The 57671-nt window shown below is 68.9% G+C and carries 42 protein-coding genes, 3 rRNA genes and 1 riboswitch (2 of these 46 running past the window's edge); of the genes, 19 read left to right on the top strand and 26 right to left on the bottom strand.

Going from position 1 to position 57671, the window contains the following annotated elements; translation table 11 throughout:
* Positions 1-54 carry the 5' portion of a TetR/AcrR family transcriptional regulator gene (locus OG718_RS43655; protein WP_328846747.1) on the bottom strand. 534 nt of this gene lie to the left of the window's left edge, so only the first 54 of its 588 coding nucleotides appear in the window; its start codon is at positions 52-54; the stop codon falls past the left edge of the window.
* 58 nt (positions 55-112) lie between these two features.
* Between OG718_RS43655 and OG718_RS43650 the strand changes: the two genes are divergently transcribed.
* Positions 113-1078, top strand: a complete 966-nt coding sequence (locus OG718_RS43650; RefSeq protein WP_260695882.1) for an alpha/beta fold hydrolase — start codon at positions 113-115, stop codon at positions 1076-1078.
* A gap of 265 nt (positions 1079-1343) precedes the next feature.
* On the top strand, positions 1344-2165 hold the full coding sequence (locus OG718_RS43645) for a PhzF family phenazine biosynthesis protein (protein WP_328846746.1): 822 nt from the start codon (positions 1344-1346) through the stop codon (positions 2163-2165).
* A gap of 64 nt (positions 2166-2229) precedes the next feature.
* Here the strand turns inward: OG718_RS43645 and OG718_RS43640 are convergent, their stop codons facing one another.
* A complete protein-coding gene (locus OG718_RS43640; protein ID WP_143644357.1) occupies positions 2230-3030 on the bottom strand; it encodes a CPBP family intramembrane glutamic endopeptidase in 801 nt (266 codons plus the stop codon).
* Between the two features lie 197 nt (positions 3031-3227).
* On the opposite strand from OG718_RS43640, the gene OG718_RS43635 reads away from it, so the two are divergent.
* On the top strand, positions 3228-4997 hold the full coding sequence (locus tag OG718_RS43635) for a substrate-binding and VWA domain-containing protein (protein WP_328846745.1): 1770 nt from the start codon (positions 3228-3230) through the stop codon (positions 4995-4997).
* Positions 4998-5038: 41 nt separating this feature from the next.
* On the opposite strand, the gene OG718_RS43630 is transcribed toward OG718_RS43635, so the two are convergent.
* Positions 5039-6559: a glutamate--cysteine ligase gene (locus tag OG718_RS43630; RefSeq protein WP_306941064.1), complete on the bottom strand. Its 1521-nt coding sequence runs from the start codon at positions 6557-6559 to the stop codon at positions 5039-5041.
* Positions 6560-7127: 568 nt separating this feature from the next.
* On the opposite strand from OG718_RS43630, the gene OG718_RS43625 reads away from it, so the two are divergent.
* On the top strand, positions 7128-7724 hold the full coding sequence (locus OG718_RS43625; protein ID WP_143644360.1) for a hypothetical protein: 597 nt from the start codon (positions 7128-7130) through the stop codon (positions 7722-7724).
* Positions 7725-8142: 418 nt separating this feature from the next.
* A complete protein-coding gene (locus tag OG718_RS43620) occupies positions 8143-8346 on the top strand; it encodes a DUF5999 family protein (RefSeq protein ID WP_143644361.1) in 204 nt (67 codons plus the stop codon).
* Between the two features lie 102 nt (positions 8347-8448).
* Here the strand turns inward: OG718_RS43620 and gcvP are convergent, their stop codons facing one another.
* A complete protein-coding gene (gene gcvP / locus OG718_RS43615; RefSeq protein WP_328846744.1) occupies positions 8449-11334 on the bottom strand; it encodes an aminomethyl-transferring glycine dehydrogenase in 2886 nt (961 codons plus the stop codon).
* 185 nt (positions 11335-11519) lie between these two features.
* Positions 11520-11615: riboswitch (glycine riboswitch) on the bottom strand.
* A gap of 104 nt (positions 11616-11719) precedes the next feature.
* Between gcvP and OG718_RS43610 the strand changes: the two genes are divergently transcribed.
* Positions 11720-12094, top strand: coding sequence for a PRC-barrel domain-containing protein (locus OG718_RS43610; RefSeq protein ID WP_186001561.1), 375 nt, complete (start codon positions 11720-11722; stop codon positions 12092-12094).
* A 307-nt stretch (positions 12095-12401) separates the two neighbouring features.
* Here the strand turns inward: OG718_RS43610 and OG718_RS43605 are convergent, their stop codons facing one another.
* The 13 genes from OG718_RS43605 to OG718_RS43545 all read right to left on the bottom strand — a co-directional run bounded on the left by OG718_RS43605 (position 12402) and on the right by OG718_RS43545 (position 27925).
* A complete protein-coding gene (locus tag OG718_RS43605; protein WP_143644364.1) occupies positions 12402-13802 on the bottom strand; it encodes a DNA polymerase IV in 1401 nt (466 codons plus the stop codon).
* 162 nt (positions 13803-13964) lie between these two features.
* Complete coding sequence (locus tag OG718_RS43600) at positions 13965-14597, bottom strand: MerR family transcriptional regulator (RefSeq protein WP_328846743.1); 633 nt, start codon at positions 14595-14597, stop codon at positions 13965-13967.
* 214 nt (positions 14598-14811) lie between these two features.
* A complete protein-coding gene (locus OG718_RS43595; protein ID WP_006123076.1) occupies positions 14812-15285 on the bottom strand; it encodes a bifunctional nuclease family protein in 474 nt (157 codons plus the stop codon).
* Between the two features lie 86 nt (positions 15286-15371).
* Entirely contained in the window at positions 15372-16106 is a 735-nt protein-coding gene (gene ftsR / locus OG718_RS43590; protein ID WP_328846742.1) for a transcriptional regulator FtsR, read from the bottom strand.
* Positions 16107-16148: 42 nt separating this feature from the next.
* Entirely contained in the window at positions 16149-17084 is a 936-nt protein-coding gene (locus tag OG718_RS43585) for an FHA domain-containing protein (protein ID WP_306941058.1), read from the bottom strand.
* Between the two features lie 61 nt (positions 17085-17145).
* Positions 17146-18054: a DUF881 domain-containing protein gene (locus OG718_RS43580; protein ID WP_260695883.1), complete on the bottom strand. Its 909-nt coding sequence runs from the start codon at positions 18052-18054 to the stop codon at positions 17146-17148.
* A 5-nt stretch (positions 18055-18059) separates the two neighbouring features.
* Positions 18060-18392, bottom strand: coding sequence for a small basic family protein (locus tag OG718_RS43575; RefSeq protein WP_003988855.1), 333 nt, complete (start codon positions 18390-18392; stop codon positions 18060-18062).
* The gene (locus OG718_RS43570) at positions 18389-19291 is read right to left on the bottom strand and encodes a DUF881 domain-containing protein (protein WP_328846741.1); all 903 of its coding nucleotides are present in this window, start codon (positions 19289-19291) and stop codon (positions 18389-18391) included. Before OG718_RS43570 ends, OG718_RS43575 begins: the two co-directional genes overlap by 4 nt.
* Before the next feature lie 90 nt (positions 19292-19381).
* The gene (locus OG718_RS43565; protein ID WP_143644369.1) at positions 19382-21877 is read right to left on the bottom strand and encodes a mannose-1-phosphate guanyltransferase; all 2496 of its coding nucleotides are present in this window, start codon (positions 21875-21877) and stop codon (positions 19382-19384) included.
* A 116-nt stretch (positions 21878-21993) separates the two neighbouring features.
* Positions 21994-22602 carry a CDP-alcohol phosphatidyltransferase family protein gene (locus OG718_RS43560; RefSeq protein WP_143644370.1) on the bottom strand — a complete coding sequence of 203 codons (609 nt, stop codon included), beginning with the start codon at positions 22600-22602 and terminating at the stop codon, positions 21994-21996.
* 152 nt (positions 22603-22754) lie between these two features.
* A 5S ribosomal RNA gene (rrf, locus tag OG718_RS43555) occupies positions 22755-22871 on the bottom strand.
* 88 nt (positions 22872-22959) lie between these two features.
* Positions 22960-26081, bottom strand: a 23S ribosomal RNA gene (locus OG718_RS43550).
* A 314-nt stretch (positions 26082-26395) separates the two neighbouring features.
* Positions 26396-27925: ribosomal RNA gene (locus tag OG718_RS43545) — 16S ribosomal RNA — on the bottom strand.
* Together the 16S, 23S and 5S rRNA genes form the textbook arrangement of a ribosomal RNA operon.
* A 581-nt stretch (positions 27926-28506) precedes the next feature.
* On the opposite strand from OG718_RS43545, the gene OG718_RS43540 reads away from it, so the two are divergent.
* On the top strand, positions 28507-28956 hold the full coding sequence (locus OG718_RS43540; RefSeq protein WP_143635173.1) for a PTS sugar transporter subunit IIA: 450 nt from the start codon (positions 28507-28509) through the stop codon (positions 28954-28956).
* Positions 28957-29033: 77 nt separating this feature from the next.
* Entirely contained in the window at positions 29034-30704 is a 1671-nt protein-coding gene (gene ptsP / locus OG718_RS43535) for a phosphoenolpyruvate--protein phosphotransferase (protein ID WP_143635175.1), read from the top strand.
* An 81-nt stretch (positions 30705-30785) separates the two neighbouring features.
* On the opposite strand, the gene OG718_RS43530 is transcribed toward ptsP, so the two are convergent.
* Positions 30786-31682 (bottom strand): hypothetical protein, encoded by an 897-nt coding sequence (locus OG718_RS43530; protein ID WP_143635177.1) that lies wholly within the window; start codon positions 31680-31682, stop codon positions 30786-30788.
* A gap of 111 nt (positions 31683-31793) precedes the next feature.
* Entirely contained in the window at positions 31794-33761 is a 1968-nt protein-coding gene (locus OG718_RS43525) for an acetoacetate--CoA ligase (RefSeq protein WP_328846740.1), read from the bottom strand.
* A 213-nt stretch (positions 33762-33974) separates the two neighbouring features.
* Here OG718_RS43525 and OG718_RS43520 point away from each other — a divergent pair, with 213 nt between their 5' ends.
* Positions 33975-36341 carry a glycoside hydrolase family 31 protein gene (locus OG718_RS43520; RefSeq protein ID WP_328846739.1) on the top strand — a complete coding sequence of 789 codons (2367 nt, stop codon included), beginning with the start codon at positions 33975-33977 and terminating at the stop codon, positions 36339-36341.
* Positions 36342-36423: 82 nt separating this feature from the next.
* Here the strand turns inward: OG718_RS43520 and OG718_RS43515 are convergent, their stop codons facing one another.
* A complete protein-coding gene (locus tag OG718_RS43515) occupies positions 36424-36960 on the bottom strand; it encodes an NUDIX domain-containing protein (RefSeq protein WP_328846738.1) in 537 nt (178 codons plus the stop codon).
* Positions 36961-37007: 47 nt separating this feature from the next.
* Positions 37008-37817 carry a M15 family metallopeptidase gene (locus OG718_RS43510; RefSeq protein WP_328846737.1) on the bottom strand — a complete coding sequence of 270 codons (810 nt, stop codon included), beginning with the start codon at positions 37815-37817 and terminating at the stop codon, positions 37008-37010.
* Between the two features lie 323 nt (positions 37818-38140).
* Here OG718_RS43510 and OG718_RS43505 point away from each other — a divergent pair, with 323 nt between their 5' ends.
* The 5 genes from OG718_RS43505 (at position 38141) to glpK (ending at position 44487) form a co-directional block, all read left to right on the top strand.
* The gene (locus OG718_RS43505; RefSeq protein ID WP_306943780.1) at positions 38141-38566 is read left to right on the top strand and encodes a Zn-ribbon domain-containing OB-fold protein; all 426 of its coding nucleotides are present in this window, start codon (positions 38141-38143) and stop codon (positions 38564-38566) included.
* The gene (locus tag OG718_RS43500) at positions 38563-39753 is read left to right on the top strand and encodes a lipid-transfer protein (protein WP_328846736.1); all 1191 of its coding nucleotides are present in this window, start codon (positions 38563-38565) and stop codon (positions 39751-39753) included. Before OG718_RS43505 ends, OG718_RS43500 begins: the two co-directional genes overlap by 4 nt.
* A 114-nt stretch (positions 39754-39867) precedes the next feature.
* A complete protein-coding gene (locus OG718_RS43495; RefSeq protein WP_143635187.1) occupies positions 39868-41520 on the top strand; it encodes a GGDEF domain-containing protein in 1653 nt (550 codons plus the stop codon).
* A 694-nt stretch (positions 41521-42214) separates the two neighbouring features.
* Positions 42215-42940 (top strand): MIP/aquaporin family protein, encoded by a 726-nt coding sequence (locus OG718_RS43490; RefSeq protein WP_143635189.1) that lies wholly within the window; start codon positions 42215-42217, stop codon positions 42938-42940.
* Positions 42941-42975: 35 nt separating this feature from the next.
* The gene (glpK, locus tag OG718_RS43485) at positions 42976-44487 is read left to right on the top strand and encodes a glycerol kinase GlpK (protein ID WP_143635190.1); all 1512 of its coding nucleotides are present in this window, start codon (positions 42976-42978) and stop codon (positions 44485-44487) included.
* Between the two features lie 170 nt (positions 44488-44657).
* Here the strand turns inward: glpK and OG718_RS43480 are convergent, their stop codons facing one another.
* Together OG718_RS43480 and OG718_RS43475 are read right to left on the bottom strand one after the other, a co-directional pair.
* The gene (locus OG718_RS43480) at positions 44658-45263 is read right to left on the bottom strand and encodes a GTP-binding protein (RefSeq protein ID WP_143635192.1); all 606 of its coding nucleotides are present in this window, start codon (positions 45261-45263) and stop codon (positions 44658-44660) included.
* Entirely contained in the window at positions 45244-49044 is a 3801-nt protein-coding gene (locus OG718_RS43475; protein WP_328846735.1) for a hydantoinase B/oxoprolinase family protein, read from the bottom strand. Before OG718_RS43475 ends, OG718_RS43480 begins: the two co-directional genes overlap by 20 nt.
* Positions 49045-49294: 250 nt before the next feature.
* Here OG718_RS43475 and OG718_RS43470 point away from each other — a divergent pair, with 250 nt between their 5' ends.
* From OG718_RS43470 to OG718_RS43455, 4 genes are all read left to right on the top strand, one after another.
* Entirely contained in the window at positions 49295-50185 is an 891-nt protein-coding gene (locus tag OG718_RS43470) for an IclR family transcriptional regulator (RefSeq protein WP_328846734.1), read from the top strand.
* A 264-nt stretch (positions 50186-50449) separates the two neighbouring features.
* Positions 50450-51337 carry a 3-keto-5-aminohexanoate cleavage protein gene (locus OG718_RS43465; RefSeq protein ID WP_443055377.1) on the top strand — a complete coding sequence of 296 codons (888 nt, stop codon included), beginning with the start codon at positions 50450-50452 and terminating at the stop codon, positions 51335-51337.
* A gap of 109 nt (positions 51338-51446) precedes the next feature.
* Positions 51447-52448: a 3-hydroxyacyl-CoA dehydrogenase NAD-binding domain-containing protein gene (locus tag OG718_RS43460; RefSeq protein WP_443055250.1), complete on the top strand. Its 1002-nt coding sequence runs from the start codon at positions 51447-51449 to the stop codon at positions 52446-52448.
* Positions 52445-52924, top strand: coding sequence for a thioesterase family protein (locus OG718_RS43455; RefSeq protein WP_328846732.1), 480 nt, complete (start codon positions 52445-52447; stop codon positions 52922-52924). Before OG718_RS43460 ends, OG718_RS43455 begins: the two co-directional genes overlap by 4 nt.
* 97 nt (positions 52925-53021) lie before the next feature.
* Here OG718_RS43455 and OG718_RS43450 read toward each other — a convergent pair whose 3' ends face one another.
* Genes OG718_RS43450 through OG718_RS43440 form a run of 3 tightly spaced genes read right to left on the bottom strand, consistent with a single transcriptional unit; the run spans position 53022 to position 56851 of the window.
* On the bottom strand, positions 53022-53417 hold the full coding sequence (locus OG718_RS43450; RefSeq protein WP_143635199.1) for a DUF742 domain-containing protein: 396 nt from the start codon (positions 53415-53417) through the stop codon (positions 53022-53024).
* A 9-nt stretch (positions 53418-53426) separates the two neighbouring features.
* Complete coding sequence (locus OG718_RS43445; RefSeq protein ID WP_143635202.1) at positions 53427-53867, bottom strand: roadblock/LC7 domain-containing protein; 441 nt, start codon at positions 53865-53867, stop codon at positions 53427-53429.
* A complete protein-coding gene (locus tag OG718_RS43440) occupies positions 53864-56851 on the bottom strand; it encodes a sensor histidine kinase (RefSeq protein WP_328846731.1) in 2988 nt (995 codons plus the stop codon). The genes OG718_RS43445 and OG718_RS43440 overlap by 4 nt, the downstream gene beginning before the upstream one ends.
* Before the next feature lie 423 nt (positions 56852-57274).
* Here OG718_RS43440 and OG718_RS43435 point away from each other — a divergent pair, with 423 nt between their 5' ends.
* On the top strand, positions 57275-57671 hold the 5' portion of the coding sequence (locus OG718_RS43435) for a hypothetical protein (protein WP_328847930.1). Its footprint extends 329 nt past the window's final position; only the first 397 of its 726 coding nucleotides appear in the window; it begins with the start codon at positions 57275-57277; the stop codon falls past the right edge of the window.

The following is a 57671-nucleotide window of genomic DNA, read 5'->3' as shown; positions in this document are numbered from 1 at the left end:
GTACATCGCGCGTCGTAGCGCCTCGTCCACGTCGAATTGCTTGCGGCCCGCCATGGTTCGACAGCCTAACGCATCTTGCACCGATCGTTTCAAGATGTGTAGGGTCGTCGGCATGACAAGTTGGACTGATCGTTCCATGATGAGCACGGCCGACGTCACTACAAGCTTGAGTTCGCTGCGGCTGCCCGACGGGTTCACCGACGTCTTCACCAGCCGGCTCGTGGAGCTGAACGGGCTGCGGCTGCACGCGGTCACCGGCGGGGACGGCCCGCCGCTGCTGCTGGTCGGCGGGTGGCCGCAGACCTGGTACGCCTGGCGGGAAGTGATGCCCGCGCTCGCCCGCGAGCACACCGTCGTCGCCGTCGACTCGCGCGGCGCCGGGCTCTCCGACAAGCCCGACGACGGTTACGACGCCGGCACGCTGGCCGCCGATCTGGTCGCTCTGATGGCCGCGCTCGGGCACGACCGCTTCGACGTGGTCGGCCACGACATCGGCATGTGGACCGGATACGCCCTCGCTGCCGATCACCCCGAGCGGGTGGGCCGGCTCGCCGTCGTCGACGCCATTGTCCCCGGTCTCACGCCGATCCCGTCGGTCTTCAGCCCGGCCGCGGTCAACCAGCGGCTCTGGCACTTCGGCTTCAACCGGCTCACCGACCTCAACGAGGAGCTGGTCCGGGGGCGGGAGCGGCTCTTCTTCGGCTACCAGTTCGCCAAGAAGGCAGCCACCCCGGACGCGATCCCCGCGTACGCCGTCGACGTCTACGTCGATGCGATCGTCGCGGATCCTCGCGGGCTGCGGGCGAGCTTCGCGTACTACCGGGCACTGGACGAGACGATCGCGCAGAACGAGCAGCGCAAGAAGACCCGGCTGACGCTGCCGGTGCTCGCCATCGGCGGCGCGCGGTACAGCGGCGCGATGGTCGCCGAGACGATGCGGCCGGCGGCCGACGATGTCACCGGGGTGGTCCTCGACGATTGCGGCCATTACGTGGCCGAGGAGCAGCCGACGCTGTTTACCGAGACCCTGGAGGACTTCCTCGGTGGCAAGCCGGTGGCAGGCGTGCCGCACGGCTGACACATTCTTGGCGGAGTTCCGCCATGTCCGTCTTGCGCCCCCGTTCGTTCACGTCGCGGCGCCTACCGCGGGCCAAGAATCGAAGGCGATGCGTGCGCCGTCGGTGGTGCGCGAGGAAGGATGTCGATGTCCACAGACAGCTGCCGCGGGGTCCCGGTCGCGATGATCGGAGCGTTGCTCTGCGCCGGCGTCGCCCCACGCACCGGTCCACCCACCCCGGATTGGCCTTGGCCTGCGCCTGTGCCCAGCGCCTAGCGTCTGCCTCATGCGGATTCGAATCGTCGACGCCTTCACCGACCGCCCCTTCGCCGGCAACCCGGCCGGGGTCCTCCTCCTCGACGCCTCCACGTCCTTCCCGGACGACGCCTGGCTCCAGAACGTGGCCCTGGAGGTCAACCACGCAGAGACCGCCTTCGCCCATCCCCTCCCGGCGGGCGGAGAGGCCGACTGGGCGCTGCGCTGGTTCACGCCCGCGGCCGAGGTGGCGATGTGCGGCCACGCGACACTCGCCACCGCGCACGTACTGGCCACGACGGGCGCCGCCCAGGGACCCGTACGGTTCGCGACCAGGAGCGGCGTGCTCATCGCCACCGCGCACGACGACGGCTCGATCACCCTGGACTTCCCGACGGCCCCGCTGACCCCGGTCGCCGTGCCGCAGGGCGTCGCCGAGGCCCTGGGCGCCGAGCCGCTCACCACCCATGACACCGGCCCGAACATCGGCGACCTGCTGATCGAACTCGCCGACGAGAAGACGGTCCTGGGTCTCTCCCCCGACCTCGCGTCCCTCGCCCGCCACTCCGAGCGCGGCATCATCGCCACGGCGCCCGCCGCCGACCCCTCACAGGGCTACGACTTCGTCTCCCGCTGCTTCTTCCCGAACATCGGCATCGACGAGGACCCGGTCACCGGCAGCGCCCACACGGCCCTCGCCCCGTTCTGGTCCGAGCGCCTCGGCCGCACCGACCTCACCGGCCACCAGGCCTCGTCCCGCTCCGGCCTCGTACGGACCGGACTCCGCGGCGACCGCACACTGCTCACCGGCCGCGCGGTGACCGTCATCGAGGGCGAACTGCTCGCCTCCTGAACAGCGTGAAGGGGGCGTACGAGATCTCGTACGCCCCCTTCACGCTGTTCGGGCTTCCCGCTGTTCACGCGGTGGGGAGCCAGCCCACCTTCCCGGCCAGCAGCGCGTACCCGACGAACGCCCCGATGTCGAGCAGCGAGTGGGCGACCACCAGTGGCCCGACCCGGCCCCAGCGGCGGTACAGGTAGACGAAGACCACGCCCATCACCATGTTGCCGATGAACCCACCGATGCCCTGGTAGAGGTGGTACGAGCCGCGCAGCACCGAGCTCGCCACCAGGGCGCCGACCGGTGTCCAGCCCAACTGGTCGAGGCGGCGGAGCAGATACCCGACGACGATGACCTCCTCCAGGACCGAGTTCTGGATCGCGGAGAGGATCAGTACCGGGTACTTCCACCACACCTCGGGCAGTGCCTCGGGCACCACGGTGAGGTTGAAGCCGAGGCCACGGGCCGCCAGATAGAAGGCGATGCCCGAGCTGCCGATCACCGCGGCGATCGCGGCACCCCGGGCGAGGTCCGGCCACGGACGGGTGCGGTCGAAGCCGAGCGTGCGCAGCCCCTTCCCCTCACGCAGCAGGAAGTGCGCGACGAGGGCGACCGGCACCAGCGCGGAAGCGATCCCGAACAGCTGCCACGCCAGATCGAGCCAGGGACGGCCGGGCGCGGCCGAGGCGTTGAGCGTGGCCGCCTGGTCCTTGAGACCTCCCGGTTTGGTGACCGAACCGACAAAGCTGATCAGCGCGGAGACGCCACTGGCCCCGAGCGAGACACCCAGCACGAGCAGCGTCTCGTCACGGAGAATCCGCCGCGCGGGCCGGTCCTCGGGAAACGAATCAGCCACGGACCCTGCCTCCACGTGCACTCCTGCCTCCAGTTGAGCAATCCCGCCTCATCCCCATCTTCGCCCCGCTAGGGTCTCGAAAGAAGTTGCGAAGATCGTGCGCGACAAGCCGTCCGGGGAACGGACGCCCCGCGGGCACCCCTCCCCCGATGCCATAGCATTCGGCCATTTCACGGCTTCAACGACTCCAGCTCGACCAGGGGAAGGGCACGACCGCCATGGGACGTCACAGCTTGCCGGACGGGTTCCGGACGGGCGCCACCGGCCCCCGGCGGCGCGCGCGGCGCCGCAACGTGGCGCTCACGACGGCCCTCGTGTTCGCCCTCGCCGCAGGCACGGCCGCCGCGGTCGACGGCGGCGTGCTCTCCTTCGGTTCGTCCTGCTGGGACAGTGCCGTACGCCTGAGGATCGCCGCCGCTCCGGGCATCGCGCCCGCGCTCAAGGACGCGGCCGGCTACGCCAGGGACAACGACGTGACGTCCGACGGCAGTTGCCTCGACGTGCAGGTGACCGCCCGGGACGCGTACAAGGTCACGGACGCCCTGCGGTCGAAGGAGAAGGGCGCCACCGAGTTCGAGGCCTGGGTGCCGGACTCGGGTGTGTGGGTCAACCGGATCATGGCGGACGGCAAGTCGACTCCGGTGACACCGGCGGGCAACGTCGCCTCGTCACCCGTCGGTGTGGCGATGATCCCGACGGCCGCGAAGTCGCTCGGGTGGCCCCTCAAGACGTACAGCTGGACCGAGCTGGCAGACGCGACGACGACGAGCGAGCGGCTGAAGCTCGGGGCGGGCAATCCCTCGCGCAGTGCCACCGGTCTGCTCGCCCTGACCCGGCTGACGCACGCGGTGGGCAAGGCCGAGGACGGCGACATCCTGGCGGCGGCCACCGCGAAGGCCCTCTCCCTGCGCGCCTCCGACAGCGACAGCCAGGTCCTGGACACCCTGCCGCGCGACCTCTCCGGCACCGAGCAGGGCAACCCGAAGCGCAATCAGGCGCTGATCCTCTCCGAGCAGGCGGCGTTCGCGTACAACACGACCGCGGACAGCGGCGACGACCTCGATCTCTTCTACCCGAAGGACGGCTCGCCCCTGCTCGACTACCCGTTCGCGCTGGTCGACGAACCGGCGCTGACCACGGACGAGAGCCGGGCCGCGCTGCGGTTCATGACCCTCCTCGGCGAGCCCGACGGGCGCCGGATCCTGGAGAAGCACGGCTTCCGTACGGATGACGACGACATCCCGGACAAGCTGGTGACCCGCGCCGGCGGCCGCGCCCCGCAGCCGTACAAGGAGCTGCCGGAGGAACCGGCCACGGACAAGGAGATCGACGAAGCCCTCGGCATGTGGACGATCACCGTGCAGAGCACCCGTCTCACCACGGTCGTCGACATCTCCGCGTCCATGTCGAAGCCGGTCCCGGGCACCAGCGAGTCCCGTATGGAGGTGACCAAGGCGGCGCTGTCGCAGGCTCTGGCCACCTTCACCCCGGAGGACGAGGTCGGGCTCTGGACGTTCTCCAGGAGGATCGACGGCAAGCGCGACTACCGCGTACTCGTCCCGGCCGAGCGGCTGGGCGGCCGCGCGGCTGGCAGCACCCAGCGGGACCTGCTGTCGGCGGCCTTCGACAGCCTGAAGCCGGTCAAGGACGGCGCCACAGGCCTGTACGACACGACACTGGCGGCGTACAAGGAGGCCACGGCCTCCTACACGAAGGGCAAGTTCAACGCGCTGGTAGTGCTGACCGACGGTGTGAACGAGGATCCGGGGAGCATCTCGCGCTCCGCCCTCGTCGCCCAGCTCCGGCAGCTGACCGATCCGGACCGCCCGGTACCGCTGATCGCGATCGCGGTGGGGCCGGAGGCCGACAAGAACGAACTCGACGAGATCGCCGAGGCGACCGGAGGCTCGGCCCACCTCGTCACCGACCCGTCCCAGATCCACTCGGCGATCCTGAAGGCCGTCGTACGGGCCGGCGACCAGAACTGATCACCCACTCACCGCCACCGCCACACGTCACCCCGCCGACCTCACCCGAGCGAAACGGCGGGCGCCGGTAACCCGACCGGCCAGGTGTGCACGGGCTCACCGAGGTGCATCAGCTCGGCGTACCGTTTCGTCGTGGCGGCCAGCGCGGCATCCCGCCCCATGCCGCCCTCCAGCGCCTTGTGGAACGTACGGGACTGCCAGGAGGCCCCGTTGACCCCCCGCTTGCAGCGCTCCTCGATGACTCCGAGGTAGAGGTCCCGGTCGGCCGGCTCGACGCCCCACGCGTCCAGGCCCGCCGCCGCGAGCGGCAGCAGCTCGTCCAGCACCAGCCGCGTCGCGGGCATCCGTGTGGTGCCGCCGTACCTGCCGCGTCGCGGCCACTCCAGCCGCGCGTCGATGCCGTACCGGCAGGCCTGGTCGAAGTTGGCGGCCGCGGCCTCGAAGGGCAGCCGTGTCCACACGGGCCGCGCCTCGCCCGCGAGGGCCCGTACGAGCCCGTAGTAGAAGGCCGCGTTGGCGATGACGTCGGTGACCGTCGGGCCCGCGGGCAGCACGCGGTTCTCCACGCGCAGATGCGGGACACCGTCGTCGATGCCGTACACCGGCCGGTTCCAGCGGTAGATGGTGCCGTTGTGGAGCACGAGTTCGGCGAGCCGGGGTGTGCCGCCCTCGTCGAGGACGCTCCGCGGATCCTCCTCGTCGCAGATGGGCAACAGGGGAGGGAAGAAGCGCAGGTTCTCCTCGAACAGGTCGTACGCCGACGAGATCCACCGCTCCCCGAACCAGGTCCGCGGACGGACCCCCTGCGCCTGGAGCTCGGGCGGACGGGTGTCGGTGGACTGCAGGAACAGCGGGGGCCGCGACTCGCGCCACAGCTCACGGCCGAACAGGAAGGGCGAGTTGGCGCCGACCGCGACCTGAACGGCGGCCACCGCCTGCGCCGCGTTCCACACGTCGGCGAAGCGTCCGGGCGTGACCTGGAGGTGCAACTGCACGGAGGTACAGGCGGCTTCGGGCGCGATGGACGCCGAGGTGCAGCTGAGCCGCTCCACACCCTCGATGTCCAGCCTGAAGTCCTCGCCGCGTGCGGCCACGATCTGGTCGTTCAGCAGCGTGTAGCGGTCCACGTCGGAAAGGTTCGCGGAGACCAGGTCGTCGCGGGCGAGCGTCGGCAGAATACCGATCATCACGATTCCGGCATCGACCTCGTTCGCCTTCCGGTGGGCATATGCGAGTGACGTGCGCAACTCCTCGGCGAGCCGGTCGAATACACGGCCGCCGAGCCGATGGGGAGCAATGTTGACTTCCAGATTGAACATGGCGAGTTCTGTTTGGAAATCCCGGCTCGCGATACGCTCAAGTACTTGCGCATTCATCATTCTCGGCATGCCGTCAGGACCGGCGAGATTCAGCTCGATCTCCAGGCCCATGAGATTCTTGGGGCGGTCGAACCGCTTCTCCGCCAGCAGCCGCTCCAGCCCCGCCAGACACTGCTGGAGCTTTTCGCGGTAGCGCTGCCGATCGGACAGGCCGATCGGCCCCGCCACGACCTTCTCCCCCATCGAAGTGTCCCTCCTCGACTGGGCAGCCCGACGAACCGGCCGCTGATGTCCCGGGTCACGTGGGATGATGCCCAGGCAGTGTGATCGATAACGCCTTGGAACGGACCCCCCGGGCGCTACTCAGAACGCAGATACCCACAGGCACATTCACCAGGCATGGGTCAGTGCGCGATTTCAACGATCGACCCTGTCGTGAAAAACGCCGACAGGAACCGGCCGTCCACCCCGGTGGCATATTCCGAGGTCATCGACGGGTACCCCTGGAGAACCAGGACCAAACGCACGTCACGCCGACCGAATTGTCTCTTGCCCTTAATGCGCGGAACGGCTAGACGAAACACCGTCAGAACACGTGTCGTATAAACTCCGCGAACGAGGCAGAGAGTTGGCGTCCGCCATGGTAGGTCCTGCCGTCAAAGTGCCGCCCGCCACGCGGCCGACCCTTCGGGCGAACGACGTCACTTTGACGACCGGACCTTGGGCACACGCTCCTCTGACCCGAGAGCTGACAGCGCCGTCCGCCCCCGCCCTCGCGCCACCATGCCTGTCGAATGAGAGGCGACCCACCATGCCGCTGCATGTGCCCCCGGCTCCCGCGCCCGCGTTGCGCACCGTCCTCACCGCCCTCGGTTCCCCTACCGCGGTCCGTGAAGCGCGTACCCCGTCCCTGCGCAGTGCCCAGGGACCCGCCACACCCGATCTACCGCTGCCCGTCCACGTACTCGACCGGATCACCCCGGCGGGCGCCTCCGCCACCCGCCTCGCCGGGTGGCGCTTCCTGATCCGCTGCGGCGAACGTGCCGTGGCGGCCGCGGAAACGAGGCTGACCCCCGACGGCTGGGCCTTCTCGCACTTCTTCGAAGGCCCGTACGTCACCGCCACCGAGCGCGCCCTGCGTCAGGCGGAGACGATGAACGGGTCGTACCAGGCCCGTCTGTTGTCCGTACCCGAGCTCTACATGCTCACACTCTGGCTGCACGGAGACTGCGCGGCCGAAGGAGCCGAGGGCCATCCCGCGGCCACCGACCTCCTGGTGCCGCTGGCTCCCGCCCCGCCGGGCATCGCCGCGCACCGACCGCACCGCGTGGCCGAGCTGCTGCCCGTCCTGACCCATCGGCTCACGCCGACGCCGACGCCCGCCCCGCTGCTCGGCTCACCCGCCTGAGCGCACCCCGGCTTCCGTGCCCCGCGGCCACACACCGGCCGCGGGGCACGCTGCTGTGCACGGGCGGTGACGCACCCCGCTGATCCACGCGGTGACGACGTGGGGCGGGTGTCGCCCGGTGTTGCTCGGAGTGACGCCACATCGACTCAACGCACCCCCGGCCCGTCCGGACTAGCCCCATCCGACCATTGGGAACCACCCGAAGAGACAGCCCAGTTGGAATGAACCGTCCGCACGGGTGATGCGTCATCAACCTGTGAGGAGCGCTGACGCCAAATCCCTGCGGATTGACGCCCGTAGGGCAACACTGGGTTCCGGACCATCTGACAAACGGGGGGCGGCAATGAGCATCAGTTCGAGCCGCGGAACAGACACGACACCGATCACCGACCTCACACCAAAGCGAAAGATCCCATCAATGTGCCAGCACCAGCCACCGTGCCCGACAGCCGACTCCGCCGACCGGGAGGCCGCCCATCTTGTGGCGCACCACCCGGAGCAGGGATGGAGCCTGCTGTGCAACGGCGTTCTCCTCTTCGAGGACACCGGTGAGCTCCTGCCGGACGGCCGGATCATCGCTCCACATCGCCCTGTGGCCATGGACGTGATGACCGCCGCCTGAGCGGCACGGCGCACACGGGCGGCGGGGCAGGCCGTCCGAACACATGAGGGGCCGGCCCGGGAAGCAATCCCGGAACCGGCCCCGACGCATGTCCGACGGTGATTACTCTTCGTAGGCGTCCAGCGGCGGGCAGGAGCAGACCAGGTTCCGGTCGCCGTAGGCCTGGTCGATCCGGCGCACCGGCGGCCAGTACTTGTCCGCGGCCGAGACACCGGCCGGGAAGACCGCCTCCTCGCGGCTGTACGCGTGCTCCCACGTGTCGCCGAGCGCGGCGGCCGTGTGCGGCGCGTTCCGCAGCGGGTTGTCGTCCGCCGCCCACTCGCCCGAGCCGACCTTCTCGATCTCCGCACGGATCGCGATCATCGCGTTGCAGAACCGGTCGATCTCGGTCAGGTCCTCGCTCTCCGTGGGCTCGATCATCAGCGTGCCGGCCACCGGGAACGACATCGTCGGCGCGTGGAACCCGTAGTCGATCAGCCGCTTGGCGACGTCGTCGACGCTCACGCCGGTCGCCTTGGTCAGCGGCCGCAGGTCGATGATGCACTCGTGCGCCACGAGCCCGCCGGGACCGGTGTAGAGCACCGGGTAGTGCGGTTCGAGCCGCTTGGCGATGTAGTTGGCACTGAGGACGGCGACCTGCGTGGCCCGCCTGAGCCCCTCACCGCCCATGAGACGGACGTACGCCCACGAGATGGGCAGGATGCCCGCGGAGCCCCAGGGAGCGGCCGAGATCGGGCCCACGCCCGTCTCCGGGCCCGCGGCGGGCTGCAGCGGGTGGTTCGGCAGATACGGCGCCAGGTGCGAGCGCACCCCGACCGGACCCACGCCCGGACCGCCGCCGCCGTGCGGGATGCAGAACGTCTTGTGCAGGTTGAGGTGCGAGACGTCGCCACCGAAGTGCCCCGGCTTGGCAAGCCCCACCAGCGCGTTGAGGTTGGCGCCGTCGACGTACACCTGGCCGCCCGCCTCGTGCACCTGGGCGCAGATGTCGGCGACGTGCTCCTCGAACACCCCGTGCGTCGAGGGGTACGTGATCATCAGCACCGACAGTTCGTCGCGGTGCTGCTCGATCTTGGCCCGCAGGTCCTCGACGTCGATCTCGCCGTCGTCGGAGGTCTTCACGACGACGACCTTCATCCCGGCCATCACGGCGCTCGCGGCGTTCGTCCCGTGCGCGGACGACGGGATGAGGCAGACGGTGCGCTGCTCGTCGCCATTGGCCCGGTGATAGCCGCGTACGGCCAACAGACCGGCCAGCTCGCCCTGCGAACCGGCGTTGGGCTGCAGCGACACCTTGTCGTAGCCCGTGACCTCGGCGAGCCGCTCCTCCAGCTCACGGATGAGCGTGAGATAGCCCTGCGCCTGCTCGGCGGGCGCGAAGGGGTGCAGCTGGCCGAACTCGGGCCAGGTGACCGGCTCCATCTCGGTCGTCGCGTTGAGCTTCATCGTGCAGGAGCCCAGCGGGATCATGCCCCGGTCGAGCGCGTAGTCACGGTCGGCGAGCCGGCGCAGGTAGCGCAGCATCGCGGTCTCGGAACGGTACTGGTGGAAGACCGGGTGCGTGAGGTACTCGTCGGTGCGCAGCTGCGCGGCCGGCAGTGTGTCCTCCGTCGCCCCGTCCAGCACGGCAACGTCGCCGTCGACCCCGAACGCGGCCCAGACGGCGCCCAGTTGGGCCCGCGTGGTGGTCTCGTCGCAGGCGAGGGACAGGTGGTCGGCGTCGACGAGCCGGAGGTTGACCCCGCCCCGGCGCGCGGCCGCGAGCGTCTCGGCCGCCTTGCCCGGCACCCGCACGGTGAGGGTGTCGAAGTACGCCTCGTGGACGACCTCGACCCCGCCGGCCTTCAGACCCGCGGCGAGGATCGTGGCGTACCGGTGGGTGCGCCGCGCGATGGACTTCAGGCCCTGGGGACCGTGGTAGACGGCGTACATCCCGGCCATCACGGCGAGCAGCACCTGAGCCGTACAGATGTTGCTGGTCGCCTTCTCACGGCGGATGTGCTGCTCCCGCGTCTGCAGGGCGAGCCGGTACGCCTTGTTGCCGTCCGCGTCGACCGAGACGCCGACGAGCCGGCCGGGCAGGCTGCGCGCGAACTTCTCGCGCACGGCCATGTATCCGGCGTGCGGCCCACCGAAGCCCATCGGCACACCGAAGCGCTGGGTCGTACCGACCGCGATGTCGGCGCCCAGCTCACCGGGCGAGGTGAGCAGCGTCAGGGCGAGCAGATCGGCCGCCACGGTGACGACCGCGCCCAGCTCGTGCGCCCGCTCGACGACGGGCTTGAGGTCCCGTACGGCACCGGAGGCGCCCGGGTACTGGAGGAGCACGCCGTTGATCTCGCGCTCGGCGAGTTCGGCCGGAATGCCGTCGCTCAGGTCGGCGACCACGACCTCGACGCCCGTCGGCTCGGCGCGGGTCTCGATCACGGCGATGGTCTGCGGCATGGTGTCCGCGTCGACCAGGAACAGGCCCTTCTTGTTCTTGCCCATGCGCCGCGACAGCGCCATGGCCTCGGCGGCGGCCGTGCCCTCGTCGAGCAGCGAGGCCCCGGAGGTCGGCAGTCCGGTCAGCTCGGCGACCACGGTCTGGAAGTTGAGCAGCGCCTCCAGGCGACCCTGCGAGATCTCCGGCTGATACGGCGTGTACGCGGTGTACCAGGCCGGGCTCTCCATGACGTTGCGCAGGATCACGGGCGGCGTGAACGTCCCGTAGTACCCGAGCCCGATCATGGAGTCCAGCACCTGGTTGCGGTCCGCGAGGGAGCGCAGCTCGCTCAGTACCTCGGCCTCGGTGCGGGCGCCCGGCAGTTCGAGCGAGTCGGCGTTCTTGATCACATCCGGGACCGCGGTGGCCGTCAGCTCGTCGAGCGAGCCGTACCCCACGTGCGCGAGCATCTTGGCCCGGGCTTCGGTGTCGGGCCCGATGTGGCGCTGCTCGAAGGGGATTCCCTGTTCGAGCTCTGAGAGCGGAATACGATGGGCGGTCATTGCGGAGGCCTCCTGGTCTGACGACCTTCGAGGGGCACCACGTCATGGGTGCCCGGACGGCCTCCCCCTCTGTCATCTCAACCTGAGAGCTTCACCGGTTTGCCCGTGAAGGCGCACCGGCTTTCACCGTCGGTGAGAGCGGAACCCGTCAAAAACTCGGACACCGCTCTGCTTTCCAGAGTGACCTCGTCCATGCGGTACGTGGGCCTGAGAGATTCCGGGGAGGATTTGCTCCTTCGGCGCCTCCGATGAAGCCTGGAGGACTCTCCCGCATGGGGTCAGCAGCCGTTGCCCAGGGTACCAGCGGGGTTCCCCCGAGTGGCCGCCCTCCCCAAAGTGCTCTTTCGTAGTGCTTACGGATGAGTTGCGAGCAGCTGGAGGGCCCGTGCAGACCGACATCGATCCGCGCAACCTGATAGGCCGCAAGGCGTTCGACCGCAACGGCACCAAGATCGGCACGGTCGACGAGGTCTACCTCGACGACGCGACCGGCGTACCGGAGTGGGCGGCCATACGCACCGGCCTGTTCAGCAGAGACGCCTTCGTCCCCCTGGAGCCCAGCGAGCTGGCCGACGGAACCCTGCGCGTCCCCTTCGAACGCGCCCTGATCAAGGACGCCCCCGACTTCGGCGTAGGCCGCCACCTCTCCCCCGAACAGGAACTCCAGCTCTACCACCACTACGGCCTGGACGTAGCTCCCCCACCCCCCTTCCCGGACCACGACTTCGGCCACCTGGCAGGCAGGGACGAGACCCCGTAAGCGACGGCGAGGCCCCCGCCACCTCCTGGGGCAACTCGGGAAACGGCCGTCACCTCCTGGGGCGGCTCGGAGAGGGCCGTCACCTCCTGGGGCGGCTCGGAAAGGGCCGTCACCTCCTGGGGCAGCTCGGGAACAACCCGTCTCCTAGCGGCAAGGGATCAGCCCCGCCTCTTAGGGGCGCGGGGAACTGCGCGACAAGCCACAACGGCCCCGCACCCACAAACGCACCCCAGTCACCCCCGTCTTTCAGGGGCGCGGGGAACTGCGCGATCAGCCACAACGCACCCGCAGACACAAACGCACCCAATCACCCCTCCCCGCCCGCCGCAGGCGACCCCGCAGGCGCCCCCACATCCCCAGGCCGTCGCTCCACCAACGGCAACGGCTCCGCAGCCTCCAACAAAGGATCATCGCTCCGAAACGTCCGCACCCGCCCGGGCAAGGAGTCCGGCGTCTCGAACCGCACAGTCACCCGCCCCAGCCCACTCCCCTGCACCCACCCGTGCCCGAACTCGGCATGCCGCACGTCGTGCCCCGCATGCCACCGCCGCTCAGCAGGAGGCACCGGCTCCTCGACCACCTCCTCGGCTTCTTCCTTCTCCGCATGTTCCAACTCCTCGGCGGCGGCAGCAGCGGTCCGAGCCTGGGCGAAGAGGTCCTCCTGCGTGTAGTCGGCAAGCCCCGAGACCCCCACCCCCAGAAGCCGTACGCCGCCCGTGGTGTCCACGGACTCCAGCAACCGCGCGGCGGCCTCCCGCACCACCGCGGGGTCGTCCGTGGGCCCCCTGAGCGTCTCGGACCGGGTCAGCGTCGAGAAGTCGTACCGCCGGACCTTCAGCACGATGGTCCGCCCCGACAGATGCGCGCCCCGCAACCGCCGCACACACCGGTCAGCGAGCCGCTGCACCTCCATCCGCACGCGGACCCGGTCATGGATGTCCACGTCGTACGTGTCCTCTACGGACACCGACTTGGTGTCCCGCTCGGCCACCACGGGCCGCACGTCGTGCGCGAGTGCCATGGCGTACAGCGCGACGCCGTGGGCCTTCCCCAGGAGCCGTACGAGCTCGTCCTCGCCCGCCTCGGCGATCTCCCCGACCGTGGTGATCCCGGCCCGCCGCAGATGGTCCCCCGTGGCGGGCCCCACGCCCGGCAGCGTACGCACGGACATGGGGGCGAGCAGCTCCCGCTCGGTGCCCGGGTCTATCAGCACCAGCCCGTCGGGCTTGGCCTGCTCGGAAGCGATCTTCGCGAGCATCTTGGAGGCGGCGAGCCCGACCGACCCGGTCAGTCCGGTGACGGCCCTGATGTCGCCGCGCAGCCTCACTCCGGTCAGCCGTGCCGACTCCGCGTCCCAGGCCGTCTGCCCGGCCTCCAGGTCCACGAAGGCCTCGTCCAGGCTCAACGGCTCCACCAGCGGCGACAGCTCCCGCAGCAGGCCCATCACCTGCTCGCTGATCTCCCGGTAGAGCCCGAAGCGCGGTACGAGATACGCGGCGTTCGGCGCCAGCCGGCGGGCCTGCGCCATGGGCATCGCCGAATGCACCCCGAAGACCCGTGCCTCGTACGAGCAGGTGGCCACCACACCTCGCGGCCCGAGCCCGCCCACGATGACCGCCTTCCCGCGCAGGCTCGGCTTGGCCGCCTGCTCCGCCGAGGCGTAGAAGGCATCCATGTCGAGATGCAGGATCGTGGGCGCGGTTCTCACATGTCCGATGCTGCCCTACGCCACTGACAATGCCCCGGCACGCGCCCTGAGGACCGGCGCGAGTCCGGACCACCCGTGGCCGAACGGCGGGCGCCCAGCGGCAGGTGGAGGGCATCAGGCAGCGAGTGTCAGGGCCGGACGGCCCCGACAGGCTCCGCCGACTCAGACCGCGCGATTACGGCGCCGCGCCAGCTCGTCCGCCGGATTGGGCCGCACAAGCGTCTCACCCGTGTCGACGCGCTCCCCGTGCAGCTGTGAGAGTGCGCTCTCCACGTCCCGCCAGACCACGCCCACCGCGATCCCGAAGATGCCCTGGCCGCCCTGGAGAAGCGCGTGGACCTCGTCGGGCGAGGAGCACTCGTAGACCGTCGCGCCGTCGCTCATCAGCGTCATCCGCTCCAGGTCCCGGAACCCGCGCTCACGCAGGTGCTGGACCGTGGTGCGGATGTTCTGCAGCGAGACACCGGTGTCGAGGAACCGCTTGACGATCTTCAGGACGACGACGTCCCGGAAGCTGTAGAGCCGCTGCGTCCCCGACCCGTAGGCGGCGCGCACGCTCGGCTCGACGAGCCCTGTTCTGGCCCAGTAGTCCAGCTGCCGGTAGGTGATGCCCGCGGCCGCGCAGGCCGTGGGCCCCCGATAACCGACCTCCTCGGGCGTCACTTCGCCGTCTTCGGGCACCGCCGTCGGCCGCTGCACGTGATCGGCCGCGCTGCTGTGAAGCGGGTACGGGCTGCTCTCCCCCAGACCGGGTCCGGGGGCACCCCCAGCCGTACCGTCGCCGCTGCTTCTCACGCCGACCTCCGTCCTTGACCTGCCTTCTCGAAGGTAGGCAGCCACCAGGGGTGCGTCAACGACCGCCACACTCGGCACGCCGAGTGATAATCACCCTAGGAGTGGTTTCCCGTGTCCCACCGCGGGGAAAGGCTAGCCGAATGCTCTCGGGACAAGCGCCGCACGGCCTGTTGTCCGGCGGTCCCGGAGGGTCACTGGAGCCCGGACCGGAAGGTCACTGGCTGTTGGTCCCGAAGTCCTCGGGCGAGATCTGGTCGAGGAACTCGCGGAACTTCTCCACCTCGTCCTCCTGCTCGTCCGGGATGGCGATGCCGGCGTCGTCCAGCACCCCGTCACTGCCGTAGATCGGCGTCCCGGTGCGCAGCGCGAGCGCTATGGCGTCGGACGGCCGGGCACTGACCTCGACCCCGCTGGCGAACACCAGCTCCGCATAGAAGACGCCCTCCCGCAGGTCCGTGATGCGCACCTCGGTGAGCTCCTGGCCGACGGCCTCCAACACGTCCTTGAACAGGTCGTGGGTCAGCGGTCGCGCGGGGGCCATGCCCTGCTGAGCGAAGGCGATCGCCGTCGCCTCCCCCGGCCCGATCCAGATGGGGAGGTAACGGTCGCCTCCCACTTCACGCAGGAGCACGATCGGTTGGTTGGAGGGCATTTCGACCCGGACACCTACGACGTCGAGCTCGTTCACACAGCAACCCTAGGCCGTGCCCGGCATCTTTGGGTAGTCGGGCACGGAATGGGCGCCCGATCCCGCGCTCCGCGCGGCCCACCGGGTCAGGGAAGCCGCACCCCGAGCGCGGACTGCACCAGCGCGGCGTGCAGTTTCACCGCGAGCCCCGCCAGCTCCTTGGTCTGCGCCTCCGCGTGCGCCCTGGTCTGCGGATTGCGGTGACGCCGCAGCGGGGCCACGACCTGGTCCACAAGGCCGGCCTCACGGTCTGCGGCTGCCTTAACGGCTCGCAGATGGCGCGGCTCGATCCCGAACCGCCCCAGTTCGACGACGAGACCGGCCACGGTCACCGCCTCGGCGTCGTAGACCCCCTCCGGCAGCGGTGTGATGAGCCCGTACGACTCCCACTCCTCGAGCTCCTGCTCGCCGATCTCCACGGCGGCCAGCAGCTCGGCCCGCCCGATCCGGGCCACGGTCGGCCCCTCCGACTCGCAGAGCGCCTCGCCGTCGCGCTGGCGCCCCACGGACGGCAACGGCAGCGCCTCACCGCGCTCCACGGCGTCCAGGTGCTCGCGGATCACCTTCAGGGGCAGATAGTGGTCCCGCTGCATCCTCAGGACGTGCCCGAGGCGCTCGACGTCACCCGGGCTGAACTTCCGGTACCCCGACGGTGTCCGCTGCGGCTCGATGAGCCCCTCCGACTCCAGGAAACGGATCTTGGAGATGGTGACTTCGGGGAATTCGTCGCGCAGCAGAGTGAGCACCGTGCCGATGCTCATCAGACCGTTGTCCATGGCGGCGGTGCCGTGGCCGACACCGCCGCTCGGTGTTCGAAGCATGGACCTTCCTGAGGGTCCCCCCGGACCGGGTCCGGGGGCGGGTCAGATACCCCGCTGGCTCGCGTAGAAGACCAGCCGGTACTTGCCGATCTGCACCTCGTCGCCGTTCGACAGCGGGACCGAGTCGATCCGCTCCCGGTTGACGTACGTGCCGTTGAGGCTGCCGACGTCCGCCACCGTGAACGAGCCGTCGGGAACGCGACGGAACTCCACATGGCGACGCGACACGGTCACGTCGTCCAGGAAGATGTCGCTCTGCGGATGACGGCCGGCGGTGGTCAGCTCGCCGTCCAGCAGGAAGCGGCTGCCCGAGTTGGGCCCGCGGCGCACCACCAGGAGCGCCGAGCCGAGCGGCAGCGCGTCGACCGCGGCCTGCGCCTCGGGCGAGAGCATCGGCATCTGCGTCTGGCCGGTGGCCTCGGCGTCGTAGGCCTCGAGGCCCGAGATGGAGATCGTCGAGGTGGTCTCCGACGGACGCTCGGGGGTCGCCCCGGCCCGCAACGGAGCACCGCAGTTGGAGCAGAAGCGGCTCGCCTCCGCGTTGCGGTTACCGCACCTCGTACACACCAGGGCCGACATGGACGGATCCTCCTGCCGCGGCTGCCCCGTGGGGGCGTTGGACGCATACGGGTCGGAGCCGAAACCTATGCGTCCCGACTGGGCAGGGTCAACAGACGGCGCGCCCTGACCACCGGAAATGTCACCGCCCGGACCACCGACCTGGTCGCGGAACAGGGGGCGGTCCCCTTGATCCTCGCCCTCTGCGGGGCGCTGCGCACGATGGCGGGCAGTGGCGTTGTCATTGCCCTCTCGCGCGCTCTTGCCGAACAACTTCGCAAACAACTTCACGGGCGATTCCCCTTGACCGAAACAGACCCGCCCGTGGGGCAGGACGAACCCTGATTGCACACACCGGTCGAGCCGGACACCCTCACAACGTCCGTATCCACCAGACAGTTTCCACCACGCACCACCCATTCGGTGCGTCGACCCCCCGCAACCTCATGCCCTCGAGGAGCCGCCCCCAAGCGCCCCCGGTTCACTGGGAGGACGACCGAGCGTAGTCAGGCCGCTTCGCCGGTCGCAAGGCGTCCACGATGATCTTGTCCGAACGTTCCACCGTGACAGTGGCCTGCTCCTTCTCCAAAGTCTGCACCACTCCGCCCGGGATGTTGAGCGCCGGTTCGAGGTCCTGAGGCTTGCCGATGACCTTGAAACGATACGGGGCGCTGATCTTGTTCCCGTCGACGGCGACTCCGCCGCTCACATCCGTCAGATAGGTGCCCGCGACGACCCGCACGCCGTTGACCTGGATCGCCTCCGCTCCGGCGGCACGCAGTTCCTGGATCGCGTCGAGCAGCATGTCGGCCTCGACCGTCCCCTTCTCGTCCTCGATGGTCAGCGTGATGCCGGGACCCTGCGCCGCCACGGTGCCCGCCAGGATGCCGAGTTGCTTCTCCTTCTCGACCGTCTGCTTGCGGGCCTCCTCGGCCTGGTCCGAACTGTTCTCCAGCTCGGTGCGCTGATCCTCCAGCCCCTGCTTCTCCTCTTCCAGACGCTGCGTACGGTCGTCCAGTTCATCGAGGATGCGTACGAGATCCTCCTGACGCGCGCCGCGGAGGGCGCCGTCGCTGTCACTGTTGGACGCCACCTGCACGGCGAGACCGAAGCCGAGGCCGAACAGCAGGAGGGCGACGATGAACTGCGCACGCGACACGCGCGGCGGCCAAAGACCCTTCACCAGCCGCTGCCGACCGGTCAGGACCGGCTTGTGCGGTTCCGCCTCGACGTCCGGCGGCTCCGGGTTCGCCTCGGCCCGCGCCTCCTCCGCCCGCACCTCGTCGGGAAGTTCCTTGCGCAGGCGGTTCTCGGAGGCCTCCGGGGTTTCAGGGGCTTCCGGACTCCTGGGAGTCTCAGGGGTCTCTGGGGTCTCGTCCTGGCTGCTCATCGGCCTCACGCCCGGAACACGTGACGGCGGATCGCCGCGGCGTTGGAGAAGATCCGGATGCCGAGGACGACCACGACACCCGTGGACAGCTGGGCGCCCACACCCAGCTTGTCGCCGAGGAAGACGATCAGCGCGGCCACGACGACGTTGGACAGGAACGACACCACGAAGACCTTGTCGTCGAAGATGCCGTCGAGCATCGCCCGCAGACCTCCGAACACGGCGTCGAGCGCCGCGACGACGGCGATCGGAAGATAGGGCTCGACCACCGCCGGAACCTCGGGCCGGACCAACAATCCAGCCACGACTCCCACGACGAGGCCCAGTACGGCGATCACGATGTGCCTTTCTCTGTGCTCGGTTGCGCTGTTCGTACGATCACACTCGGTGCGGCGGGCAGCCGGACCTCGTCCTCGACGGAAATGCTGGTCCGGATACCGAAGTTCTTCCGCAGCGCGTCCAGATACTGTCCGTCACCGCTGTTCTGGAACTCGGTGCTCAGCCGCTTGCCGTCCCCCACCGCCAGCACCGTGTAGGGCGGCACCAGGGGCTTGTTGTCGACCAGTATCGCGTCACCCGCGGCCCTGATCGCGGACAGCGCCGTCAGCCGCTGTCCGTTGATCGAGATGGCCTCGGCGCCCGACTCCCACAGCCCGTTGACCACGCGCTGCATGTCGCGGTCGCGCACCCGCCCGGTGTCGGAGAAGCCCGACGTCTCGCGTGCGTCTCCGTCGCCGGCCTCGTCGGCTTCCTTGGCGTCGTCCACGACGAGCTTCACACCGGGGCCGTGCACTTCGACCGCCCCGGACAGGATGCCCACCAGCTCGCCCTGGTCGCCGCCGTGTTTCTTCAGCGCCTCGCGCTGCCGCGCGCTCACGTCGTCGCGGAGCTTGTCGATACTGCCCTCGAGCTTGTCGGCCGCCGACGTCTCGCGGTCGATGCGGTCGATGAGTTCCTCGCGCTCCTTGGCGACGACCGGAGCCGCTATCCGCGCCTGCGCGGCGCCTACGGTCACCACGAGGGCCGCGAGCACCAGACCGGCCGCGAGTCCCAGCTTCGCCCGCAACGTCTTCGGCAGGGCGCCGGTCCCGTCGGCCTTCTTTCGGGCGGCCGCCTCCGCGTACCCGTCGTCGAGGCTGTGGTCCATGACGTTGGTGAGCAGCGACATGGATGCGTCCGGGCGCGGGGGGCGCGTAGGAGTGCTCCGAACGGGGGGCTGCTGCGGCATGCCGCACATCGTCGCACGTCGCGGGCAGTACCTCCGAATGGCCCCACCGTCGTGCCGGACGTGCCCCTTTGGAGCACGTCCGGCACGCGCGCGTGCAGCTCAGCGACCGGCGCTGTCCACCACCGACGACCACTCGTCGAGCAGGGCCTGCGCCGACGCGTCGTCGGGCCCTTCGGCCCACAGATGCGTGACCGCCTCCGCCCGGTCCGGAAGAACCATCACCCAGCGCCCGTCGGTCTCCACCACACGTACGCCGTCGGTCGTGTCCACGAACCGGTCACCCGCCGCTTCGACGACGCGCCGCATCACAAGTCCCTTGACCGCCCAGGGAGTCGCGAGGTCGCGCTTGAGGACGTGCGCCCGGGGAATCCGCGCGTCGATCTGGCTGAGAGTGAGCTGCGTCCGCGCCACCAGGCCGATAAGCCGTACGAAGGCAGCCGTACCGTCGAAGACACTGCTGAACTCCGGCACGATGAAGCCACCGCGCCCGTCGCCCCCGAAGATCGTCGACTCCTCGCGCCCGACACGCGTCAGATCGTCCGGCGACGTCGTCGTCCAGTCGACCTGGGTCCCGTGGTACGCCGCCACCTGCTCGGCGATCCTCGTGGTGGTCACGGGCAACGCCACCCGCCCGCTCCGTCGTTCGGCGGCCACCAGGTCGAGCATGACGAGCAGCGCCCGGTCGTCCTCGATGATCCGTCCCTTCTCGTCGACGAGCGACAGCCGCTCGCCGACCGGGTCGAATCGCACCCCGAACGCGGCGCGTGCGGACGCCACTATCTCGCCGAGCCGCACCATCCCCGACCTGCGGGCGTCCGCGGTCTCCGTGGGCCGCGACTCGTCGAGACCGGGATTGATGGTCAGCGAGTCGACCCCGAGCTTGCCCAGGAGGCTGGGCAGCACCAGCCCGGCACTACCGTTCGACGCGTCCACGACCACCTTCAGCCCGGACTCGGCGATCCCGGTGGTGTCCACGTTCCGCAGCAGAGACCCGGTGTACGAGTCGAAGACGCTGGCCGGGAAGTGCAGGTCCCCGATCTCGCCCGGGAACGCACGCCGGTACTCCTGCCGCGCGAACACCCGGTCCAGCTTCCGCTGGCTCCCCTGCGACAGATCCGCCCCACGCCCGTCGAAGAACATGATGTCGACGGAGTCGGGAACCCCGGGCGTCGTCCGGATCATGATCCCGCCGGCACTGCCCCGCGCGGTCTGCTGCCGCGCAACGGGCAGCGGTACGTTCTCCAGGTCCCGTACGTCGATGGCGCTGGTCTGCAGCGCCGAGATGACCGCCCGCTTGAGCGCACGAGCGCCTCGCGAATGGTCACGGGCGGTCGTGACGGTCGAGCCCTTCTTGAGCGTCGTCGCATACGCACCCGCCAGGCGTACGGCGAGCTCGGGCGTGATCTCCACGTTCAGGATCCCGGAGACTCCGCGGGCTCCGAAGAGATGGGCCTGGCCGCGGGACTCCCAGATGACCGACGTGTTGACGAAGGCGCCGGCCTCGATGGTCTTGAACGGATAGACCCGCACATTGCCCTGAACGATCGATTCTTCACCGACCAGGCACTCGTCGCCGATGACGGCGCCGTCCTCGATGCGCGCGGCCCGCATGATGTCGGTGTTCTTTCCGATGACACAACCGCGCAGATTGCTGTGCTGGCCGATGTACACGTTGTCGTGCAGCACGGCCTTGTGCAGAAACGCCCCCGCCTTCACGACGACGTTGGAGCCCACCACGGTGTGCTCGCGGATTTCGACGTCGGCTTCGACCTTGGCGTAGTCCCCGATGTAGAGCGGTCCTCGCAGCACGGCATCGGGATGTACTTCGGCGCCTTCCGCGACCCACACCCCGGGCGAGATCTCGAAGCCGTCGAGCTCGACGTCGACCTTGCCCTCCAGGACATCGGCCTGCGCCTTCACATAGCTCTCGTGCGTGCCGACGTCCTCCCAGTACCCCTCGGCGATGTAGCCGTAGATCGGCTTGCCCTCCTTCATCAGCTGAGGGAAGACATCGCCGGACCAGTCGACGGAGACATCGGCCTCGACATAGTCGAATACCTCTGGCTCCATGACGTAGATACCGGTGTTCACCGTGTCCGAGAAGACCTGGCCCCAGGTGGGCTTCTCGAGGAAGCGCTCGACCTTGCCTTCCTCGTCCACGATGGTGATACCGAATTCAAGCGGATTCGGGACGCGGGTCAGGCAGACCGTGACCAGCGCACCCTTTTCCTTGTGGAAATTGATCAGATCAGTGAGATCGAAGTCGGTCAGAGCATCACCGGAGATCACGAGGAAGGTGTCGTCCTTCAGCGCTTCCTCGGCGTTCTTGACACTGCCGGCAGTACCGAGTGGCTTCTCCTCATTGGCATAGGTGAGCTCCATACCGAGCTCTTCACCGTCACCGAAGTAGTTCTTGACGAGAGAGGCCAGGAACTGGACAGTAACGACGGTCTCGTTGAGCCCATGCCGCTTGAGCAGCCGTAGCACATGCTCCATGATCGGGCGATTGGCCACGGGCAGGAGCGGCTTGGGCATGCTTGAGGTCATGGGGCGAAGGCGTGTGCCTTCACCTCCGGCCATCACGACGGCCTTCATGTCGGAAGCGTCCTCCTTGAAGAGACGACGGTCTAGCCGACTTCACCCGTCAGATTGTCCCGCACATTCTGCTTGCGGGCCATCAGAGGCCACTAACGGCCGCCCATTCGGCGAGCTCAATCGGCCATGGTGTCCGCGCGGACAAGGCGGCGGACCTGAACCACGTAGAGGATCCCTGCCCACCAGTAGAGCGTTGTACCCCATCCCGCGAACGCCCATCCGAAAATAGCAGCGAGTGACGCGAGCCATCCACTTCCGTCACTGAGCAGCAGCAACGGGAAGGCGTACATCAGGTTGAACGTAGCAGCCTTCCCAAGGAAGTTCACCTGCGGAGGGGGATAGCCGTGCCGTCTGAGGATGCCCACCATCACCAGGAGAAGCAGCTCACGCGCCAGCAGGACACTTGTCAGCCAGAGCGGCAGAATCTCGCGCCAGGTGAGCCCGACCAAAGTCGACAGAATGTAGAGCCGGTCGGCCGCGGGGTCGAGCAGCCGGCCGAGGGGGCTGATCTGGTTCCAGCGCCGGGCCAGCTTGCCGTCCAAATAGTCGCTGATGCCGCTGAGCATGAGCACCAGGAGTGCCCAGCCGTCACTCTGGGGACCTCCGAACTCCGGCCTGAGGATCAGCCACAGGAACAGCGGCACACCTGCGAGGCGCGCCATGCTGAGGATGTTCGGGATGGTGAGGACCCGGTCTGTCTGGACGCGGGTCTCCTGGACCTCCACCCGGGGGCCTCCTGTGGGAACGTGCCAACGATGCCCCCTGACCTTACCCTCAGGCATCTGCCCGCAGCGCGGAGGGGGTTCGGCCGGCGTCCGGAAAACAAAAAAGCTCCGGTTCTTGGACTGAAAGTCCAAGAACCGGAGCTCTAAAAGGAGTTCGGCGGTGTCCTACTCTCCCACAGGGTCCCCCCTGCAGTACCATCGGCGCTGTAAGGCTTAGCTTCCGGGTTCGGAATGTTACCGGGCGTTTCCCTCACGCTATGACCACCGAAACACTATGAAACAGACAAACCGGAGCCGTGACCATGGCTACAACGGTTGTTCGTGGTTTCAGAACTAACACAGTGGACGCGAGCAACTGAGGACAAGCCCTCGGCCTATTAGTACCGGTCAGCTTCACCCCTTACGAGGCTTCCACATCCGGCCTATCAACCCAGTCGTCTACTGGGAGCCTTAACCAATCTAGTTGGTGGGAATACTCATCTCGAAGCAGGCTTCCCGCTTAGATGCTTTCAGCGGTTATCCCTCCCGAACGTAGCCAACCAGCCATGCCCTTGGCAGGACAACTGGCACACCAGAGGTTCGTCCGTCCCGGTCCTCTCGTACTAGGGACAGCCCTTCTCAATATTCCTACGCGCACAGCGGATAGGGACCGAACTGTCTCACGACGTTCTAAACCCAGCTCGCGTACCGCTTTAATGGGCGAACAGCCCAACCCTTGGGACCGACTCCAGCCCCAGGATGCGACGAGCCGACATCGAGGTGCCAAACCATCCCGTCGATATGGACTCTTGGGGAAGATCAGCCTGTTATCCCCGGGGTACCTTTTATCCGTTGAGCGACGGCGCTTCCACAAGCCACCGCCGGATCACTAGTCCCGACTTTCGTCCCTGCTCGACCCGTCGGTCTCACAGTCAAGCTCCCTTGTGCACTTACACTCAACACCTGATTGCCAACCAGGCTGAGGGAACCTTTGGGCGCCTCCGTTACTCTTTAGGAGGCAACCGCCCCAGTTAAACTACCCATCAGACACTGTCCCTGATCCGGATCACGGACCCAGGTTAGACATCCAGCACGACCAGACTGGTATTTCAACGACGACTCCACCATGGCTGGCGCCATGACTTCACAGTCTCCCAGCTATCCTACACAAGCCGAACCGAACACCAATATCAAACTGTAGTAAAGGTCCCGGGGTCTTTCCGTCCTGCTGCGCGAAACGAGCATCTTTACTCGTAGTGCAATTTCACCGGGCCTATGGTTGAGACAGTCGAGAAGTCGTTACGCCATTCGTGCAGGTCGGAACTTACCCGACAAGGAATTTCGCTACCTTAGGATGGTTATAGTTACCACCGCCGTTTACTGGCGCTTAAGTTCTCAGCTTCGCACACCCGAAAGTGCACTAACCGGTCCCCTTAACGTTCCAGCACCGGGCAGGCGTCAGTCCGTATACATCGCCTTACGGCTTCGCACGGACCTGTGTTTTTAGTAAACAGTCGCTTCTCGCTGGTCTCTGCGGCCACCCCCAGCTCACCGTGTAAAACGGATCACCAGTGATGGCCCCCTTCTCCCGAAGTTACGGGGGCATTTTGCCGAGTTCCTTAACCATAGTTCACCCGAACGCCTCGGTATTCTCTACCTGACCACCTGAGTCGGTTTAGGGTACGGGCCGCCATGAAACTCGCTAGAGGCTTTTCTCGACAGCATAGGATCATCCACTTCACCACAATCGGCTCGGCATCAGGTCTCACCCTGTTGGTGTGCGGATTTACCTACACACCGGGCTACACCCTTACCCCGGGACAACCACCGCCCGGGCTGGACTACCTTCCTGCGTCACCCCATCACTCACCTACTACAGGTCTGGTCCGTCGGCTCCACCACTCCCCTTTGCCCGAAGGCTCCAGGGCGGCTTCACGGACTTAGCATCGCCTGGTTCACTGTTTGACGCTTCACAGCGGGTACCGGAATATCAACCGGTTATCCATCGACTACGCCTGTCGGCCTCGCCTTAGGTCCCGACTTACCCTGGGCAGATCAGCTTGACCCAGGAACCCTTAGTCAATCGGCGCACACGTTTCTCACGTGTGTATCGCTACTCATGCCTGCATTCTCACTCGTGAACCGTCCACCACTAGCTTCCGCTGCGGCTTCACCCGGCACACGACGCTCCCCTACCCATCCCAGCGGGCGTTGGCCCTATATGCTGAAATGACACGACTTCGGCGGTACGCTTGAGCCCCGCTACATTGTCGGCGCGGAATCACTAGACCAGTGAGCTATTACGCACTCTTTCAAGGGTGGCTGCTTCTAAGCCAACCTCCTGGTTGTCTCTGCGACTCCACATCCTTTCCCACTTAGCGTACGCTTAGGGGCCTTAGTCGATGCTCTGGGCTGTTTCCCTCTCGACCATGGAGCTTATCCCCCACAGTCTCACTGCCGTGCTCTCACTTACCGGCATTCGGAGTTTGGCTAAGGTCAGTAACCCGGTAGGGCCCATCGCCTATCCAGTGCTCTACCTCCGGCAAGAAACACACGACGCTGCACCTAAATGCATTTCGGGGAGAACCAGCTATCACGGAGTTTGATTGGCCTTTCACCCCTAACCACAGGTCATCCCCCAGGTTTTCAACCCTGGTGGGTTCGGTCCTCCACGACCTCTTACAGCCGCTTCAACCTGCCCATGGCTAGATCACTCCGCTTCGGGTCTTGAGCGCGCTACTGAATCGCCCTGTTCGGACTCGCTTTCGCTACGGCTTCCCCACACGGGTTAACCTCGCAACACACCGCAAACTCGCAGGCTCATTCTTCAAAAGGCACGCAGTCACGACTGTATGTGCAAGCACATACAGCGACGCTCCCACGGCTTGTAGGCACACGGTTTCAGGTACTATTTCACTCCGCTCCCGCGGTACTTTTCACCATTCCCTCACGGTACTATCCGCTATCGGTCACCAGGGAATATTTAGGCTTAGCGGGTGGTCCCGCCAGATTCACACGGGATTTCTCGGGCCCCGTGCTACTTGGGTGTCTCTCAAACGAGCCGTTGATGTTTCGACTACGGGGGTCTTACCCTCTACGCCGGACCTTTCGCATGTCCTTCGCCTACACCAACGGTTTCTGACTCGTCTCACAGCCGGCAGACTGTGAAAGAGAGATCCCACAACCCCGTACACGCAACCCCTGCCGGGTCTCACACGTATACGGTTTGGCCTCATCCGGTTTCGCTCGCCACTACTCCCGGAATCACGGTTGTTTTCTCTTCCTGCGGGTACTGAGATGTTTCACTTCCCCGCGTTCCCTCCACACACCCTATGTGTTCAGATGTGGGTGACAGCCCATGACGACTGCCGGGTTTCCCCATTCGGAAACCCCCGGATCAAAGCCTGGTTGACGGCTCCCCGGGGACTATCGTGGCCTCCCACGTCCTTCATCGGTTCCTGGTACCAAGGCATCCACCGTGCGCCCTTAAAAACTTGGCCACAGATGCTCGCGTCCACTGTGCAGTTCTCAAACAACGACCAACCACCCACCACCCCACCCTGACGGGCGAGTTCACTGGGGCCGGCACTGAAGACAGACCTTGCGGCCATACCCTCAGACACCCAACAGCGTGCCCGGCACCCTCGCCACTCGTGATCAGCTTTCCACGCCCCGAAGGACAGTACTTGCAGCCCGAGATGACTGAGAGTGCCGAATAATCAACGTTCCACCCTTGAGCAACCAGCACCGGACGTACGCCGATGTACTGGCCTCTGGACCATCGGCAAGCCGACAGCCAAGAAGTGCTCCTTAGAAAGGAGGTGATCCAGCCGCACCTTCCGGTACGGCTACCTTGTTACGACTTCGTCCCAATCGCCAGTCCCACCTTCGACAGCTCCCTCCCCACAAGGGGGTTGGGCCACCGGCTTCGGGTGTTACCGACTTTCGTGACGTGACGGGCGGTGTGTACAAGGCCCGGGAACGTATTCACCGCAGCAATGCTGATCTGCGATTACTAGCAACTCCGACTTCATGGGGTCGAGTTGCAGACCCCAATCCGAACTGAGACAGGCTTTTTGAGATTCGCTCCGCCTTGCGACATCGCAGCTCATTGTACCTGCCATTGTAGCACGTGTGCAGCCCAAGACATAAGGGGCATGATGACTTGACGTCGTCCCCACCTTCCTCCGAGTTGACCCCGGCAGTCTCCTGTGAGTCCCCACCATCCCCGAAGGGACGTGCTGGCAACACAGAACAAGGGTTGCGCTCGTTGCGGGACTTAACCCAACATCTCACGACACGAGCTGACGACAGCCATGCACCACCTGTCACCCGACCACAAGGGGGGCACCATCTCTGATGCTTTCCGGGCGATGTCAAGCCTTGGTAAGGTTCTTCGCGTTGCGTCGAATTAAGCCACATGCTCCGCTGCTTGTGCGGGCCCCCGTCAATTCCTTTGAGTTTTAGCCTTGCGGCCGTACTCCCCAGGCGGGGAACTTAATGCGTTAGCTGCGGCACCGACGACGTGGAATGTCGCCAACACCTAGTTCCCACCGTTTACGGCGTGGACTACCAGGGTATCTAATCCTGTTCGCTCCCCACGCTTTCGCTCCTCAGCGTCAGTAATGGCCCAGAGATCCGCCTTCGCCACCGGTGTTCCTCCTGATATCTGCGCATTTCACCGCTACACCAGGAATTCCGATCTCCCCTACCACACTCTAGTCTGCCCGTATCGAATGCAGACCCGGGGTTAAGCCCCGGGCTTTCACATCCGACGTGACAGACCGCCTACGAGCTCTTTACGCCCAATAATTCCGGACAACGCTTGCGCCCTACGTATTACCGCGGCTGCTGGCACGTAGTTAGCCGGCGCTTCTTCTGCAGGTACCGTCACTTTCGCTTCTTCCCTGCTGAAAGAGGTTTACAACCCGAAGGCCGTCATCCCTCACGCGGCGTCGCTGCATCAGGCTTTCGCCCATTGTGCAATATTCCCCACTGCTGCCTCCCGTAGGAGTCTGGGCCGTGTCTCAGTCCCAGTGTGGCCGGTCGCCCTCTCAGGCCGGCTACCCGTCGTCGCCTTGGTGAGCTTCTACCTCACCAACAAGCTGATAGGCCGCGGGCTCATCCTTCACCGCCGGAGCTTTCAACCCCCACCCATGCGAGTGGAAGTGTTATCCGGTATTAGACCCCGTTTCCAGGGCTTGTCCCAGAGTGAAGGGCAGATTGCCCACGTGTTACTCACCCGTTCGCCACTAATCCACCCCGAAGGGCTTCATCGTTCGACTTGCATGTGTTAAGCACGCCGCCAGCGTTCGTCCTGAGCCAGGATCAAACTCTCCGTGAATGTATTCCCGTAATCGGGATGACACCACGAGAGCGGAACAACCGGGCGGAATAAGCCCGACTGTTCACAGCGTCCTCGCTGTGCGCCTACCGGAACAATGCCCGGCAGGACTTTTTCAAAGGAACCTCGTCCCGGCCGTGATGGCCGGAGACGGGGTATCAACATATCTGGCGTTGATTTTTGGCACGCTGTTGAGTTCTCAAGGAACGGACGCTTCCTTCGTACTCACCCTCTCGGGCTTTCCTCCGGGCTTCCCTTCGGTGTTTCCAAACTCTATCAGTGATTTTCCGTCTCTCTGACCACGGTTCTGCGGACATGCAGAACCGGACCCCGAGATAGGATCCGACAAGTTGGATGCTGCCAGGCAAGGACGCTTGGTCGCGTCGCTCGGCCTCAAGCAGGTGTACGACTCTACATGCGGCTGCGGAGCGCGTGCAAATCGTTTGTGCTGTGCTCTACGGTCGCCAACCGGGTCCTCTCGTGCGGAACCGGCACTTCATATGACTTACGCTGCTGAGCAGTGCGCCGTCCAGGACAGGCAGCGACGGCCCATCTGAATCTCCGCCCCTGGGAGGCTTCCCATGACCACCGTGACGTCCCCTCTTGCAGGACGCACCATCGGACTCACAGCTGTACCTGATCCGGTCTTCTCCGGAGCCATGGTGGGCCCCGGCACCGCGATCGACCCCGTCCGGGAGGCCTCGGCGGCCGTCGCCCCCATCGACGGCGTTGTTGTCTCGCTCCACCCGCACGCCTTCGTCGTGGTCGACGAAGAGGGGCACGGAGTACTGACGCACCTCGGTATCGACACCGTTCAGCTCAACGGCGAGGGCTTCGAGCTGCTCGTCAACAAGGGCGACACCGTGCAGCGCGGCCAGTCCGTGGTGCGCTGGGACCCGGCTGCCGTCGAGGCCGCCGGCAAGTCCCCCATCTGCCCCATCGTGGCGCTCGAGGCCACAGCTGAGTCCCTCTCCGACGTCAGCGTTGACGGAGACGTGAAGGCTGGCGACGCTCTCTTCAGCTGGCACTGACTTCCCTGCCGTCATGTACAGCAGGCACGACAACCATCGCGGCGGCGGGACCCGCCGCTCTATCGGAGACGGGTGACATGGAGACAACGCTGCGAGGCGTCGGCGTGAGCCACGGTGTGGCGATCGGCGAGGTTCGGCACATGGGAACGGCGGTGCTCGAGCCGCCTGCCAAGCAGATACCGACGGAGGACGCGGAGCGCGAACAGGGGCGCGCCCGCAAGGCCGTCGAAGCCGTTGCGGCCGACCTGATGGCCCGCGGCAATCTGGCGGGCGGCGAAGCCCAGGCCGTTCTCGAGGCCCAGGCCATGATGGCCCAGGACCCGGAGCTCATGTCCGATGTCGAGCGGCGGATCGCGGTCGGAAGCACGGCGGAGCGCGGGGTGTACGACGCGTTCGCCGCGTATCGCGCGCTGCTGGCGAATGCCGGTGAGTACCTCGCCGGACGTGTGGCGGACCTCGACGACGTGCGGAACCGTATCGTCGCCCGGCTCCTCGGTGTGCCGATGCCGGGCGTGCCGGACAGTGATGAGCCGTACGTCCTGATCGCTCGTGACCTCGCGCCCGCCGACACCGCTCTGCTGGACCCCACGCTGGTCCTCGGTTTTGTCACCGAGGAGGGTGGGCCGACCAGCCACAGCGCGATTCTGGCTCGAGCCCTCGGTGTTCCCGCCGTGGTGGCGCTGCCGGGCGCGGGTGAGCTTGCCGAGGGCACGTTGGTCGCCGTGGACGGCAGTACCGGTGAGATCTTCGTGAATCCGAGTGCGGAGAAGAAGGCCGAGATGGAGGCCGCGGCCGCTGCGCGCAGGGCCGCGCTGTCCGCCACGACCGGGCCTGGTGCCACGTCGGACGGGCACAAGGTGCCGCTGCTGGCCAACATCGGTGGTCCCGCGGACGTTCCTGCGGCGGTCGAGGCCGGTGCCGAGGGCGTGGGTCTGTTCCGTACCGAGTTCCTCTTCCTTGACGACAGCAAGAACGCGCCGTCCGAGGAGAAGCAGGTCGAGGCGTATCGCCAGGTGCTCGAGGCCTTCCCCGAGGGGCGGGTCGTGGTGCGGGTGCTCGATGCGGGCGCCGACAAGCCGCTCGACTTCCTGACGCCGGCGGACGAGCCGAACCCGGCGCTCGGCGTGCGCGGGCTGCGCTCGCTGCTCGACCACCCCGACGTGCTGCGGACGCAGCTGACGGCGCTCGCGAAGGCTTCCGAGGGGCTGCCGGTCTACCTCGAGGTGATGGCGCCGATGGTCGCGGACCGTGCCGACGCCAAGGCGTTCGCCGACGCGTGCCGTGAGGCGGGCCTGCAGGCGAAGTTCGGTGCCATGGTCGAGATTCCGTCGGCCGCTCTGCGGGCGCGGTCGATCCTGCAGGAGGTCGAGTTCCTGTCGCTGGGGACCAACGACCTCGCGCAGTACACGTTCGCCGCCGACCGCCAGGTGGGTGCCGTGTCCCGGCTGCAGGATCCGTGGCAGCCCGCGCTGCTCGACCTGGTCGCGCTGTCCGCCGAGGCGGCCAAGGCCGAGGGCAAGAGCTGTGGTGTCTGCGGCGAGGCCGCTTCGGACCCGCTGCTCGCGTGTGTGCTGACCGGTCTCGGTGTCACCTCTCTCTCCATGGGTGCCGCGTCGATTCCTTATGTCCGCGCGACGCTGGCCAAGTACACGCTGGCACAGTGCGAGCGCGCCGCGGCGGCCGCGCGTGCCTGTGACAGTGCCGAGGAAGCGCGCACGGCGGCCCAGGCGGTGCTGTCCGGCGAGTAGTCGTCGGTGCCGCGCGCCGTTGTCGCTGATCGGCTGTGGTCGAGGGGCGCTCCACCTGAGGGTGGGGCGCCCCTCGCGTGTTCAGTGCGTGTGCCGTGTCGTGGGCCCGTCGTCCCCCAGGTCCGGTGGTGCGCAGTAGTCGACACCCGACTCCGGGGAGACGAGGTCGCCGGATTCGACATCGGTGCAGTAGGCGTCGAAGACCTCGCCGGCGGTGAGTGGCTCCAGGCCTTCGCCGCGCAGGCGCCAGCCGTAGACACGGTCGGTCGCATCGGAGGTGTCGGCGCGCATGACCAGGCCACCGGGGCTCTGGGTGGCGATGCCCAGTGCGAGGACGGTGGTGAATTCGAGTGCCTCGGCCTCGTCCAGGTGGGGTGTTCCGTGCTGGTCGTCGTCGGCCCGGAGGACCGCGACGAGTGTTTCGGGCTCCGTGGAGACGCTGCACACGAGGTGGCGCCGGCCCGGGCCCGAGGCGTCAAGGATGCGGACGAGCAGGTCGGACGCGCGCACGAAGGCGATTCGGCCGATGTCCTCGCCGCAGGACGCGCAGGTGCCGATGCGGGACAGGAGCGTAGTCGCGTACTCCCAAGTGGCCTGTCGGACGGCTTCGTCGATGAGGTTCGGGACGAGGTGGTCGAGGGGCTGGCCCTCGTACGGGACGGTCGCGCCTGTCGCGGCGAGTTCCGCGGTGAAGCGGGTGCGGCTGGACGGTGTGTCGGGTTCCAGGCCGTGCTCGGCGCAGAATTCCGCGTACTCCTCGGGGTCGAAGAGTGCCACCGTGGTGTGGCCGCCCTGGGAGGCGAGGGTCCGGAGCAGGGCTTCCACCTGCTGGAGATAGCTCGCGTGGTTGTCGAAGGTGAAGGTGCGGTAGCGCCGCCGCATCGCGGTGAAGTCCTGCTCGTCGGTCAACAGTCCGATGGTTCCGGCGATTTCGCGGCGCAGGACGCGTCGCATGGTCTGGTGCTGGGTGTGTGCCATTTTTCCCCCTGCGTGCAGTCGATCAATGCTCACTCACAGTAACCGGCGGCACTGACAACGCCCCTCGGACGTGGGGAGTACGCCCGAGGGGACACTGGAACGCGGGGTTGGTCAGGCGCGCTTGCGGGCCAGCTCCTCGTAGAAGCGGAGCAGGTCGAGGTTGTCGATGGAGCCGGGGTTGACCGCCTTCTCCAAGGGGGTTCCCTGGAGGAGGCGTTTGACCGGGACCTCGATGCGCTTGCCGGTGAGGGTGTGCGGGACGCCGGGTACCTCGATGACCTCGTCGGGGATGTGACGCGGGGAGAGTTGTTCGCGGATGGTCTGCTTGATGCGGCCGAGGAGGGCGTCGTCGAGTGCGGCGCCTGGAGCGAGGTGGACGAAGAGGGGCATCCAGTAGTCGCCGTCCGGCTGTTCGATGCCGATGACGAGGGATTCGCGGATCTCGGGGAGCCGCTCTACGGCTTCGTAGATGTCGGCCGAACCCATGCGGACGCCCTGGCGGTTGAGGGTGGAGTCCGAGCGGCCGTGGATGACGACGGAGCCGCGTGAGGTGACGGTGATCCAGTCGCCGTGGCGCCACACTCCGGGGTACGTGTCGAAGTAGCTGTCGTGGTAGCGGCTGCCGTCGGGGTCGTTCCAGAAGCGGATGGGCATCGACGGCATGGGGTTGGTGACGACGAGCTCGCCGACCTCGTCGATGAGGGCTTCGCCGCTCGGGTCCCAGGACTGGAGGTCGGTGCCGAGGCCGGGTGCCTGGAGTTCGCCGACGTGGACGGGAAGGGTGGGTACCGCTCCCGCGAAGCAGGAGCAGACGTCGGTGCCGCCGCTGACGGAGGCGATCCACATGTCGTCGCGTACTTCGTCGTGCAGCCAGCGGAATCCGTCGGGCGGCAGGGGCGAGCCGGTGGTGGCGACGCACTGGACGCGGGAGAGGTCGAAGTCGCGGGAGGGGTGGACGCCCGCCTTGCGGCAGGCCATGACGTATGCCGCCGACGTACCGAAGAGGGTGGCGCCGGTGCGTTCGGCGATGCGCCACTGGGCGGCTGTGTCCGGGTAGCCCGGGCTGCCGTCGTACAGGACGATCGTGGTGCCCGTCAGGAGGCCGGAGACGAGGAAGTTCCACATCATCCAGCCGGTGGACGTGTACCAGAAGAAGCGGTCCTCGGGCCCCAGGTCGCAGTGGAGGCCGAGCTGCTTGAGGTGCTCGACGAGGATGCCGCCCTGGGACTGGACGATGGCCTTGGGGAGGCCGGTCGTGCCGGAGGAGTAGAGCACCCACAGGGGATGGTCGAAAGGGAGCTCTTCGTAGACGGGCGTCACGTCCGCCGAGGTGAGGGCCGACCATTCCAGGGCACCCTCGGGGGGTTCGGTGCCGAGCAGCGGGATGTGGACGACGGCGCGCAGGGTGGGCAGTTCGCGGCGCAGTTCGGCGACGGTGTCGCGGCGGTCGTGCTCCTTGCCGCCGTAGCGGTAGCCGTCGACGGTGAACAGCACGACGGGTTCGACCTGCTGGAAGCGGTCGAGGACGCTGCGGGCGCCGAAGTCGGGGGCGCAGGACGTCCAGACGCCGCCGACGGCCGCGGTGGCGAGGAGGGCGACCACTGCCTGGGGCACGTTCGGGAGGTAGCCGCTGACGCGGTCACCCGGGCGTACGCCGAGGGCACGGAGTTCGGCGGCCAGGGAGCCGACCTGGCGGCGCAGTTCGGACCAGCTGACCGGGGTCGGTTCGTGGGTCTCGTCGACATGGAGGAGGGCCGGTTCGTCCGCTCGGGTGTCGGCCGCTCGCAGGGCGTGCTCGGCGTAGTTGAGGGTGGCTCCGGGGAACCACTGTGCGCCCGGCATCGAGCGGTCGCCCAGCACGCGCGCGTAGGGGGTCGAAAACCGTACGTCGAACCACTCGGTGACGGCTTTCCAGAACGTGTCCAGTTCGTCCACGGACCAGCGGTGCAGAGCGGCGTAACCACCCTCGGCGGGGGCTCCATGGCGCTCGGCCGCCCAGGTCTGGAATCGGGTGATCTGTGCCTGGGCGATGCGACCCGGGTCGGGTTGCCAGAGCGGCGAGGGGTTCGCTGAGGTCATGGGGCGGCTCCCGGACTGTGCGCGTCGTGTGCGTGTACCGCGCACGGGCTGGGGTGTGCGCGTCACGCGGCTCCCACGGACGATGCCATGTGATCGACTTCCGCACCAGGGCGAGCCCCACATAGTCCGGCTCGTGAAGATGTGGTCCTGCCACGGGTGAACGGAAGTTGAACGACTCACTCATCGGCCGTTTCGAGTGGCAGGCTGAGCAGCATGGACGGTCGTGACCTGGTGCGTTCGATGAAGGCGGTCGGTTCGGCGGGGGCGGCCCAGGGGCTGCGTACCGTGCGGGCCGCGTGGCGCAGGAGGCGTGCCGACGCCTCGGGGCTGCCACCGCGGGGCGCCGAGCGGGCGCGGGTTCCCGGGCCCGTACTGAGTGTGGAGCCGGGTCCCGGTGGCGGGGTCGTCCGGTTCACCCGGTCGGAGCTGCGGATCACCGTCACGGCCGGCGGAGCCGTCTTCTGGGGCTGGGACGGAGCCGGGCCCGAGCCGTCGTACGCGCTCGCGGGACCCTCTCCCGAACCGGACCCCCGCACCGTGCTGGAGCCGGACAAGGACGGCGCGTGGCGGGTCGTGGCGGAGCGAATGACGGTCGTCGTCTCGCGGCACGGCGCCGTGGAGGTGCGTACGCCGGGCGGGGTGACCCTTCGGCGGGATCTGCCGCCGCGGTGGTGGGAGCCGGTGGGCGGTGGGGAGGCGCGCTGGATGCAGCGGTCCGAAGTGGCCGCGGACGCGCGGTTCTTCGGCCTGGGCGGGCGCGCGTCGGGGCCCCGGCTGCGCGACGGAACCTATCGGCTGTGGAACACCGATCCGGGGCACGCCTTCGGGCCCGGCGACGATCCGCTGTACATCACCATGCCGGTGCAGATGGTGGTGGCCGACGCGGCCACTCACCTGGTGTTCCACGACAGCACGTGGGACGGCGGTATGACGCTGCGCGAGGGCGAGGAGGGGGCCGGGTCCGGGCACGACCGGGCCGGGACGAGCGAACTCCGGATGGACGGCGGGCCCCTGCGCTGCTGGGTGATGGTGGGGAACCCCGCGCGCGTGCTGCACGCCTGGGCGTCGCTGACCGGAGCCGCCGCGCTGCCGCCTGCCTGGGCCCTGGGGCACCATCACGCGCGGTGGGGCTTCGGGAGCGAGGAGGAGGTGCGGCGGATCGTCGGCGGCTATCACGAGCGCGGACTGCCGCTGGAGGCCGTGCACCTCGACATCGACCACTTCGACGCGCATCAGGTGTTCACCGTCGACCGGGACCGTTTCCCGAAGCTGCCGGTGCTCGCCGAGGAACTGCGCCGGGACGGGATCCGGATGGTGTCGATCGTGGATCCGGCGGTGAAGGCCGAGCCCGGTAACGCCGTGTACGACAGTGGGACCGCCGAGGAGGCCTTCGTGCGGGACGCCGCCGGGCAGCCGGTGCGTGGTGTGGTCTGGCCGGGTGAGGTGGTCTATCCGGACTTCACGCGCGCGCGTACGCGACGGTGGTGGGGCGGGCTCTACGAGGAGCGGCTTTCTCAGGGCTTCGCCGGTTTCTGGCACGACATGAACGAGCCGGTGTCGTTCGCCGCCTTCGGGGAGTCGACGCTGCCCCGTTCGGCACGGCACGACCTGGAGGGCCGCGGCGGTGACCATCGTGAGGCGCACAACGTGTACGCGCTCGGTATGGCGAGGGCGGGCTACGAAGGCCTTCGCGAACTGACGCCCCAGGAGCGGCCGTTCCTGTTCTCCCGCTCTGGGTGGGCCGGAATGCAGCGCTACGGAGGTACCTGGTCCGGGGACGTGGCCACGGGATGGCCCGGTCTGCGGGCGTCCCTGTCGCTGGTGATGGGCCTCGGGCTGTGCGGCGTGCCGTATTCGGGTCCCGATGTGGGCGGCTTCGACGGGAGCCCCTCCCCCGAGCTGTATCTGCGGTGGTTCCAGCTGGGGGCGTACCTGCCCCTGTTCCGTACGCACTCGAGTCTGCGGGCGGGGCGCCGGGAACCCTGGGAGTTCGGCGACGACGTTCTCGGGCACGCGCGCGTGGCGCTCGTCGAACGGCGGCGGCTGCTGCCGTACTTCATGACGCTGGCGCATCTGGCACGCCGTACGGGTGCGCCCTATGTGCGGCCGGTGTGGTGGGGCGCGCCGGAGGACAGGGCGCTGCGGGACTGTGAGGACGCCTTCCTGCTCGGTGACTGTCTTCTGGTGGCCCCGGTGCTGGACCCGGGCGCCGATCGGCGTGCGGTGCAGCTGCCGCGGGGGCGCTGGTACGACACGGTGACCGAGGAGGCGTACGAAGGGCCCGCGCAAGTGCTGATCGACGCTCCCTTGTCGCGGATTCCGGTCCTGGCGCGTGCGGGGGCGGTCCTGCCGGTGCGTGGCGAGGACGGCGGCCTGGAGCTGGAGGTGTGGGCGCCCGCCCGCGGACGGACCGGGGGCGGGCTGGTGGTGGCGGACTCGGGCGACGGCTGGGAGGAGCCGGAGATCGAGCGCTATGTGACGCGCAGGAAGGGGAAGCGGGTCATCGTCGAGCGGTATGGGGAGGACGGCCGCAGTGAGCCGTCACTGCCCGTTCGGGTGCGGGGGCTGGGAGCGTCGTGACACGCCTCTGAAGGGGTCTCACAGTCCCCGGCGGGGCCACGCCCGAGTCGGGTGTGGCCCCGCCGGGGCACGTGAAGAGCTCTCAGACGTACCGGCCCTCGAACCACGCCTTCGCCGCCAGGGTGTGCAGCGGGAAGGCCAGTTCGGTCGCCCTGCGCAGCAGTTGCCAGCCCTCGGTCTCGTCGGTCGCGACGGACGGCGGCAGGTCGGCCACCGGACGCTCCGGGAGGGCGCCGAAGAGCAGCAGGTGGCCGTCGGGGGAGCTCAGCGCGTCGACGAGCCGTACGTCACGGCCGGCCGCGGCGATGCCCGTCTCCTCCTTGAGTTCACGGACGACGGCCTGCCGCCAGTCCTCCCGTTGGTCGATGAACCCTCCGGGCAGGGCGATACCCCCGCGCGCGGGAGCGATGGTCCGGGTGATGGCGACCAGGGCCGCACCCTTGGTGTCGTACACGGGCTGCAGGGCCACGGCGACCGGAAGCGGGTTGCGGTAGGCCACGGTGCGGCAGGAGGAGCAGGTGCGGGGCCAGCCGGAAACGCCCTCTCCGTAGGGCGCGCCGCAGCTCGAACAGTGGGAGTCCGGCGCGGAGTTGGCGGACGGGATCTGGGTTGGGGACACGCCCGGGACTGTATCCGATCATCACAAGGACGGTTGCGCGGGCCGCCTCACTGAGACTGGATGAGGGATTTCCTCGACACCGGGAAGTCGAAATAGGTGTCGGGGTACAGCTCGGGCTTGTACGTGAAGTGCCACCACTCCTCGGCCAGGTTCACGAAACCGAGGCCTTCGAGGGTGTCCTTCAGGAGCAGCCTGTGGGCGCGCTGCTGTCCCTGGATGCGCGGGTCGAGGGTGTGCGACAGGGTGTCGAAGCAGTCGTAACCGGTGCCCATGTCCACGGAGTTGTCCGGGAAACGCTCACCCTGGGGGGCGAAGCACGGCACGAGGGGTTCGCCGGGGACGTACGGGCGGGTCGGCTTCGCCGGGAGCTTCACGACGGTGAGGTCCATGGTCGAGCCGCGGCTGTGGCCGGACTTCTCCGCGATGTAACCGTCCTCGAACAGACGGGTCTTGTCGACGTTCGGGTAGAACTCGCCCTTCATGGCCTGGTCTTCGAGGTCCTTGGCCCAGCGGACGAAGTGGTCCACGGACCGCTGGGGCCGGTAGCAGTCGTACACCTTCAGGGAGTAGCCCTGCCTCAGCAGTCGCTGCTGGGCCTGGTGGAGGGCTTCGGCGGCGGGCCTGGTGAGGATGCAGAGGGGCTGCTGGTAGCCGTCGATGCGCTCGCCCACGAAGTTGTGCGGGGTGAAGTAGCGGATCTCCTCGATGATCGTGGGGTCCACGGTTCTCAGGGCCACGAAGTCGGCGGGGGCCTTCGGCTCGGTCGCGGCCCGGGCCGCAGCGGGGGCTGCTGTGACGGCCAGCAGGGTGGCGATGACGGTGACGAGGCCGCGTACCGCCGTGGAGAGTCGTGTCATGTCCTGCGTCTATCAGGTGCAGGTTCCCCGGGGGAAGAGATCGGATACAGTCCGCGCCCGATCGGGCGACCGGATACGGCTGGGGCGGTACGCGACCCGCGTGACTCAGGGATGAGGGACGGCCGGAACCACCCCCGTGGGCCCCGGCCGTCCCTACCGATACTCCGACGCGCAGAAGGCCTGATCGGTTCTCCTGTGACGACCCGTCTTGTGATCCGTGAGGCACTCCGGCGCCCTGCCCAATCGCCCCTGCCCGTGGCACACTTCTGACGTTCCGTCAGATCCAGTGTCGTGGAGGGATCTTGTCGCGCACCCGTACACCCGTGGTCACCGGCTGGTTCACCGGCGAGGGAGAGGAGTTCCGGCTCCTCGGCACGCGCTGCTCGGCCTGCGCGTCGGTGTTCTTCCCCCGTGAGGACACCTTCTGCCGCAATCCGGGTTGCCCCGGCGGCGATCTGGCCGAGGTGCCGCTGTCGCGGCGCGGCCGCGTGTGGTCGTACACGGACAGCCGTTACCGACCGCCGTCACCCTATGTGTCCGACCCGGAACTCGAATGGCGGCCGTACGCGTTGATCGCTGTGGAACTGGAATCCGAACGACTGGTGGTGCTCGGACAGACCGTTCCCGGGGTGACCGTCGCCGACCTGGCGGTGGGCATGGAGGTGGAGGTCGTCCCGGGCGTGCTGAACGAGGACGCGGAGACGACCTGGACGACCTGGCACTGGCGGCCGACGGGGGTGACGGCATGACGGACGAGGTGGCGGTGCTCGGTGCGGGCATGCACCCCTGGGGCAAGTGGGGGCGCGGCTTCGTGGAGTACGGGACGGTGGCCGCGCGCGCGGCGCTCGCCGACGCGGGGGTCGACTGGCGGGACGTCGGCTCGATCGTCGGCGCGGACACGGTCCGTGGCGGATACCCGGGATATGTGGCGGGGGCGACGTTCGCGAAGGCGCTGGGCTGGCAGGGCGCCCGGGTGGCGAGCGTGTACGCGGCGTGCGCGTCGGGGGCGCAGGCCGTCAACACCGCGCGGGCGCAGATCCTTTCGGGTCTCGCGGACGTGGTTCTGGTGGTGGGCGCGGACGCGGCCCCGAAGGGGTTCTTCCGGCCCGCGGGCGGGGACCGGCCCGACGATCCGGACTGGCTGCGGTTCCGGGTCCTGGGGGCGACGAACCCGACGTACTTCGGGCTGTACGCGCGTCGGCGGATGGCCGTCCACGGGGACACGCTGGAGGACTTCGCACAGGTCAAGGTGAAGAACGCGGCCCTGGGGACGCTGAATCCCAACGCCCGCTACCGCAAACGGGTCACGGCCGAGGAGGTCGCCGCCTCGGCCGTCGTGGCCGATCCGCTGCGGCTGCTCGACATCTGCGCGACTTCGGACGGGGCGGCGGCACTGGTGCTGTCCAGCATGGAGTTCGCACGCCGTCACGGGGCCGCGGACCCGGTGCGGATCCGCGCGGTGTCCACGGTGACGCCGCGCTATCCCAACACCGTGCTCGACCTTCCCGACATCGCGACGGACTCCGCGGTCGCTGCGGAGCCCGCGGCCGACACGTTCCGCGCGTCGATCGCGCGGGCCGCATACGAAGAGGCGGGCGTCGGCCCCGAGGATCTCTCGCTCGCCGAGGTCTACGACCTGTCCACGGCCCTGGAGTTGCAGTGGTACGAGGATCTGGGGCTGTGCGGCGAGGGCGAGGCGGCCAAGCTGCTGCGGGAGGGCGCGACGGCGCCGGGAGGACGAATACCGGTGAACGTCAGCGGCGGACTCGCCTCCTTCGGAGAGGCCGTTCCGGCGCAGGCCATCGCCCAGGTCTGCGAGCTCACCTGGCAGTTGCGAGGAGCGGCGGGTGACCGGCAGATCGTAGGCGCGCGGGTGGGAATCACCGCGAACCAGGGGCTGTTCGGGCACGGGTCGTCCGTGATCGCCGTCAGGTGAGGAGGCGGCGTGCCCGGAGGAGATCGTCCGCACGCTGTGTAATCGGCTCGGAATCGTGCGTGAACAGCTCGTGAACTGCGCCTGGGCGTACGCGGATCGCGTCACCATGCTTCCGTGCCCTCCTGGACGGATACTCTCCGCTTCGCCTTCCAGCCGGTCGTCAATCTGACGACCGGAGGGGTCACGGCGCTGGAGATACTCGCCCGTCCGGAGGCCGGTGACGTCCTCGCGCAGGCGCGCCGGGATCCCGAACTCGACGGCCGGCTGGCCGCGTTGGCGATGCGGGCGGCGGCCCGTCAGGAGACGCTGCTGCCGCTGCACGTCAACGTGTTCGCCGGGACCCTCGCCGATCTCGGAGGGCTCGCCGCGCTCCGTGACGAGGTGCGGGAGGCCGGGCGCATGCCGTGGGAGGTGACGGTCGACATCGGCCCGCCCTTCACCCACGTACCGCACCAGGCGCTCCTCGAAGCGGTGACGGTGCTGCGGGATCAGGGCTTCCGGATCTGCGCGGACGGCATCGGCGACGGTGACGTACCCCTGCGGGTGCTCGCAGATCTCGCGCCCGACCTGGTGAAGCTGGACGCCTCCCTGCTGTCCAGGCCGGCGGCCGTGCGGGCGATGCGGACGCTGTGCGAGCAGCTCGGGGCGTTGTTGTCCGTCGAGGGCGTGGAGACCGAGTCGCAGTGCGCGGCGGCGGTGTCCGCGGGCGCGCAGCTGGCACAGGGCGAGTTGTTCGCGCCTCCGGCCCGGCGGCCCGCGGCGGATGTGTACGTTCCGGCCCTCGCCCCCGTGGCCGCGACGACGCCGCCCTACGGGCCGCCCGTACGACAGTTCGTACGGCCTGCCGCGCTGCTGCCCGCAGGGGCGTCCGCGGGGCAGGTGCGGGCGCTGCTGACCGGGTCGCCGGAGGTGTCCGGGGTGGTGCTCGTGGACGCCGCCGGGGTGCCGGTGCGGTCGGTGCACCGTTCGCGGTTCCTGCTGTCGCTCTCGGGGCGCTACGGGCACGCGCTGTACGCCGACCGGCCCGCCGCCAGGCTGGGCGATCCGCCGCGCACGGTCGGGGTCGACGCGACGGCGTGGGAGGTTCTCGACGTGGTGGCGGACGGGGCGCGGGACCGTACGTCGGACGATGTCGCGGTCGTCGACCGGCTCGGGCGGTGCGTGGGCGTCGTGCGGCTGGCGGATCTCGTACGGGCGCTGTCGGAGAGCCGTGTCGAGGAGGCCGCCGCGCTCAATCCGCTGACGCGGCTGCCCGGTTCGGACGCGATCACCGGTGAGGTGGACCGGTGGATCGCCGACCGGCGGGAGTTCGCGCTGAGCTGGCTGGACGTCGACGGCTTCAAGCGGGTCAACGACGGTGCGGGGTTCGCCGCGGGCGACGAGCTGATCCGGGCGGTGGGGCGGGCGCTGCAGGCGGCCGCGTCCGGAGCCACGCGCGTCGGGCACATCGGTGGTGACGACTTCCTGGTCCTGACGGATCCGGAGTGGCTCGATCCACTGGCCACGTCGGTGCTCGACACGCCCTGGTCGGCGGGCGGGCTCGCCGTCACGCTGTCCCTCGCCACGGTGCTGTGCGCCCCTGGCAGTGTCACCGACCACCGTGAGGCCGCCGCGTGTCTGGCGCCCCTCAAGCAGGCCGCCAAGTCCCTCCGCGGGGCCAGCTGGGTGCTGGGCCGCGCGGGCCTGCCGGGCCACGAGATCCGACGCGGGTCGGGGGCCGCACCGGCGCACGCCGAGAGTTGGGCGGGCGGGCCCGGACGGGGGTGAGCCGCTCTCAGCAGCGGGCCGAGGGGCGACGGGCTGATGCCTCGGCGGACGGCGGTTGGGGTGGTGGGAAACGGGGCGCGGGGCTCAGTGCGCGAGCGGGAACCGGGGCGACCGGCTCGCTCGCGGGCGGCCGAGGACTGCCGGACGGCGCCGACCACTGCCGCGAGGCCGTGAAGGCCCCACTACCGGTCCAGCCGATACGGAAGACCGCCCTGGCCGCCTTCGCTCCAGGCCACCGGCACACGCACTCCACCGAGGTACACGCACTCCGAAGGCCGCGTCCGCCCTGTCCGGCCGAACGCTGACGGGGCCCACGCGGCTCCCGCCGCAGAACCCGTCGGCCCCCACGCGATCCACCGCCGTACGCACACCCCGGAACGCGGCCGTCCCGTCGGGCAGTCCGCGCGGGCCAGAACCGTTGTCGCCCGCGACCTTGACGCTCTCACAGTGCCGGTGAACACTTCCGGTGTCAGTCGGCATCGCCGCATTCCGGCGTATTCAGGCACTGCGCCGCGCAGGCTCTGGCCTGCGCCAACGGGTCATGCCCCACGGGCGATCCGACTACGACGGCACGCTCGTCACGGACGCCGGGCGGGGCGCGGGATCTCCCTGCTCTCGGCTGAAGTAGCCATGGGAACGCACCCTGCACGGTGGACCGGGGCGGATCGCCCCGGGCTTGGGCCTAGGAGCCGCCATGAGCAACGGAGACATATTCGTCGGTGAGGTCATCGGCACAGCGATTCTGATCCTCTTCGGCGCCGGAGTGGTCGCCGCGGTCGTACTCAACTACTCCAAGGCGAAGGACGCCGGCTGGGTCGTCATCGCGTTCGGCTGGGGCTTCGGCGTACTGGCCGGGGCCTACACCGCCGCACCGCTGTCCGGAGGACACCTCAACCCGGCGGTGACCGTCGGCATAGCCATCGACACCGGGGACTGGGACAAGGTCCACATCTACGTCGCCGGACAGATGGTCGGCGCCTTCCTGGGCGCGGTGCTGTGCTGGCTGGTCTACTTCGCCCAGTTCCAGGCCAACGCCGACGAGGAGATAGCGCAACCCACGCTCGGGATCTTCTCGACCGGCCCCGCGATCCGCAATCCCGTGGCGAACCTCATCACCGAGATCATCGCGACCATCGGTCTGGTGCTGCCGATCCTGGCGTTCGGCCTCACCAAGGGGCTCGGCGAGTCCGGCACCGCGATCCTGATCGTGTCGTTCCTGGTGGTCGGCATCGGTCTGTCGCTCGGTGGTCCGACGGGGTACGCCATCAACCCGGCCCGTGACCTGGGCCCGCGCATCGCCCACGCCATCCTGCCGATCCCCAACAAGGGGACCTCGGACTGGAGTTACTCGTGGATCCCGGTGGTCGGGCCGCTGATCGGCGGAGTGCTTGCCGGGCTCATCTTCAAAGCAGCCTTCTGAGGCAGCCGTCCGAAGAATCCGACGAAGGGGACGTCATGACGGACAAGTTCGTCGCCGCAATCGACCAGGGCACCACGTCCAGCCGCTGCATCGTCTTCAACCAGGACGGCGCCATCGTCGCCGTCGACCAGCGCGAACACCGCCAGATCTTCCCCAAGCCGGGCTGGGTGGAGCACGACGCCACCGAGATCTGGTCGAAGGTGCAGGCCGTGGTCGCGGGCGCGCTCGCCAAGGCGGGGCTCCGCGCCGACCAGCTCAGCGCGATGGGGATCACCAACCAGCGCGAGACGACGGTCCTGTGGGACCGCGCCACCGGCAAGCCCGTGCACAACGCCATCGTCTGGCAGGACACCCGTACCTCCGCGCTCTGCAACGAACTCGGCGGCTCGGACGGGCAGGACCGTTTCCGTGAGCAGACCGGGCTGCCGCTGGCGAGCTACTTCTCCGGGCCCAAGGCGGCCTGGCTGCTCGACAACGTGCCGGGACTGCGGGCCCGCGCCGAGCGCGGCGAGATCGCCTTCGGCACGATCGACTCCTGGCTGATCTGGAACCTCACCGGCGGCACGGACGGCGGAAAGCACGTCACCGACGTGACCAACGCCGGCCGCACCATGCTGATGAACCTCGAAACACTCCAGTGGGACCAGTCCATCCTCTCCGCGATGAACGTCCCCGAGGCCGTCCTCCCCGAGATCAAGTCCTCGTCCGAGGTGTACGGGACCGCCGTCGGCCAGCTCGCGGGCGTTCCGGTGGCGTCGGCGCTGGGCGACCAGCAGGCAGCGGTGTTCGGACAGGCCTGCTACGACGTGGGCACGGCCAAGAACACGTACGGAACGGGCAGCTTCCTGCTGCTCAACACCGGGAACCGGCCCGTGCCCTCGAAGAACGGGCTGCTGACCACGATGGGGTACAAGATCGGCACGGAGGCGCCGGTCTACTGCCTCGAAGGGTCCATCGCGATCACCGGCGCGCTCGTGCAGTGGTTCCGCGACCAGCTCGGCATCATCCGTACCGCCGACGAGATCGAGACCCTCGCCGCGAGCGTCGACGACAACGGCGGCGCGTACATCGTGCCCGCGTTCTCGGGCCTGTTCGCGCCGTACTGGCGCTCCGACGCGCGTGGTGTCGTCACCGGCCTGACCAGGTACGTCACGAAGGGGCACCTCGCGCGGGCCGTCCTGGAGGCGACGAGCTGGCAGACGCGTGAGGTCGTGGACGCGATGTTCCAGGACTCCGGGGTGCAGATCACCACCCTGAAGGTGGACGGCGGCATGACCAAGAACAACCTGCTGATGCAGCACCAGGCGGATGTGCTCGGGGTGCCGGTGATCCGTCCGAAGGTCTCCGAGACGACGTGCCTGGGAGCGGCGTACGCGGCCGGCCTGGCGACCGGGGTGTGGAACGACCTCGACGAGCTCAAGTCGCACTGGCAGAAGGACGTCGAGTGGACGCCCGACATGGAGGCGTCCGTCCGTGACCGCGAGTACCACAACTGGCGCAAGGCGGTGGAGAAGAGCTTCGGCTGGCACGAGGACGGCGAGGGCTGACCCGGCCCCTTTTCGAGGTCCACGCGCGCGTACGTCATCGATGGTCCACGCGCGCGCGGCTCATGAGGAGTGCCTGAGGACTGCGGCCCGTACCCCTGTCGGCGGGGGTACGGGCCGCACTCGCACCGGTATCGGCTGCCCGGGCCGGTTCGGTGTCGCCGGCCGGTGCCTCAGGTGGTGACGGACTGGCGGCGCTCGGCGGCGTACGCCATCGCGTGCTGGACGACCTGGATGAGGACCTCCTTGACCGACTCCCGGCCGCGCGCGTCGCACAGGACGACGGGGACTCCGGGGTCGAGATCGAGGGCCTGGCGGACGGTGTCCGTGGGGTAACGGGCCGCGCCCTCGAAGCAGTTGACGCCCACCACGAAGGGTATGGACCGCCGCTCGAAGTAGTCGACGGCCGCGAAGCAGTCCTCCAGACGGCGGGTGTCGGCGAGGACGACGGCACCCAGGGCGCCGGTGGCGAGCTCGTCCCACAGGAACCAGAAGCGGTTCTGACCGGGCGTCCCGAAGAGGTACAGCACCAGGTCCTCGCGGAGCGTGATGCGGCCGAAGTCCATGGCGACCGTGGTGGTGTGCTTGCCCTCCACACCGCTGGTGTCGTCGACGGGACGGCCCGCCTCGGTCAGCAGCTCCTCGGTGCGCAGCGGCTTGATCTCGCTGACGGCGCCGACCATGGTCGTCTTGCCCACGCCGAAGCCGCCCGCCACGAGGATCTTGAGCGTGACGGGCTCGACGGGGGCCTTGCCGCGCTCAGTACGCCCGAAGATCATCGTTCTCTTCTCCTGCTTCAGTGGTGTCGCGTGCTTCGGTGGAGCTTGCATCGGTGGTCGAGCTTGGTTCGGTGGTGCTTGGTCCGGTGGTGGCGCTTGCCTCGGTGGTGCCGAACGGTGGCGGACCGTATCCGCCGCCGCCGGGTGTTTCGATGACCAGCACGTCGCCGGGGCCGACCTCTGCCGCGTCGCTCCCGGCGAGTTCGGTGACCGTGCCGTCCGCGCGCTCCACGCGGTTGGCGCCCAGCGTCCCGGGTTCGCCGCCCGCCATACCGTAGGGCGGGACCCTGCGGTGCTGGGAGAGCGTGGAGACGGTCATCGGCTCGTGGAACCGGATGCGACGTACGGCACCGTCACCGCCCCGCCACCGTCCGGGCCCGCCGCTTCCGCGTCGTACGGCGAACTCGTCGAGCTGGACCGGCAGTCGCCACTCCAGGACCTCGGGGTCCGTGAGTCGCGAGTTGGTCATGTGGGTCTGTACGACGGGCGCGCCGGGGAAGCCGTCGCCCGCACCGGACCCGGAGGCCACGGTCTCGTAGTACTGGTAACGCTCGTTGCCGAAGGTGACGTTGTTCATGGTGCCGGAGCCCTCGGCCTGCACCCGGAGAGCACCGTACAGCGCGCCGGTGATCGCCTGCGACGTCTCCACGTTTCCCGCCACTACGGCGGCCGGGGGTTCCGGGGCGAGCATCGACCCGTGCGGTACGACGATGTCGAGGGGCCGCAGGCAGCCGTCGTTGAGCGGGATGTCGTCAGCGACCAGCGTGCGGAAGACGTACAGGACGGCCGCGTTGACCACCGCGAACGGCGCGTTGAAGTTGGTGGCGAGCTGCGGGGAGGTGCCCGTGAAGTCGACTTTCGCGGAGCGTTTTTCGCGGTCTACGGAGACGTGCACCCGGATCACGGCGCCGGAGTCGGTCTCGTAGGCGAACTCGCCGTCTTCAAGGGTGTCGATGACGCGGCGGACCGCCTCTTCGGCGTTGTCCTGGACGTGCTTCATGTACGCCTGGACGACGTCGAGCCCGAAGTGCTCGATCATGCGGGCGACTTCGTCGACGCCCTTCTGGTTGGCGGCGATCTGGGCGCGCAGGTCGGCGAGGTTCATTTTCGGGTTGCGCGAGGGGTGGGGCGCCTCGGTGAGGAGGCTTCGGGTCTCGGCCTCCCTGAGGCGACCGCCTTCCACGAGCAGCCAGTTGTCGAAGAGGATGCCCTCCTCCTCGATGGTGCGGCTGTTGGCCGGCATGGACCCTGGCGCGATGCCGCCGATCTCCGCGTGGTGGCCGCGCGAGGCGACGTAGAAGAGAATGCGCCCGCCGTCCGCGCCGCCGCGGACCGTGTCGTCGCCCCCCTCCGTGTCGTCACCCTCCGTGTCGAAGACCGGGGTGATCACCGTGACGTCGGGGAGGTGGGTACCGCCGTGGTACGGGTCGTTGACCGCGTAGGTGTCCCCCGGGCGCATGCTGTCGCCGCGGCGGCGGATGACCTCCTTGACGCTGGTGCCCATCGAACCCAAGTGCACTGGAATATGGGGGGCGTTGGCCACGAGGTTGCCGTCGGGGTCGAAGAGCGCGCAGGAGAAGTCCAGGCGCTCCTTGATGTTGACGGACTGGGCCGTGGACTCCAGGCGGGCGCCCATCTGCTCGGCGATGGCCATGAAGAGGTTGTTGAAGACCTCAAGGAGAACGGGGTCGACTTCCGTGCCGAGATCGGAACTCTCCGTGACCGCCACGCGTTCCATGACCAGATGCCCGTCGTCGGTCATGGCCGCCTGCCAGCCGTCGTCGACGACGGTCGTCGAGCTGGCCTCGGTGATGATCGCGGGGCCGGTGACGGTGTCGCCGGGGGGCAGTTCCTCGCGGCGGTGCAGGGGTACGTCGCGCCAGGTGCCGCCGGTGTGGAGGCTGACCGTCTCCGGGGTGCCGGCCGCGGAGTGCGGGGTGACGAGGGCGGAGAGATCGGGGGGTTCGGTGAGACCGGTGGCTTCCACGGAGAGGGCTTCGACGACGACCGGACGGTCGAGGGTGAAGGAGTAGGTGGCGCGATGGCGGTCTTCGAAGATGCGGGTCATGGTGTCGGGCTCGGACAGCTCGACGGTGAGTGCCGTGTCCGTGCCGTCATAGCGCAGCTGGGCCCGGCGGGTGACCCGGATGCGGTCCTCGGGGACCTCCTCCGCGAGGAGTTCGGCGCGGGCCGCGCCCTCCAGGCCGTCGGCGGTCTTGAGGATGCCGGGCATCGCGGAGGCTTCCAGGGGCGCCTCGACGGACTGTTCGCGCATGGCCGTGGTGTCGGCGAGCCCGATGCCGAGCGCGGAGAGCACCCCGGCCATGGGCGGCACGAGGACCGTGCGGATGCCGAGCGAGTCGGCGACCATGCATGCGTGCTGGCCGCCCGCGCCGCCGAAGGTGGTCAGTGCGTAGCGGGTGACGTCGTGGCCCTTCTGGACCGAGATGCGCTTCACGGCGTTGGCGATGTTGGCCACGGCGATCTGCAGATAGCCCTCGGCGACCTGCTCGGGCGTGCGGTCGTCGCCGGTCCGCTCGCGGATCTCGTCGGCGAGGGCGGTGAAGCGGTCACGGACGAGCGTGTCGTCGAGCGACTGGTCGCCGTCGGGGCCGAACACCCTGGGGAAATGGGCGGGTTGGATCCGGCCGAGGGCCACGTTGGCGTCAGTGACGGTCAGCGGGCCGCCGCCTCGATAGCAGGCCGGGCCCGGGTCCGCTCCCGCCGAGTCCGGCCCTACGCGATAGCGCGAGCCGTCGAAGTGGAGGACGGATCCGCCGCCCGCCGCGACGGTGTGGATGTCCAGCATGGGCGCGCGCAGCCGGACGCCGGCGATCTGGGTGGTGAAGACACGTTCGTACTCGCCCGCGAAGTGCGAGACGTCCGTGGAGGTGCCGCCCATGTCGAAGCCGATGACGCGGTCGAAGCCGGCCAGCTGGGACATCCGCGCCATGCCGACGATGCCGCCGGCCGGCCCGGAGAGGATGGCGTCCTTGCCGCGGAACTGTCCGGCTTCGGCGAGGCCGCCGTTGGACTGCATGAACATCAGCCGCACACCGCGGAGTTCGTCGGCGACGTGCTGGACGTAGCGGCGCAGGACGGGCGACAGATAGGCGTCGACGACAGCCGTGTCACCGCGCGGGACGAGCTTCATCAGCGGGCTGACCTCGCTGGAGAGCGAGATCTGCCGGAAGCCGGTGCGGGCGGCCAGCTCGCCGACGGCCTGTTCGTGGGCGGGGTGGAGATGGCTGTGCATACAGACGACGGCGACGGCACGGATTCCGGCGTCGTACGCCTCCTGGAGGGGCCCCGCGAGGGCTTGCAGATCGGGGGCGCGCAGGACGGTGCCGTCGGCGGCGATGCGTTCGTCGACCTCGATGACGCGTTCGTGGAGCAGCTCGGGGAGTTCGATCTCGCGGGCGAAGATCCGTGGGCGGTTCTGATAGGCGATCCGCAGCGCGTCGCGGAAGCCGCGGGTGACGACGAGAAGGGTGCGTTCGCCCTTGCGCTCCAGGAGGGCGTTGGTGGCGACGGTGGTGCCCATACGAACGGACTCCACCGGTAGGCCGTTGTGGTGACCGGGTTCCTGCTCGGACGCTCGTCCCGCCGAGGCGTCACCGGCTTCGGTGAGGAGTTCGCGGATGCCCGCCACGGCGGCGTCGGCGTACCGGGACGGGTTGTCCGAGAGGAGTTTGCGGGTGAGCAGCCGTCCGTCGGGGCGCTGGGCGACGACATCGGTGAAGGTGCCACCGCGGTCGACCCAGAACTGCCAGCCCTTCACGTCTGTCTCCCCGATGTCGCGCTGCTCCGACCCTGAGCCGGAGGTGCCTTTCGACGATCGGTCAGATCATATCGGGGTCCGGCACCTCGGCATCCGGTCCAGAGGGGGCGCCGCTGGATGGCCGCATTCGCCGTTCGGTCACTGAAGCGTTCATATAGCGCGATGGTCACTCGGATAATGAGAGGCTGGGGATCGCACTCAAGCCGGCCAAGGCGCCGAATTCCGGCAGAACCGTCAGGAGCCAAGGAAAATGCCTACGCCCAAGCCCCCTCATGGAGACGAAAGCACCACCGACGGCACCGACGGCGACACCGAGACGGAGCCGGGCGCCTGCTCGGGCCCCGGCACGGGCGGTGGCGACGCCTCTCGTCCCGCCGAGCCGGGCGGATCGTCGGGCAAGGTCCAGTCCCTGGAGCGGGCGATCACTCTGCTGGAGGCGACGGCGGACAGCGCGCCCGACGGCGACACGGCGACGAATCTCGCGAGCCGCTGCGGGCTCAACCGGGCCACGGCCTGGCGGCTGCTGTCCACCATGGAGCAGTACGGAATGGTCGAGCGCAATCCGCTGACCAGCCGTTACACCGTGGGTTTCGCGGTCGCCCGGATGGCCTCGGCCGCCGGTTTCGACGGGCTCATCCGACGCTCCCACGGCATCCTGCGCCAGGTCAGCGAGCAGACGGGCGAGACGGCCAACCTCGCGGTGGTGCAGCAGCTCGGGCTGACGTACATCGACGAGGTGACTCCCCCGGTGGTCCTCAGCGCCAAGTGGCTCGGACGGCAGGCTCCGCTGCACGCCACGTCGACCGGGAAGGCCCTGCTGGCCTGGCTGCCCGCGGAAGAGGTGGACGTGCTGCTGGCCGAGCCGCTGACCGCGTACACCGACACCACGGTCGCCGACCGGGGGCGGCTGCGCGCGGAGCTGGCCGAGACGCGGGAGCGGGGATACAGCGTGTGCGCGGGTGAGATGGAGCGGAACCTGTACGGGGTGTCCGCGCCCGTTCTCGGCACCCGTGACCGGCCGTTCGCCGTGCTCAGCATCTGGGGTCCGCAGGACCGGGTGCCGGAATCCCGTTTCCCGGCACTGGGCGCGCTGGCGTGCGGCGCGGCCGAGGAGGTGGCGCGGGCGGCACGCGCGTTGTGACACCTCGGGGCGGGCGGCACGTTCCTGCGAGGGGGACAGACGCTTCCGCCGGGGGCCGGCAACAGGAGCGGGGCGCCGGTACTGACCGCGGGACCAGTCCTGACGGTGGCGTGACGGGTGCCGTGCGCGGGCGCCCTTGACGGACGGCGACGGCAGGCGGCATGTTCGCTATATGCGACATGCAAACACAATGCGAGCGAGCGCCATGCGAGAAACGATCCCACCTGCTGCCCACCCCCGCACAGCGGAGGCCCCCGCATGACCATGAACCAGGACGTCGTCATCACGTGCGCCCTCACCGGTGCCGGCGACACCGTGCGCAAGAGCCCGCACGTCCCCGTGACCCCCGAGCAGATCGCCCGGTCCGCCGTCGAGGCCGCGGACGCCGGAGCGGCCGCCGTCCACATCCACGTGCGCGATCCGGAGACGGGGGCGCCCTCCCGTGACCCTCGGCTGTACCGGGAGGTCGTCGAGCGCATCGGGGAGACCGGCACGGACGTCGTCGTCAACCTGACCGCAGGCATGGGCGGGGACCTGGTCATCGACCCGGAGGAGCCGCTGAGGCACCTGCCCGGCACTGACCTCGTGGGCGGACTCGACCGGCTGCCGCACGTCGAGGACCTGCTGCCCGACATCTGCACCCTGGACTGCGGCTCCCTCAACTTCGGCGACGGCTCGAACCTCTACGTCTCCACCCCGGACATGCTGCGTACGGGGGCGAGGCGCATCCAGGAGCTGGGCGTACGGCCCGAGTTGGAGATCTTCGACACCGGGCACCTCTGGTTCGCCAAGCAGTTGCGCACCGAGGGCCTGCTGGACGATCCGACCGTCTTCCAGCTGTGCATGGGCGTCCCGTGGGGCGCGCCCGCCGATCCGGGCGTACTGCAGTCGATGGTGAACATGCTGCCGGAGGGCGCCCAGTGGGCCAGCTTCGCGCTCGGGCGGATGCAGATGCCGTGGGTCGCCCAGTCGGTGCTGCTCGGCGGACACGTACGGGTCGGTCTGGAGGACAACCTCTACCTGGGCAAGGGCGCCAGGGCGACCAACGCGCAGCTGGTCGAGCGCGCGGTGACGATCGTCGAGGCGATGGGGGCGCGCGTCGCCACGCCGGACGAGGCCCGGCTGAAGCTCGGACTCAAGCCACGTGGCTGACCCGCGGAACGCGGAACGCGCCGACCGCGCGCCCCACGGAGAACGGGCGCCCCGCAGACCACCGGCCACAGCCGCCGTCCCCCCACGTCGAGACCTCAAGGAGCCCTTGGTGCCCCACACTTCAGACGCCCCCGAAACCCCGCGGACCTCCGTGACCCGGCCGGCCCCCCAGGACGTACGGACCGTGGCCTGCGTCGGCGCAGGGGTCATCGGCGGCGGTTGGGTCGCCCACTTCCTGGCCCGCGGGTACGCCGTCAGGGCGTGGGACCCGGCGCCCGACTCCGAGGCGCGGCTGCGTCGTCTCGTGGACGCCGCGTGGCCCGCGCTGGAACAGCTGGGCCTCGCCCCTGGCGCCTCCCCGGCCCGTCTCACGGTCACCGACACGCTCGAAGAGGCAGTGTCGGAGGCCCAGTTCGTGCAGGAGAGCGCCCCGGAGAAGCTGGACCTCAAGCGTGAGCTGCTGGCGAAACTGGACGCGGCGACGCCCACCGGGATCGTCATCGCATCGTCCACCTCCGGCTACCCGATGACGGACATGCAGACGGAGGCCGTCACGCCGGGGCGGCTGGTCGTCGGCCACCCCTTCAATCCGCCGTACCTCATCCCGCTCGTCGAGGTCGTCGGCGGCGCGCACACGGACGCGTCGGCGGTCGAGTGGGCCTCCCGCTTCTACGAGGTGGCGGGCAAGTCCGTGATCACCATGGAGCGCGAGGTCCCCGGCTTCATCGCCAACCGTCTTCAGGAGGCGCTGTGGCGGGAAGCCCTGCACATGGTCGCCAACGGCGAGGCGACGGTGCGCGAGATCGACCGGTCCATCACCGAGGGCCCCGGTCTGCGCTGGGCGTTCATGGGCCCGATGCTCACCTTCGCACTGGCCGGCGGGGAGGGCGGCATGGCGCACATGCTGGACCACTTCGGCCCGTCCCTGAAGTCCCCGTGGACCCGGCTTGAGGCCCCCGAGCTGGACGGGGCGCTCTACGACGCCGTGGTCGCGGGCTGTGAGGACGCCTCCGACGGACGGACGATCGCGGACCTGGTCGCGGAGCGCGACCAGGGGGTCATAGACGTCCTGCGCGCCACCGGCCGGCTGCCCGGGACCGGCGCCCGATGACGTCCCTGCCCCTCTTCCGCGAGACCGTGCGCCCCGAGTGGATCGACTACAACGGGCACTTGAGCGAGGCGTTCTACGTCCTCGTCTTCGGCCACGCGACCGACGCGATGATGGACGCGGCGGGGATGGACGCCTCGTACCGCGCGGACAGCGGCTGTTCGCTCTACACCGTCGAGTCGCACATCCGCCATCTGCGGGACGTGCCCGAGGGGGCCCACCTGGGCGTCCGCACCCGGATCATCGGTGCGGGCGGCAAGAAGGCGCACTTCACGCACGAGATGTACGTCCTGGCCGCGGCGGATGCCGCACCTGACGGGGACGACACCGTGGTCGCCACGTCCGAACTGCTCGCCCTCCACGTGGACCAGAAGGCCGGGCGAGCCGTCCCGTTCCCGGAGGGTGTCCGCAACCTGCTCGCGCCGCTGGTGGAGCCGGCGCCCGCGTGGGCCGGGCGTTCCATCGCCCGGGTCGTCTGAGGTCGTCCGACGCGCGGGAACTCCAGGGCCCGTCCGACGCGAAGGCTCTTGCCCCGTCCGACGAGGAGGCCCGGACCGGCCGGGCCTCCGGGTCGCGTCACAGGGCCCGGAGGCCGTTGATCACATCGCGGAGAATGCTTTCGTCCGGCAGCTCGGCCGGTGGCACCGGACGCGTCACATGGACCAGCTCGTCGTCCACGAGATCGCCGATGAGGACGCGTACGACCCCGACGGGCAGGTCGAGTTCGGCGGCGAGTTCGGCGACCGACTGGGGGGCGTCACGGCAGAGTCCGACGATGTCCACGTGCTCCGGAGACAGCGAATGGTCCGCCTCCGGGTCCTCGGCGTGCAGCTCCGTCACGACCACCGCGATCAGGTCGAGGCGGTGCTGGGCCGCGCTGGTGGTGCGGCCGCGTGTCATGGCATACGGACGGACCACCGGTCCGGCCTCGTCGTCGAACCAGTGGGACATCCCCTGACTGTCTCCGCTCATGCCATCCCACTACCCGCCCGAGGGCAATTCGGTGCGCGGAGCGGCGGCCAGATGTGCGCCGACCCTCTTGACCAGCAGCGTCATCTCGTACGCGACCTGCCCGACATCGGAGTCGGAGTCGGAGAGGACCGCGAGGCAGCTGCCGTCGCCCGCGGCCGTGACGAACAGGAAGGCGTCGTCCAGTTCGACGATGGTCTGGCGGACACTGCCCGCGTCGAAGTGTCGCCCGACGCCCTTGGCGAGGCTGTGGAACCCGGAGGCGACGGCGGCCAGATGTTCGCTGTCCTCCCTCGTCAGGTCGGTGGAGACCCCCGTGGGGAGTCCGTCCCCGGAGAGCACGAGTGCTTTGCGGATGCTGGCGACACGCGCCACCAAGTCGTCGAGGAGCCAGTTGAGTTCCCCCGTCGACGTGCTGGTCGTGGTGTGGCCGGCGGCCTTCGGTGCGGTCATCGACCGTCTCCCTTAGTCGTTCCTGGTGCTGTGCCGTCCTGGGCCTCGTCGCCCTCGGCGTTCTCCTCACGGCCGCGTCGCCAGCCGCGCTGGAGCGAGGCCATACGGTTGCGTACTTCGTCGGCGTCGCGCTCCGTGGGATCCGCTCCGCGGACCGCGTCGTGCGCGGCCCGCCGGTCGGGGCCCTCCTTGAGCTGAGGGGCCAGATTGGCCTGCCGTACACGGCGGGGCAGCGCGCCGGTGCCGCCCCCGGCAGCCGCGCCGGGACGCGTTCCGCCGCCTCCGGCCGGAGTGCCGGGCTGGGTGCCGCCGGACTCGACGCCGCGACGCGAGGCGCGCTGGGGAAGGGCGGGGGCGTCTGCCTCCCGGCGGCCTTCAACGGCCTCAGGTCCGCGTGTGAGCGCCTCGCCGGGGTCCGCCGGGCCGCCACGCTCACCGCCGCCTCCGGGGGCCTGACGACGCTCCCCAGCGCCGTCCGCCGAGCCGGTGGCCCCGGGCCAGTCGTCCGCGGGGCCCCGGCGGGAGCCGAGGGCGTCCCCGGATTCGCGGCGGGACGGTCCTCGCCTGGCACCCCTCGACCGCTTCGGCAGCTCCTCCAGCACGCCGGGACGCTCGGACGACTCCCGGGCCGCCTGGGGCAGTTCCGTCACCTCGTCGGCGTCCGTGCGGTCCGTCGCCTCGTCGCGCCGCGTCTTGGTCTGGGTCACGGGACGCCCGTGGGAGCTGACGAGCTTGGGGGTCCGGCGGCGCGGGAGCTGCACGGGCGCGCCGGACGGATCGCCGGCGTCGCCGTCGGCGTGCGCCGGTTCGCGCGGATCCGGCCGTACCTGCTGCTGGTCCCCGGGCACCCCGGCGATGGAGCGGCGCGGGCGGAAGATGCCGCCGCGTTCGCCGTCCTGGTCGTCCGGGAAGTCGTCGAGGGCGTCCAGGTCGACGGGCGACTCCAGTTCGACGGGTCCGTCCAGCATCGAGGCGGTCAGACCGGGCAGCGTGACCGGCACCTGGGACAGGGCCGCCGTACGGCCCTCCTCGCCGTCCTTCTTCGTGGGGAGCGCCCGGTCGAGCCGGAAGCCCATGCCGTTCGTGTCGGGCACGTCGTCCGAGAGGAGCGCGTCCGGGACGAAGACCACGGCGGTGGTGCCGCCGTACGGGGACGGCTGCAGCGAGACGCGGACGTTCTGCCGCTGGGCGAGCCGGCTGACCACGAAGAGTCCGAGCCGGTCGGTGTCCGAGAGTTCGAACTCGGGGGTCTCGGCGAGCCGCAGGTTGGCGTCGAGGAGCGCCTCCGCGGCCATACCGAGGCCACGGTCGTGGATCTCCAGGGTGAAGCCGTTTGCGACGCGCTCGCCGAGCACCTGGACGGCCGTGTGCGGGGGCGAGAACACCGTGGCGTTCTCCAGGAGTTCGGCCACGAGGTGGGTGACGTCGGCGACCGCGGACCCGGTGACGGCCATCCGCGGCAGCCGCCGCACCTCGATCCGCTCGTAGTCCTCGACCTCGGCGACGGCGGCGCGTACGACGTCCATCAGCTGGACGGGTTTGCGCCACTGCCGGGACGGGGCGGCGCCGGAGAGGATCACCAGGCCCTCGGCGTGCCGGCGCATACGGGTCGTCAGGTGGTCCAGGCGGAACAGGTCGGCGAGTTCGTCGGTGTCGTCGGTCTTGCGCTCCATGGTGTCGAGCAGGGTGAGCTGCTTGTGCAGCAGGACCTGGCTGCGGCGGGCGAGGTTCACGAAGACCTCGGAGACGCCGCTGCGGAGCTCGGACTGTTTGACGGCGGCCTCGACGGCGGCCCGCTGGAGGATGTTGAGGGCCTGGCTGACCTCGCCGATCTCGTTCTTCTCGTACTCCAGGCGCGGCACCTCGGTCTCCACGTCGACCTGTTCGCCCGCGGAGAGGCGGCGCATCACGCTGGGCAGCCGTACGCCGGCGGTCTCGTGGGCCTCCTGGCGGAGCCGGCGCAGGTCGCGGACGAGGCTGCGGCCGATGCGTACGGACATGATGAGCGAGACCAGCAGCGCGGCCAGACCCAGCACCCCGGCGATGCCGGCCTTGACGATGACGCCGATCGCCACGGGGCGCACGCGGTCCTGGAAGCGGTCGCCCGCCTGGGTGTTGAGCTTGTCGAGCCCGTCGAGGACATCACCCGCGACGCCGTCCCAGCTCTTCGCGGTGACTCCGCGGGGCTCGCCGGGCGAGGAGGCGATGACGGACTGCTCGGCCACGCGCAGCGGTGCGGTGGAGGCGTTCTTCCAGTAGCGGTCGTAGCGAGCGCGCTCGGCGGTGGGCAGCAGCGGCAGGCCGACCTCGTACATCAGCGTGCGCTGGGCGACCAGGTCGGAGACGTCGCGGGCCTCCTCGCGGGTCACCCGGCCGACGACGAGGGCGGAGCCGAGGAGGGCGTCCTCACGGGCGAGCAGCTCACGGGCGCGCGACATGTTGACGAGGGCGCGGCCCTGCTTGTCCACGTCCACGTTGTCGAGGACCTGGAGGTTGGCCAGGAGGGTGTAACAGGGGTCCACCAGGCGGTTGTAGAGGTAGAGAGCCTGTTCGCGGGTGACCGTGCCGTCCTCGACGGTCTGGCGCAGCGGACCGACGCCGTCGAAGGCGTCCAGGAGCGCGGTGAGCCGCTCGGTGGTCTCCGCGCCCATCTCGTCCCGTACGTCGCCGTCCTTGGCGTTCCGACGGATCTTCGACACGACCTCGTCGGTGGCGGTCCGGGTGCGCCTCAGATCGGCGAGTGCCTCGGAGGCCCGGGGGTCGGCGAGGTAGACGAGCGTCTGACGGCGCTCGTCCTGCAGGACGCTGATGACGTCCTCGGTCGGATAGCCGATCTCCTGGACGATGAACGTCGTGTCGAACAGCTGGTTGACCTCGCGCCCCGTGAGTACCGTGGCGAAGCCCCAGATCCCGGTCAGGGAAACCAGCGGCACGAGCAACAGCGCCACGATCTTCCGGCGGATGGACTTCCCGCGAAAGCGCATGGCCTCCCCCAGCTCGACCCCCGGCGACCGGGGGCACACATGTGCGTCAACAAACGGCGTGAGCCTACTACCGACACGGAGGTATCTCGAAGGCCTGTCCGGACCGACTCGTTCCGGGACGGTAACAGGACATCCGCAGTTGTCCGTTCATTGCGGGAGATTGACTCCCCGAATCCGACACGGGACACCGGGCGCCATCCGGTCCGCATAGCGGGCCAGTTGGCCGGAATTTTACGGTCGGCGGGAATCTTCGGGTTACGTCGATCGTCTGTCTGTACGGAAGTTGGAGGCGGAATCGGCAGCAGGTGCCGCATGCCGCGCCCAGGCCGCGTAAAACAGCGCAAGCCGGGCAGCCAATGGGGAGACGGGGTTCTCGTGACTCCGGAGCAGGCGGTTGTCGGGCGGTTGGGGAGTGACGAGTTGATGGGCACGGCGGAGCGGCACGGGACAGCCGGGACGGGCGTCGCGGAGGCCACGGAGGCACGACGGGGTCCACAGGCACCGGATCACGACATTCCGGCCGGCATCCCGGTGAGGGCGGCCGAGAGGGAGTCCCCGACAGGGGCCGGGACGGAAACCGGCCCCAAGGCCGCCAGGGGGGCTCGGTTCGTGGCGGGAGCGGATCCGGAGACCGGGACGGTAACCGTCGCGGAAGCGGAGTCGAAGGCCGGGACGGGGACCGGGGCGCAAGCCGTCGCGAACGCTGAGGCGGAAGCCGCAATGGAAGCCGAGGCGGAGGCCGAAGAGCAGGAGTACTACCGGCAGTTGTGGGTCGAGGAGCCCGCGACCAGGCGCAGGCTGCCCGATCCGGTGCGGGCGT

Source organism: Streptomyces sp. NBC_00258, from assembly GCF_036182465.1.
GTDB lineage: Bacteria > Actinomycetota > Actinomycetes > Streptomycetales > Streptomycetaceae > Streptomyces.
Note: the sequence above shows the minus strand (reverse complement) of the source record. Positions and strands in the feature narration are given on the sequence as shown.

Excerpts from the sequence above, each read along its gene's own strand:
- OG718_RS43490 (WP_143635189.1), top strand. The coding sequence starts at position 42,215 with ATGAGCAACGGAGACATATTCGTCGGTGAGGTCATCGGCACAGCGATT.
- OG718_RS43585 (WP_306941058.1), bottom strand. The coding sequence starts at position 17,084 with ATGGGTGGTGCGTGGTGGAAACTGTCTGGTGGATACGGACGTTGTGAG.
- OG718_RS43635 (WP_328846745.1), top strand. The coding sequence starts at position 3,228 with ATGGGACGTCACAGCTTGCCGGACGGGTTCCGGACGGGCGCCACCGGC.
- OG718_RS43465 (WP_443055377.1), top strand. The coding sequence starts at position 50,450 with ATGAACCAGGACGTCGTCATCACGTGCGCCCTCACCGGTGCCGGCGAC.
- OG718_RS43480 (WP_143635192.1), bottom strand. The coding sequence starts at position 45,263 with ATGATCTTCGGGCGTACTGAGCGCGGCAAGGCCCCCGTCGAGCCCGTC.
- ptsP (WP_143635175.1), top strand. The coding sequence starts at position 29,034 with ATGGAGACAACGCTGCGAGGCGTCGGCGTGAGCCACGGTGTGGCGATC.
- OG718_RS43500 (WP_328846736.1), top strand. The coding sequence starts at position 38,563 with ATGACGGACGAGGTGGCGGTGCTCGGTGCGGGCATGCACCCCTGGGGC.
- gcvP (WP_328846744.1), bottom strand. The coding sequence starts at position 11,334 with ATGACCGCCCATCGTATTCCGCTCTCAGAGCTCGAACAGGGAATCCCC.
- OG718_RS43470 (WP_328846734.1), top strand. The coding sequence starts at position 49,295 with ATGCCTACGCCCAAGCCCCCTCATGGAGACGAAAGCACCACCGACGGC.
- OG718_RS43540 (WP_143635173.1), top strand. The coding sequence starts at position 28,507 with ATGACCACCGTGACGTCCCCTCTTGCAGGACGCACCATCGGACTCACA.
- ftsR (WP_328846742.1), bottom strand. The coding sequence starts at position 16,106 with ATGCTTCGAACACCGAGCGGCGGTGTCGGCCACGGCACCGCCGCCATG.
- OG718_RS43445 (WP_143635202.1), bottom strand. The coding sequence starts at position 53,867 with ATGACCGCACCGAAGGCCGCCGGCCACACCACGACCAGCACGTCGACG.
- OG718_RS43645 (WP_328846746.1), top strand. The coding sequence starts at position 1,344 with ATGCGGATTCGAATCGTCGACGCCTTCACCGACCGCCCCTTCGCCGGC.
- OG718_RS43525 (WP_328846740.1), bottom strand. The coding sequence starts at position 33,761 with ATGACCTCAGCGAACCCCTCGCCGCTCTGGCAACCCGACCCGGGTCGC.
- OG718_RS43650 (WP_260695882.1), top strand. The coding sequence starts at position 113 with ATGACAAGTTGGACTGATCGTTCCATGATGAGCACGGCCGACGTCACT.
- OG718_RS43520 (WP_328846739.1), top strand. The coding sequence starts at position 33,975 with ATGGACGGTCGTGACCTGGTGCGTTCGATGAAGGCGGTCGGTTCGGCG.
- OG718_RS43620 (WP_143644361.1), top strand. The coding sequence starts at position 8,143 with ATGTGCCAGCACCAGCCACCGTGCCCGACAGCCGACTCCGCCGACCGG.
- glpK (WP_143635190.1), top strand. The coding sequence starts at position 42,976 with ATGACGGACAAGTTCGTCGCCGCAATCGACCAGGGCACCACGTCCAGC.
- OG718_RS43440 (WP_328846731.1), bottom strand. The coding sequence starts at position 56,851 with ATGCGCTTTCGCGGGAAGTCCATCCGCCGGAAGATCGTGGCGCTGTTG.
- OG718_RS43625 (WP_143644360.1), top strand. The coding sequence starts at position 7,128 with ATGCCGCTGCATGTGCCCCCGGCTCCCGCGCCCGCGTTGCGCACCGTC.
- OG718_RS43455 (WP_328846732.1), top strand. The coding sequence starts at position 52,445 with ATGACGTCCCTGCCCCTCTTCCGCGAGACCGTGCGCCCCGAGTGGATC.
- OG718_RS43565 (WP_143644369.1), bottom strand. The coding sequence starts at position 21,877 with ATGAAGGCCGTCGTGATGGCCGGAGGTGAAGGCACACGCCTTCGCCCC.
- OG718_RS43530 (WP_143635177.1), bottom strand. The coding sequence starts at position 31,682 with ATGGCACACACCCAGCACCAGACCATGCGACGCGTCCTGCGCCGCGAA.
- OG718_RS43570 (WP_328846741.1), bottom strand. The coding sequence starts at position 19,291 with ATGTGCGGCATGCCGCAGCAGCCCCCCGTTCGGAGCACTCCTACGCGC.
- OG718_RS43450 (WP_143635199.1), bottom strand. The coding sequence starts at position 53,417 with ATGAGCGGAGACAGTCAGGGGATGTCCCACTGGTTCGACGACGAGGCC.
- OG718_RS43510 (WP_328846737.1), bottom strand. The coding sequence starts at position 37,817 with ATGACACGACTCTCCACGGCGGTACGCGGCCTCGTCACCGTCATCGCC.
- OG718_RS43580 (WP_260695883.1), bottom strand. The coding sequence starts at position 18,054 with ATGAGCAGCCAGGACGAGACCCCAGAGACCCCTGAGACTCCCAGGAGT.
- OG718_RS43630 (WP_306941064.1), bottom strand. The coding sequence starts at position 6,559 with ATGGGGGAGAAGGTCGTGGCGGGGCCGATCGGCCTGTCCGATCGGCAG.